This window comes from Variovorax sp. Soil_C_12 (assembly GCF_057657375.1).
In genome coordinates, this window is the sequence record NZ_JBDGIO010000008.1 from 1 (window position 1) to 55036 (window position 55036).

56 protein-coding genes and 1 pseudogene (1 of these 57 cut by a window edge) are annotated in these 55036 nt (G+C 63.0%); 25 read left to right on the plus strand and 32 right to left on the minus strand.

What is annotated here, in order from left to right; all coding sequences use genetic code 11:
• Positions 1-79 precede the first annotated feature (79 nt).
• From AC3A6X_RS21385 to AC3A6X_RS21395, 3 genes are all read left to right on the plus strand, one after another.
• The gene (locus tag AC3A6X_RS21385; protein WP_487844097.1) at positions 80-772 is read left to right on the plus strand and encodes a site-specific integrase; all 693 of its coding nucleotides are present in this window, start codon (positions 80-82) and stop codon (positions 770-772) included.
• 399 nt (positions 773-1171) lie between these two features.
• Positions 1172-1621, plus strand: a complete 450-nt coding sequence (locus AC3A6X_RS21390; RefSeq protein WP_487844098.1) for a hypothetical protein — start codon at positions 1172-1174, stop codon at positions 1619-1621.
• Positions 1618-3471, plus strand: a complete 1854-nt coding sequence (locus tag AC3A6X_RS21395; protein WP_487844099.1) for a hypothetical protein — start codon at positions 1618-1620, stop codon at positions 3469-3471. The genes AC3A6X_RS21390 and AC3A6X_RS21395 overlap by 4 nt, the downstream gene beginning before the upstream one ends.
• 193 nt (positions 3472-3664) lie before the next feature.
• Here AC3A6X_RS21395 and AC3A6X_RS21400 read toward each other — a convergent pair whose 3' ends face one another.
• The 3 genes from AC3A6X_RS21400 to AC3A6X_RS21410 all read right to left on the minus strand — a co-directional run bounded on the left by AC3A6X_RS21400 (position 3665) and on the right by AC3A6X_RS21410 (position 5815).
• Positions 3665-4192 carry a hypothetical protein gene (locus tag AC3A6X_RS21400; RefSeq protein ID WP_487844100.1) on the minus strand — a complete coding sequence of 176 codons (528 nt, stop codon included), beginning with the start codon at positions 4190-4192 and terminating at the stop codon, positions 3665-3667.
• Positions 4185-4802: a hypothetical protein gene (locus tag AC3A6X_RS21405; protein ID WP_487844101.1), complete on the minus strand. Its 618-nt coding sequence runs from the start codon at positions 4800-4802 to the stop codon at positions 4185-4187. The genes AC3A6X_RS21400 and AC3A6X_RS21405 overlap by 8 nt, the downstream gene beginning before the upstream one ends.
• Before the next feature lie 422 nt (positions 4803-5224).
• Positions 5225-5815, minus strand: a complete 591-nt coding sequence (locus AC3A6X_RS21410; protein WP_487844102.1) for a recombinase family protein — start codon at positions 5813-5815, stop codon at positions 5225-5227.
• 390 nt (positions 5816-6205) lie between these two features.
• Between AC3A6X_RS21410 and AC3A6X_RS21415 the strand changes: the two genes are divergently transcribed.
• From AC3A6X_RS21415 to AC3A6X_RS21445, 7 genes and pseudogenes are all read left to right on the plus strand, one after another.
• Entirely contained in the window at positions 6206-7441 is a 1236-nt protein-coding gene (locus AC3A6X_RS21415) for a GmrSD restriction endonuclease domain-containing protein (RefSeq protein ID WP_487844103.1), read from the plus strand.
• Entirely contained in the window at positions 7438-8505 is a 1068-nt protein-coding gene (locus tag AC3A6X_RS21420) for an AAA family ATPase (RefSeq protein ID WP_487844104.1), read from the plus strand. The genes AC3A6X_RS21415 and AC3A6X_RS21420 overlap by 4 nt, the downstream gene beginning before the upstream one ends.
• 2 nt (positions 8506-8507) lie before the next feature.
• A complete protein-coding gene (locus tag AC3A6X_RS21425) occupies positions 8508-9419 on the plus strand; it encodes a type II toxin-antitoxin system RelE/ParE family toxin (protein ID WP_487844105.1) in 912 nt (303 codons plus the stop codon).
• A gap of 332 nt (positions 9420-9751) precedes the next feature.
• Positions 9752-10138, plus strand: coding sequence for a hypothetical protein (locus AC3A6X_RS21430; protein ID WP_487844106.1), 387 nt, complete (start codon positions 9752-9754; stop codon positions 10136-10138).
• Between the two features lie 85 nt (positions 10139-10223).
• Positions 10224-10487, plus strand: a complete 264-nt coding sequence (locus tag AC3A6X_RS21435) for a hypothetical protein (protein ID WP_487844107.1) — start codon at positions 10224-10226, stop codon at positions 10485-10487.
• 122 nt (positions 10488-10609) lie between these two features.
• The gene (locus AC3A6X_RS21440; protein ID WP_487844108.1) at positions 10610-10921 is read left to right on the plus strand and encodes an aspartyl protease family protein; all 312 of its coding nucleotides are present in this window, start codon (positions 10610-10612) and stop codon (positions 10919-10921) included.
• A gap of 191 nt (positions 10922-11112) precedes the next feature.
• Positions 11113-11247: pseudogene (locus tag AC3A6X_RS21445) on the plus strand (cyclic pyranopterin monophosphate synthase MoaC); the annotation flags it as partial.
• A 6-nt stretch (positions 11248-11253) separates the two neighbouring features.
• Here the strand turns inward: AC3A6X_RS21445 and AC3A6X_RS21450 are convergent.
• The 7 genes from AC3A6X_RS21450 to AC3A6X_RS21480 form a co-directional block, all read right to left on the minus strand.
• Complete coding sequence (locus AC3A6X_RS21450; RefSeq protein ID WP_487844109.1) at positions 11254-12684, minus strand: PglL family O-oligosaccharyltransferase; 1431 nt, start codon at positions 12682-12684, stop codon at positions 11254-11256.
• Between the two features lie 325 nt (positions 12685-13009).
• Positions 13010-13447 (minus strand): type IV pilin protein, encoded by a 438-nt coding sequence (locus AC3A6X_RS21455; RefSeq protein ID WP_487844110.1) that lies wholly within the window; start codon positions 13445-13447, stop codon positions 13010-13012.
• A gap of 20 nt (positions 13448-13467) precedes the next feature.
• A complete protein-coding gene (locus tag AC3A6X_RS21460; RefSeq protein ID WP_487844111.1) occupies positions 13468-18129 on the minus strand; it encodes a pilus assembly protein in 4662 nt (1553 codons plus the stop codon).
• A complete protein-coding gene (locus tag AC3A6X_RS21465; RefSeq protein ID WP_487844112.1) occupies positions 18126-18680 on the minus strand; it encodes a pilus assembly PilX family protein in 555 nt (184 codons plus the stop codon). Before AC3A6X_RS21465 ends, AC3A6X_RS21460 begins: the two co-directional genes overlap by 4 nt.
• A gap of 2 nt (positions 18681-18682) precedes the next feature.
• Entirely contained in the window at positions 18683-19597 is a 915-nt protein-coding gene (locus tag AC3A6X_RS21470; protein ID WP_487844113.1) for a PilW family protein, read from the minus strand.
• The gene (gene pilV / locus AC3A6X_RS21475; protein WP_309959658.1) at positions 19594-20178 is read right to left on the minus strand and encodes a type IV pilus modification protein PilV; all 585 of its coding nucleotides are present in this window, start codon (positions 20176-20178) and stop codon (positions 19594-19596) included. The genes AC3A6X_RS21470 and pilV overlap by 4 nt, the downstream gene beginning before the upstream one ends.
• A 10-nt stretch (positions 20179-20188) precedes the next feature.
• The gene (locus AC3A6X_RS21480) at positions 20189-20779 is read right to left on the minus strand and encodes a GspH/FimT family pseudopilin (RefSeq protein WP_487844114.1); all 591 of its coding nucleotides are present in this window, start codon (positions 20777-20779) and stop codon (positions 20189-20191) included.
• Positions 20780-21260: 481 nt separating this feature from the next.
• Here AC3A6X_RS21480 and AC3A6X_RS21485 point away from each other — a divergent pair, with 481 nt between their 5' ends.
• From AC3A6X_RS21485 to AC3A6X_RS21495, 3 genes are read left to right on the plus strand one after another with little or no spacing between them, the layout of a single operon-like run.
• Entirely contained in the window at positions 21261-21524 is a 264-nt protein-coding gene (locus tag AC3A6X_RS21485) for a hypothetical protein (protein WP_487844115.1), read from the plus strand.
• Position 21525: 1 nt separating this feature from the next.
• Positions 21526-23508, plus strand: a complete 1983-nt coding sequence (locus AC3A6X_RS21490; RefSeq protein WP_487844116.1) for an O-linked N-acetylglucosamine transferase, SPINDLY family protein — start codon at positions 21526-21528, stop codon at positions 23506-23508.
• 30 nt (positions 23509-23538) lie between these two features.
• On the plus strand, positions 23539-24645 hold the full coding sequence (locus tag AC3A6X_RS21495; protein WP_487844117.1) for a DegT/DnrJ/EryC1/StrS family aminotransferase: 1107 nt from the start codon (positions 23539-23541) through the stop codon (positions 24643-24645).
• A gap of 17 nt (positions 24646-24662) precedes the next feature.
• Here the strand turns inward: AC3A6X_RS21495 and AC3A6X_RS21500 are convergent, their stop codons facing one another.
• The 14 genes from AC3A6X_RS21500 to sucC form a co-directional block, all read right to left on the minus strand.
• On the minus strand, positions 24663-25775 hold the full coding sequence (locus tag AC3A6X_RS21500; protein WP_487844118.1) for an aromatic ring-hydroxylating oxygenase subunit alpha: 1113 nt from the start codon (positions 25773-25775) through the stop codon (positions 24663-24665).
• 27 nt (positions 25776-25802) lie between these two features.
• The gene (locus AC3A6X_RS21505; protein WP_487844119.1) at positions 25803-26960 is read right to left on the minus strand and encodes an FkbM family methyltransferase; all 1158 of its coding nucleotides are present in this window, start codon (positions 26958-26960) and stop codon (positions 25803-25805) included.
• Positions 26961-27002: 42 nt separating this feature from the next.
• The gene (locus AC3A6X_RS21510) at positions 27003-27647 is read right to left on the minus strand and encodes an acetyltransferase (protein WP_487844120.1); all 645 of its coding nucleotides are present in this window, start codon (positions 27645-27647) and stop codon (positions 27003-27005) included.
• Positions 27648-27654: 7 nt separating this feature from the next.
• Entirely contained in the window at positions 27655-28413 is a 759-nt protein-coding gene (locus tag AC3A6X_RS21515) for an SDR family NAD(P)-dependent oxidoreductase (RefSeq protein WP_487844121.1), read from the minus strand.
• 3 nt (positions 28414-28416) lie between these two features.
• Positions 28417-29454 (minus strand): ketoacyl-ACP synthase III, encoded by a 1038-nt coding sequence (locus AC3A6X_RS21520; RefSeq protein WP_487844122.1) that lies wholly within the window; start codon positions 29452-29454, stop codon positions 28417-28419.
• Positions 29455-29460: 6 nt separating this feature from the next.
• Positions 29461-29712, minus strand: a complete 252-nt coding sequence (locus AC3A6X_RS21525) for an acyl carrier protein (RefSeq protein ID WP_487844123.1) — start codon at positions 29710-29712, stop codon at positions 29461-29463.
• A 213-nt stretch (positions 29713-29925) separates the two neighbouring features.
• A complete protein-coding gene (locus AC3A6X_RS21530) occupies positions 29926-30444 on the minus strand; it encodes a pilin (protein WP_487844124.1) in 519 nt (172 codons plus the stop codon).
• Positions 30445-30648: 204 nt separating this feature from the next.
• Positions 30649-31458, minus strand: a complete 810-nt coding sequence (locus tag AC3A6X_RS21535) for an MBL fold metallo-hydrolase (RefSeq protein WP_487844125.1) — start codon at positions 31456-31458, stop codon at positions 30649-30651.
• Positions 31459-31476: 18 nt separating this feature from the next.
• Positions 31477-33738 carry a CHASE2 domain-containing protein gene (locus AC3A6X_RS21540; RefSeq protein WP_487844126.1) on the minus strand — a complete coding sequence of 754 codons (2262 nt, stop codon included), beginning with the start codon at positions 33736-33738 and terminating at the stop codon, positions 31477-31479.
• Positions 33739-33777: 39 nt separating this feature from the next.
• Positions 33778-34431 carry an FHA domain-containing protein gene (locus AC3A6X_RS21545; RefSeq protein WP_106556174.1) on the minus strand — a complete coding sequence of 218 codons (654 nt, stop codon included), beginning with the start codon at positions 34429-34431 and terminating at the stop codon, positions 33778-33780.
• Between the two features lie 53 nt (positions 34432-34484).
• Positions 34485-35315: a Stp1/IreP family PP2C-type Ser/Thr phosphatase gene (locus AC3A6X_RS21550; RefSeq protein WP_487844127.1), complete on the minus strand. Its 831-nt coding sequence runs from the start codon at positions 35313-35315 to the stop codon at positions 34485-34487.
• Positions 35316-35350: 35 nt separating this feature from the next.
• Complete coding sequence (locus tag AC3A6X_RS21555; protein ID WP_487844128.1) at positions 35351-36034, minus strand: TerC family protein; 684 nt, start codon at positions 36032-36034, stop codon at positions 35351-35353.
• A 90-nt stretch (positions 36035-36124) separates the two neighbouring features.
• Positions 36125-37018 carry a succinate--CoA ligase subunit alpha gene (gene sucD / locus AC3A6X_RS21560; RefSeq protein WP_487844129.1) on the minus strand — a complete coding sequence of 298 codons (894 nt, stop codon included), beginning with the start codon at positions 37016-37018 and terminating at the stop codon, positions 36125-36127.
• 9 nt (positions 37019-37027) lie between these two features.
• Positions 37028-38194, minus strand: a complete 1167-nt coding sequence (gene sucC, locus AC3A6X_RS21565; RefSeq protein ID WP_487844130.1) for an ADP-forming succinate--CoA ligase subunit beta — start codon at positions 38192-38194, stop codon at positions 37028-37030.
• Between the two features lie 196 nt (positions 38195-38390).
• Here sucC and argC point away from each other — a divergent pair, with 196 nt between their 5' ends.
• On the plus strand, positions 38391-39320 hold the full coding sequence (gene argC / locus AC3A6X_RS21570; RefSeq protein WP_487844131.1) for an N-acetyl-gamma-glutamyl-phosphate reductase: 930 nt from the start codon (positions 38391-38393) through the stop codon (positions 39318-39320).
• Positions 39321-39341: 21 nt separating this feature from the next.
• Here the strand turns inward: argC and recX are convergent, their stop codons facing one another.
• Positions 39342-39791 (minus strand): recombination regulator RecX, encoded by a 450-nt coding sequence (recX, locus tag AC3A6X_RS21575; RefSeq protein ID WP_487844132.1) that lies wholly within the window; start codon positions 39789-39791, stop codon positions 39342-39344.
• A 9-nt stretch (positions 39792-39800) separates the two neighbouring features.
• A complete protein-coding gene (gene recA, locus AC3A6X_RS21580; RefSeq protein WP_309959608.1) occupies positions 39801-40868 on the minus strand; it encodes a recombinase RecA in 1068 nt (355 codons plus the stop codon).
• 147 nt (positions 40869-41015) lie between these two features.
• Between recA and AC3A6X_RS21585 the strand changes: the two genes are divergently transcribed.
• From AC3A6X_RS21585 to AC3A6X_RS21595, 3 genes are read left to right on the plus strand one after another with little or no spacing between them, the layout of a single operon-like run.
• Positions 41016-41501, plus strand: a complete 486-nt coding sequence (locus tag AC3A6X_RS21585) for a MarR family winged helix-turn-helix transcriptional regulator (protein WP_309959607.1) — start codon at positions 41016-41018, stop codon at positions 41499-41501.
• A gap of 60 nt (positions 41502-41561) precedes the next feature.
• Complete coding sequence (locus AC3A6X_RS21590; RefSeq protein WP_106556183.1) at positions 41562-42233, plus strand: response regulator; 672 nt, start codon at positions 41562-41564, stop codon at positions 42231-42233.
• Between the two features lie 19 nt (positions 42234-42252).
• Positions 42253-43701 (plus strand): sensor histidine kinase N-terminal domain-containing protein, encoded by a 1449-nt coding sequence (locus AC3A6X_RS21595; RefSeq protein WP_487844133.1) that lies wholly within the window; start codon positions 42253-42255, stop codon positions 43699-43701.
• On the opposite strand, the gene AC3A6X_RS21600 is transcribed toward AC3A6X_RS21595, so the two are convergent.
• The 3 genes from AC3A6X_RS21600 to AC3A6X_RS21610 are packed head-to-tail and all read right to left on the minus strand — an operon-like array spanning position 43698 to position 45240.
• Positions 43698-43895 (minus strand): sporulation protein, encoded by a 198-nt coding sequence (locus AC3A6X_RS21600; protein ID WP_487844134.1) that lies wholly within the window; start codon positions 43893-43895, stop codon positions 43698-43700. The two genes, AC3A6X_RS21595 and AC3A6X_RS21600, sit on opposite strands and share 4 nt — an antisense overlap.
• A gap of 2 nt (positions 43896-43897) precedes the next feature.
• On the minus strand, positions 43898-44695 hold the full coding sequence (locus AC3A6X_RS21605; RefSeq protein WP_487844135.1) for a biotin--[acetyl-CoA-carboxylase] ligase: 798 nt from the start codon (positions 44693-44695) through the stop codon (positions 43898-43900).
• Between the two features lie 2 nt (positions 44696-44697).
• Positions 44698-45240 (minus strand): SET domain-containing protein, encoded by a 543-nt coding sequence (locus AC3A6X_RS21610; RefSeq protein WP_487844136.1) that lies wholly within the window; start codon positions 45238-45240, stop codon positions 44698-44700.
• An 85-nt stretch (positions 45241-45325) separates the two neighbouring features.
• On the opposite strand from AC3A6X_RS21610, the gene AC3A6X_RS21615 reads away from it, so the two are divergent.
• Together AC3A6X_RS21615 and AC3A6X_RS21620 are read left to right on the plus strand one after the other, a co-directional pair.
• Positions 45326-48244, plus strand: coding sequence for a DNA topoisomerase III (locus AC3A6X_RS21615; RefSeq protein ID WP_487844137.1), 2919 nt, complete (start codon positions 45326-45328; stop codon positions 48242-48244).
• 15 nt (positions 48245-48259) lie between these two features.
• Positions 48260-48442 (plus strand): hypothetical protein, encoded by a 183-nt coding sequence (locus AC3A6X_RS21620; RefSeq protein ID WP_487844138.1) that lies wholly within the window; start codon positions 48260-48262, stop codon positions 48440-48442.
• A gap of 169 nt (positions 48443-48611) precedes the next feature.
• Here the strand turns inward: AC3A6X_RS21620 and AC3A6X_RS21625 are convergent, their stop codons facing one another.
• Positions 48612-49493, minus strand: a complete 882-nt coding sequence (locus AC3A6X_RS21625; protein ID WP_487844139.1) for a gamma-glutamyl-gamma-aminobutyrate hydrolase family protein — start codon at positions 49491-49493, stop codon at positions 48612-48614.
• Positions 49494-49663: 170 nt separating this feature from the next.
• On the opposite strand from AC3A6X_RS21625, the gene AC3A6X_RS21630 reads away from it, so the two are divergent.
• The gene (locus AC3A6X_RS21630; protein WP_487844140.1) at positions 49664-50722 is read left to right on the plus strand and encodes a sugar phosphate isomerase/epimerase family protein; all 1059 of its coding nucleotides are present in this window, start codon (positions 49664-49666) and stop codon (positions 50720-50722) included.
• Position 50723: 1 nt separating this feature from the next.
• On the opposite strand, the gene AC3A6X_RS21635 is transcribed toward AC3A6X_RS21630, so the two are convergent.
• Positions 50724-51776 (minus strand): S1C family serine protease, encoded by a 1053-nt coding sequence (locus tag AC3A6X_RS21635; RefSeq protein WP_487844141.1) that lies wholly within the window; start codon positions 51774-51776, stop codon positions 50724-50726.
• Positions 51777-52212: 436 nt separating this feature from the next.
• Between AC3A6X_RS21635 and infA the strand changes: the two genes are divergently transcribed.
• From infA to AC3A6X_RS21655, 4 genes are all read left to right on the plus strand, one after another.
• Positions 52213-52482 (plus strand): translation initiation factor IF-1, encoded by a 270-nt coding sequence (infA, locus tag AC3A6X_RS21640; protein ID WP_086920445.1) that lies wholly within the window; start codon positions 52213-52215, stop codon positions 52480-52482.
• 11 nt (positions 52483-52493) lie between these two features.
• Complete coding sequence (gene dbpA / locus AC3A6X_RS21645) at positions 52494-53897, plus strand: ATP-dependent RNA helicase DbpA (RefSeq protein WP_487844142.1); 1404 nt, start codon at positions 52494-52496, stop codon at positions 53895-53897.
• A 34-nt stretch (positions 53898-53931) separates the two neighbouring features.
• Entirely contained in the window at positions 53932-54102 is a 171-nt protein-coding gene (locus AC3A6X_RS21650; RefSeq protein WP_487844143.1) for a hypothetical protein, read from the plus strand.
• A 68-nt stretch (positions 54103-54170) separates the two neighbouring features.
• Positions 54171-54494 (plus strand): hypothetical protein, encoded by a 324-nt coding sequence (locus tag AC3A6X_RS21655; RefSeq protein WP_487844144.1) that lies wholly within the window; start codon positions 54171-54173, stop codon positions 54492-54494.
• Positions 54495-54507: 13 nt separating this feature from the next.
• Here the strand turns inward: AC3A6X_RS21655 and AC3A6X_RS21660 are convergent, their stop codons facing one another.
• Positions 54508-54744, minus strand: a complete 237-nt coding sequence (locus tag AC3A6X_RS21660) for a hypothetical protein (RefSeq protein ID WP_487844145.1) — start codon at positions 54742-54744, stop codon at positions 54508-54510.
• A 236-nt stretch (positions 54745-54980) separates the two neighbouring features.
• On the opposite strand from AC3A6X_RS21660, the gene AC3A6X_RS21665 reads away from it, so the two are divergent.
• Positions 54981-55036, plus strand: the 5' end (the start) of a protein-coding gene (locus AC3A6X_RS21665) for a Bug family tripartite tricarboxylate transporter substrate binding protein (protein WP_487844146.1). Its footprint extends 973 nt past the window's final position; 56 of the gene's 1029 nt are visible here — the first part of the coding sequence; it begins with the start codon at positions 54981-54983; its stop codon lies off the right edge, out of view.

Consider the following 55036-nt stretch of genomic DNA (forward strand, 5'->3'; position numbering starts at 1 on the left):
CTGATCAATAATTCGACCGTCCTGCCTGGAGGAGTTTGCGCGGCCACAGGTGGGGGAATTTGAAGTGGCCATCCGGGGCTTGGAGAAGTTGACCCCTACGGTCGTCGCCAACTTTCGCGACGAGCGCTTAAGGACGGTCAAGGCCGGCGCGGTGATCCGCGATCTCTCGTTGCTTTCGAGCGTCATCAACCATGCTCGTCGGGAATGGGGCGCCACCATCGATAACCCCTGCCTGCTCGTGAAGAAGCCGCCTACCCCCGCTGGCCGCACTCGCGTGCTTTCCGCCGACGAAGAAAGGCGATTGCTTGCCGCGGTCGCGCCGATCGGCAGGCGCAATCCCGAAGTGCTGCCGCTTGTGCAGCTTGCATTGCAGACAGCCATGAGGCGGGGGGAACTGCTGGCGCTTCGGTGGAAGCACATCAATCTTGCGGCGCAGACTGCTTATCTGCCAACTTCGAAGAACGGGCAACCGCGTAACGTGCCACTTTCTTGCGCAGCGGTGGCCCTGCTAGGTGCGGTACCTATAAATGAGACCGGACGCGTCTTCAGTATCTCGGCTCAGACGTTGGCTGCAGCGTTCAAAAAGGCCACGACGCGGGCGTCTGTCCCCGGTCTACGTTTCCACGATCTCCGGCATACGGCAACAAGCCGCATGGCTGAAAAGTTGCCGAACGTCATCGAACTGGCGGCAGTCACTGGGCACCAAAGCCTGCAGATGCTGAAGCGCTATTACCACCCGAGCGCGGAGGCCCTTGCCAAGAAGCTCGGTTAGTAGGCTGCCGCCGGTTTCTATGAACCGGTACATGTAATACAGACTAGGTCGCACCTCGCTGCAGCGCAACGCTGTGAGCAGCGCGGCCTTCCTGTATTCGCGTCAAGGTTCCCTTGGCATTCACAGCACCTCAGGTGCTAACGCGTACCTCGCTCCGGCCCACACCTTCGGCCCTGAGCTAGCCGCGTCACCCTTGCCCGCAAGCGATGCCCTAACAGGGCAGGCGCAGCCGTGGGCGACCTTCGAAAGACTCACATGGGAACGAACTCCGCGCCTCAGGCGCCGACTCCCCGCTGGTACGGCAACGCCACTAGCCCCTATACGCCTCTCGACACTCAGAGGCTTCCCCGTCCAGGTCGAATCAATGACTTCTTCCCCATCAGCCCAGGCGTCGTCGGCGTGGTTCTGCAAGACGGGTCGGTTGTGCAGGTTGAAGAGAAGGACTACTTCCTGCTGCAGGAAAGAGGCTGGACTGCTCGTTGGACCGCCCGGAAGGTTACAGGCGACAACCAGTATCCGAGCATCAATCACGGCGACAAGATCAGGCCTCTCGCTCGCGTAATCCTTGACGCACGTAAAGGCGAAACGATCCGCTACCGAAACGGCAACCGCAGCGACCTCACGCGAGGCAACTTGATCCTGAAGGCAAGGGGCGGCAAAGAGATCGGCTTTAGCAACAGGTCTTGCCCTCAGGCTCCAATCCTCTCCAGCGAGGAGCGAGGGCGGATCATGGATCGTGTGGGCGAGGCTGTCGGCTCGGCGACGCCTCAGGACCGCGTCGCGGTGGGACAGGCGGCCGTTCGTGCCGCTTTGCCTGGGCTTCTCATGAGGCGAGGGAGCCAAGCATGAAGCGGGACAGCTTCGACTTTGCGGCCTGCGCCCTTGCCATAAGCTCGGAGCAGTTGCCAGCATCCGAAGTACTGGTGGAGCGTGCTCATGCGAACTGGCTAGCCTTGTTGCGGAGCAATGGCAATCAGCCAAGCCCTGACCATCAGCACGCCGGGCGGCAACTACTACGGGCGATGGTGGACCAGCTTTATGGCATGTACACCGGTCGCTATGCCTACGCCGTGCCGTGCGGTGGCGGCAAGACCCAAGCTGTCGTAGCTCTGCTGACTGCAATGTTCAACCTTAATGTGTTCAGCAGCAAGACGGTACTCGTTGTTGCCCAACAAGTGGACGAGCTTTGCAAAATCAAGCGGAACTTGATCATCGGTGGCGTTCCGGACCGGGCCATAGGCATCGTTCACAGCAAGCTTGATGCAGAGTTCCCGAGCACCGGAGATGAGAAGCGCCCCATCATGCTCGTGACGCACGCTCGTGTTCAGCGGGACGGCTCTTTGCCGGAGTGCTGCCGCAACCGACACGGCATGCTGCATGACCTTGTGATCTGGGACGAAGCATTGATCAGCACAGAAGCAGTGTGCCTGGACCTAGCTTCCACACGTACAGCGCTGGGGCATTTCGCTGGTTTCGAGAATTGCCCCATTGTTGCCGAGGCCCGCGAACGCCTACAGCTCGCATTAAGTCATGAGCGATCAAGGCAGGACGCCGGGCAACCTGCTAGCGAGTTGACGCCACTCATAACGGAGCAGGAAGCGGATCAAATGGAATGCGAGATGCGTGCAGTGGGGTACTTGGACAAGACGGCACTGGCCCTGCGGGAGCAAGCCCTCCAAGGGACTTGGCTCTTGCGAAACTCGTTCAGCCTGATTGAACCCCGTAACGGGAACTCAGCGGGCCTCATGCGCTACACGGTCAAAGTGCCTGACGCGTTGTCGAACATCGTCATCCTTGACGCCTCTCATGCTATCGACGAGCTACGCCAAGCGGACCGCACGATTCGATCGGGCACGACTGAAGCCATGACCAACTTCAAGGACTTCAGCACCGTCACGGCAATTCACTACGCGGTGGCGTCAGGGCGGAGCACCATTAAGGCGGATGGGAAGGCAATTCTTGAGGCAGTGCGGATAGCCAAGGAACTCCGACACGATGAACCCGTGCTCTTCGTTACCTTCAAGGACTGGCATGAACGCCAACTCATTGCGGAATTGCAGGCGGCTGGTGTCCCTGTGGAACTAGGCGAACCTAGCGCCAAGTCTTTGCGACGCGCCATCACTTGGGGCAAGCACACTTCGGACAATTCGTACACGCATTGCAAGCATGTAGTACTCGTCGGGCTGCATCGCTTACCCCTAGTGGCCACAGCCTCCCAACTTGCTGCGCAAATGCGAGACTTGACGCATCGACTGGACAAAGCAGGCTTGCTGAGTCTTGAGCAATCCGTCATTGCTGGCAACGTCATGCAAGCGATGAACCGTGGTTGCATGCGTCTGACGGACGCGGAGGGCATGGCCCATCCGATGACAGTGCATATCATCGCCAAAGATGACCTGCGGCCACTCCTGGGGAAGGTTATGCCCGGCCTCCGCTGGGAGACTGCTGCGGTAAAGGAGCCTACCCGCACCGAAGATGCGGCAAGGCAGATCGTGGAGTACTTGATGACTTTCCCTCAGACCGAGCCGGGCGTCAGCACGCGGCGTCTGTATGCGGACTGCGGCATTCCCCCGGGCAAGGACCTCAGAGCGGCTGCATTGGCTGAGGCGCTGATCCGGCTGTCCGTGCTTTCGATTCGGAATCCGGAGCACCGATGGGCGGCTGTGGACCGGTCCCTGAAGCGCCGGGCCTTGGGGTGAAAATTAAGGGGGGCGGTCTCAATAGGAATCTTTTGAGGCTACCCCACTTAACTCGGCTGCCTCCCTGCTTCAGAGGGCGCCGTAACGGCAACTCGGCGGGACTGTCCTCGCTCCTTTCCGATTAAGCGTCTTCGGCCCGCTCGACGGCAGTTCGGGAGACCGCGCATCTTTCTTATTTGGACCGCTGCCGAGGCTACTTCGCGTTCATCCGCTTGATGAGGTCGTCCATTGCCCGTTCCCGCTCGGCAGAACTCGTTTGCAACTGTTCAACTCCAGCGTCCGCATCGGCGGCTTCTGGCTCCGAGTCCATGGCCTCCCCTTGCCGCTCCTGGCTCGCCGAACGCGGCGCAACCAAAAGCCTGTAGGCGCAGTACATCGCGAACAGGAAGGCCCCCGGCCCTAGAACTAGCGAGTAGTCGCGGCCATAGCTGTCCTGCCAAAGAAATGAACCGACTATCCACGAAGCACTAAGGAAGACCGCGAGCCTGAAGCCATAGTCCGCTTGCCACCAGCTAGCCCGAACTGCGCTCATTCTCCTTGCCGTGGATCGCTTGCTTAGCCAATGTCCGAGCAAGAAGCCTACGACTCCGATTGCGAGTAATAACGCATGCATCATGACGTTCGCTCGCCGGCCGGCCATTGCGTTGATCACGGCATTGCCTACTGCAGCTATGCACCAGAACAGGCATATCGACTTCAGGAGCTTGCCGAACTTATTCATGGGCGCAGCCTCCCAGCGAAGGGCTCACCGCACTCGTGCTGTTGGCAAGCCATCGCGCCGCATCCTTGACGGAAGGAAAGCGCGGTGTTGACTCGCCAGTGTTCTCCCTGCGCACCACGCCGCCAGCAACATACTTGCCGTCGCGGAACAGGTCCCATCCAAACTTGCGCATCATCGTAGGACTGTGAGCACGGACGGGGCAGGCGACGAAGCATTTGAGCGACGCGGGGCGTGCGACATATGAGCCAGCCTCACAGTCCACCGGTACTTCCTCGAACAGTCGGGCCTCCTCAATGCCTACGGCACCTTTCATCTCCGTGCGCGGACGCCTTTGAAGCGCTGGTGGAGCCGGCTTCAGGGCTTGCCACTGTTGCTTGACCGCTTGGCTCCGCACGCACGCGTCCTCGGGGCAGATGAGCAACAGCAACACAGCTCTTTCGAGCCGCACACCGTCGTAGCTGTAGCCCATTACCGCCGCGCCGTCTTTCCTGCGCCGTGCGCGAACCTCAATGGCCATGCCGCGATGACTGAGCATCGCCCTCTCTCGCACTCCGCCACGTTCTTCCGCGACGAGTTGCGCAACGGCTTCCGCTTCAAGCTCCTCGATCATCCTGAACTCCAATCCAAACGCCCAAAGAAAATCGCACCGTGTGCTGCGGGCGCTTTCGAGCTGCAGAACAGAGGTGCGATCAGGAGCGCTTAGCGTCGCAGATCAGCCTGAGTCAATCAATGCTTGGAGTTGCAGAGCGGCAACGCAGGGGCTTGCCAACCCTCCGCCTATGTGCACGCATCTGGTCAGGAAGGCAAGGGGTTGCGGCCTCTCCGGCGCAGGAGAGGATCTCTGTGGCCCCTCAGTAGAGTCGGATCACACGCCCGGCGGTGCGAGCAGGAAAGGCCAATTTCAAAATTGTTCTGTGAACGCGAGAGGGCACCTACGACCAAGCCCTGAGGCGCAGTCCCCCAGCAGGGGGCTTGCGGACGCACTGCGGGGCCCGAGCCTGCGAATCGCGCCCGGCCCCGTTCTGCGCCCTGTTAGACCTGCGCTTGTCCAGCCCGGTCGCGCAGCCGCATGATCGTCTGCCGGCTCGTCTTGAACTCGCGGGCCACGGAGGCCACGGAGAGCCCCGCAGACAGCCTCTCACGCGCAGCAGCAGCCTCGGCCTCGGCAAGGGCCTGCGGGCGCCCCAGCGGCTTACCAGTAGCCTTTGCGCGTGCCAAGCCTGATTGCGTCCGCTCGATGAGTAGGTCCCGTTCGAACTCCGCCACGGCGGCCAGCACGCCCATCGTCATCTTGCCTGCCGCGCTTGTCAGGTCTACGCCGCCTAGAGCGAGGCAGTGAACCCGCACGCCGAGACCGGTGAGCGCCTCTACCGTCGCTCTCACGTCCATAGCGTTACGGCCAAGGCGGTCCAATTTCGTGACCACGAGCACATCGCCTTCCTCCATCCGGTTGAGAAGCTTGGAGAAGCCCTTGCGCTCGGAAGTCGGCACGCTACCTGAGATCGTTTCAGCTTCAACGCGGTTGGGTGCAATGTCGAAACCGGCTGCAGCTATCTCCCTAAGCTGGTTCTCTGTCGTCTGGTCGGCGGTGCTGACGCGGCAGTAGGCGAAGACACGGGGCATATGGACATCCTTGATGTACGAAAAGGAGGTCCGATAGTCTCATGGGTCCGAAATACGGTCAACCCTACCTTACGGACAGTCGTTCAAGGCCTGTCCGAAACCGGTCGATTTCGGACCGGCAAACTCGTCAGTCCAGCTGGAACCGAGCCGCCGCTTATCGGTCGATTGCGAGGTGCGCCGTTCGGAAGCTTCTCGGTTCACAACAATTGCCGAAGCTCCAAGGCTTGCAGGAAGGCAGCCGGGGTAATACCGCACCCGAGCGGAGTCTAGGCGGGCCCGGCGAGGAGTAGCGGGAGAGCAGAACGCTCGCGCCTGATTGATGACCCTACACTGACGCAACCCTGCACCAACGCGAAGAGCACCCGCACACTCCAGCGCAAGAGACCAAGCATGAATGATTTCGACAACAACCCTCCCCCACAGGAGCTCGGGGAAGAGGGAATTCCATCGGGCGTCGAAAGGGACTCATACAGTGAGTCAGAGGAGCCCTTCGATCCGGCATCCATTTCTATCGAACCACGAGTCATTGCAATGGATGCCCTGCTGCGGCGCCTCAGACAAGGAACGATCCGTCTTGCGCCAACGTTTCAACGGAAGTACGTCTGGGACATGGTACGTCAAAGCCAATTGATCGAATCGTTGATGCTTCGCATTCCTCTGCCCATGTTTTACGTCGCTGCAAACGAAGATGGGACATGGGACGTTGTTGACGGTCTCCAGCGTCTAACGACTATAAGGAATTTTATTCTAGGCGGAGATGTCGATCTAAAAGATATCCCAAACTTTCCCCTTACAGGCTTGGAGTTCTGGGGCGAACGTTTCGACGGAAAATACTTCAACGAGATTGAGTCTGAGCCCTCAAACAGTCGGATAGTAAATAACATTCTTGAAACGGAGATGCGCTTTACGGTCATTAACCCCGGGACACCGGAAGAGGTGAAGCGCAACATTTTCAAGCGAATTAACACTGGCGGCATGCCCTTAACACAACAGGAGATTCGGCACGCTCTGTATCAGGGGGCAGCCACCCAATTGCTTGAGAAACTTGTTCAATCGTCCGCCTTTCAGTTGGCGGTGGACTATTCGATTGACGACAGCCGCATGGCCGGAAGGGAGCTAATCCTTCGATTCCTCGCCTTTCACGCAATTGAAAAATCTGCCTTCAATGGTGATATGGACAGGTTCTTGAGTAACGCAATGCGAGCGATAAACCTTATTCCTCATCTCACCGACATCGCACTCACAAAAATATTTAAAGGCGACCGCGCCCCAGCTGTGCGCGTACTCGATCCATCTCTTCTTGAGGAGAAATTCGAGCTCGCCATGCGACGTAGCAACGAGTTTTTCGGCGACTATGCATTTCGAAAAGCCGTAAGCGGCCAGAGAAGAACACCGGTAAACAAGGCACTCTTCGAGGCTTGGTCGAATATCTTCGCCGACCTAAAAGAAGAAAGCTATCTCCACTTACTTGCTAGACGAGAGCTGCTACTCGACGAGTACAAGAAACTACTGCAGTCCGACGATTTCGATCGAGCGATAAGCCGTGATTCATCGTCGATTTTTGGGGTGAGGGAGCGCTATCAGTCGCTCTGGCAACTAGTAGGACGGATTGAGGGTAATCAATGATTAAAAACATCCGCATACGTGGCTTCAAGTCTTTCATTGATGAGCCAATTCCGCTAGGAGCAGTAACGCTCCTTTGCGGCATGAACAACAGCGGCAAGAGCTCCATCATCCAAGCAATCAGAATGTACTGCAATAGCGCAGAAGGGAAGGATCCATTGCTAGCAGGCCACGGCGCAATAGACGAGTTGCGATCCAAACTAGTATTGGCAGGATCTCCAATCGAGATTCATTGCACATTTCAAGACTGTAGCTCCGACCAGCTTATTTTGAACCCTTCCAACTATGCCGCGCCCAGCAGATGCCCGGTCACGCTATTCCTCTCTGCCGAACGATTCGGCCCCCGACCTGCGTTACCGCTGGACGAAGGCTTTAGAAAGATGCCTTCTTTGGGAGAGCATGGAGAGTACGTAATCGGCTTTTTAGAGGCGCTCCGTGCCATCAAGGTTCCTGCAATACTTGGGCACCATGCTTCACAAGGCAGCACGCTAGACTTTCAAGTAGCAGCGTGGCTGACTGAAATTGCTCCCGGCGCAGAACTCTATTTCGAGGTTGACCGAAAAGTTGATTCAGGCCGCGCTCAATTCAATTCATTCCGCGCGACCAACGCAGGCTTTGGTCTAAGCTACTCATTGCCGATAATTGTCGCAATCCTCGGCGCAGCTACGGAAATCAGCGAGCAAAAGTGGGGCACCCCGTGGGATGAGCATTGGGATGCGGCTCGGAAATCGCGCGGCACACTCCTGCTCTTGGAAAACCCGGAAGCGCATTTACATCCTTCAGCCCAAACGGCATTGGGGAAGTTGATTGCGCTCGGTGCGGCGGCTGGTCTTCAAATCATCGTGGAGACGCAAAGTGATCATCTCATGGATGGGGTACGACTGGCGGTGAAGCAAAAGTTGATTGAGTCAAACGAGGTGGTTTTCAACTACCTCTCCCGTTCGGCAGAAGGACAGTCAACTCTTAGCACTCCAACACTAGACGCAAAGGGGAAGCTATCGAGTTGGCCTAGTGGTTTCTTCGACCAAACTCTAAAGAACAGGCTTGAGCTTGCGAAAGATGTTTAGGAATGGATCATAAGTTCGTATGGAATACAAGAAGCTTTTTGGAAGCGTCAGACGAGAACTCCAACCTTCTCCTGCGTGAGGCGCTTCAGGGTCTAATAGCAGTACCGAGTGAAGGCGACACGGCGGCGCTCTTCTTCGAGGGCAGCGAGTCTTTGCTAACTCGGAAGATATCGCCAGGGCGCAAAGTGCAGGATTTCTTGGATTATCTTCAAGCAAACAACGACGTCGACCTAGTTGTGGCGTTCATGGAGATTGAGGATAAGGCTGACGCCGTCTCCCAGCTTACCGACGACGCAGTTTTGAAACTGGCGGAACAGTCGTTTTACTTTTCAGATTTGGGATACTCGGGTAGCGTCGACTGTCTAGCGCTAGCGGTTCACGTCGACGGCGTGCTATTCGGAGTTCAGTCAAATGATTTTTGGCGATCCCGCGAACTGCAATATTCAGTGCATCCGCCACCCGAACACAATGCAGAACCACTGGTCATTTTTTCAGTCGCATGTTTGGGGGATGGAGAGGCGCTAAAAGCGGAATATCTTCAATCGCTTGGCGAAGTTGAATTATCTGAATTGCTGCCAACATGCTCAATTTCCGAGAGGTTGGCTGACTGGATCAAAGAGATTACCCCTGAAAATAGGGCCATCGTTCGACGAAAGCTACAACTCGCGTATCGCCGAAGTTTTCAAGGTGGCGAACCTCTTTTCAAGACCCTCAACGACGCTGAAGGCATGCGAGAAATAAGGTTTGACGCCATGTCCGGGGGTGCCGTTCGAATATTGTTCGGAGCACTGCCTGACGGCACATATGCGCTACTAGTCGGTTGGATAAAAAAGGCGAAAAGTGAAGGCTATGAAGAAAACATAAACGCGGCACTTCCGCTATGGAAGGCGTTCAAAGCCGAAAGAGAAGAGTAGCCAAGTCGCTCAGTGTACTTCTGCCAGATGCGCGAAAGGGCACGCCTGGCAAAACCCTGCAGCCCTGGTCAGACGCAAAAAGTAGGCCGTCGAAGGGCCGCCCCTCGGTAGCAAAGACCGCATGCGCTGTCGGGATGTGTGAATTGTCCGTGAACCCCGCGATGGGAGTAACTACAGAAACGCTAGGGGAAACGCACCGCTTGCGCTATAAACATAGTTCAGCGTTTATAGCTTGACTATTTTCTATGACAACAGCGAAGCAACCGGCTCACGATCCACTAGAGTGGTTTCCTGCTGCCCAGGCGGCACGCTTGTCGGGGCTTACGCGGCCAATGGTCGATTACCTGTGCCGAGAACGCATCGTGACCCCGTCGTGCAACTGCCGTAGAGGGCACGGCACGCCTCGCCACTACTCCTTTGGCGATGTTGTTGCGCTTCGCCTTGTCGCACGCCTGTCGAAGGCTGGCGTGTCGTCGTTGAGATTGCGGAAGGGACTGGAGCGGTTGAGGCAATTTCACCCGTACATAACCCTCTCTTCACTACCGGCAAGCCACGTCGTCACCGACGGCAAGGACATCTTTCTACGGGGAGCTGGCGACGCGTTGGAGCGGGCCACCGATGGTCAGTATGCGTTCGCTTTCGTAATTGAGCTGGAACAGCTTCGTCGCGAAGTGGTCCAGAAGATGACCCCACTGCAACGTAAAGTCGCCAACGGCTGACGGAAGGCCTCGTTATGGAGCGTAGAAAAGAGTAAAACGAACCCGTCGGCTCCAGACGGTTTCGGCTCACTTGGATGACCTTCACATGATCGCAAACCTGCACCCACAACAGCCCAGTCGAGAGCTCGAACTTTACGAGGCAGAGCTACCGCGCTTGCTGCGTCAGCACGAAGGGGAGTACGTCGTGATCCGGGGTGAACAACTGCTGAAATACTTCAAGGGTTACAACGATGCGCTTGCTTGGGCCTATGAACAGTTCGGCTTAGAGCCGTTTTTTGTCAAACGAGTTACTCCCACTGAACAACATACGGTCCATTTCACTCGCGATTTGGGGCCGTGCCGTTCATAGAGTTAGACGCTCGTAGCAACGGGCTGCTCGTCGAAGTAACGATTTGGCCGAGCGCACCCAGAAGGGCCGCTCTCTATCGGCAGGGGCTTCCGATCCCTGCCAAGCTCGGAGCTACCCTAGTGGTGGACACTGGGGCAGACAGCACCATGATCTCCGATCAAATCGTGCGGTCGCTAGGGTTGCAAGCGACGAGCCAGACCCGAGTTCTTACGTCTTCTTCGCGTGGAATCGGCGAGCCATGCGACGTCTTCGACATTGAACTAGAAATTCTCAATCGAACAGGAAACCCAGCGTGGCGCATCCAGCCGCTCGAAGTTCTTGCAAGACCATTGCTCAATCAAGCCACTGATGGGATGTTAGGTCGCGATGTATTGAGTCGCGGCATTCTTGAGTACGACGGCCCCCGCAAGATCTTCCGCTTAACCTACAGCTGATTGGGCGTGGTAAGGGGGATATCCAGTCAAGTGCTTCCGAACCTTGCTCGCCCAGCCGCTTGGCGGTAGGCTGCGCACGCTGGCGACAGAATTCGCTGTCCCAGTTTTGTCCCACTGCGTGGGTAAGAACAGAGCTTTCGTGTTGGTGTTGACGGCGGTGGCGAAGCTAAGTCCTTGATTTTCAAGGACACAAGGTGGCGCTGCTGACCATCTACGACATGTGCAAGGCGGTGGATCGGGGGATGACGATCACCGGCGTGCATGTGCGCGAGAAGCATGGCGGCAAGTCGGGGAGCTACACCGCGGCCCCGCCCGCCAAGGGCTGAAGCACGCTACTCCGACGGATCGTCCGTCGGCTCGTGGTCGAGCCAGCGCGCGTAGTCGCGCGGGAAGGCGATTCTGAAGCGCGTGGCCTGGTCGAAGGCCTCTTCGTCGCGGCCCAGCAGTGTGGCGCTTTCGATGAGCTTGACGATCACGCGCGGCTCCGGCGAGAAATGAAGAAGGCGCTGCGCCAGCGCATGCACCTCCGCTGCGTTGGCCCGGTCGGCCGTCGTGAGCGCGAGCTCTGCGAACTTCACCTGATTGGCGAAGAGCCAGGAATCCTGCACCTTGGCCAGCGTGTCGTCGCGCCAGGCCGGCAGGCGGTCTTGGCGGGCGAGATAGAGCTGGCTGATGCGGGTGTAGTCCCAGGCGGCGTAGGCGACGATGGCCATCAGGGCGAGGGCGGCGGCCAGGGAGGGTGCGAAGGCCGGACGGCCTTCCGGGGCTGGAGCCGCTTTGCTTGGTGACGAGGGCCACAGGAAACCCAGGCAGAGGCCGAAGACGAGCTGGAAGGGCCCGTACCAGAGCGGATATTCGAGCAGGCTGTGAAGCACGATCACGCCCAGCAGACCCCAGGCCATCAGCCGTGCCGGATCGGTCTCGCGCCAGGGCCGTGCGGCCAGTACCAGCCAGCCGAAACCGCCGCAGATCAGCAGCGCCGCCGGAATGCCCAGCTCGACCGCGAGGTGCAAGGGCAGGTTGTGTGCGTTGTCCAGGATCTCGGTGAAACGCGGGCCCTGGTACAGCGTGCTGTAGTGGGCGAAGCTGAGCTCGCCCCAGCCCCAGCCCGTCCAGGGGTGTTGGGCGATCAGGTCGAGAACGTTCGCCCAGAGCACGAGGCGGCTGTGGGCGTCGGGCGTGCCCTCGCGCAGGCGATGCATCATGCCTTCGACGCCGGAGCCTGCGAGCAGGGGGAGCAGCCAGGCGGCGAAGAAGTAGGCGGGGATGAGGGCGAGGAGCGCCCAGGGCGGTGGCAGGCGGGTGCTCGCCGGGTCTTCCTGGCGGGGATGTCTTTCGCGCCAGGCGAGGCAGGTGGAGATGCCGCTGATCAGCAACAGCTGGAGCAGCCCGGTGCGCGAGGTCGAGGCGGCGAGGGCGACCAGCAGCAGGGCTGCGGCGGGGATCAGCGCGAGGCGGGCGCGGTGGCCGGCGTTGCCGTGCAGCCAGAGCGCTGCGATGAGGGCCATGCTGATCAGGGTGGCGAACTGATTGCGCTGGCGGAGGTTGCCGTAGGCCTGGCCGAGGTCGGGGGTGGTGGTCCAGGGGACGAGGGGGGCGGCGAGGCCGTAGTACTGGAGGAGGCCGAGGAGGGCGCTGAGGAGGCCGGCGGTGAGGAGGCCACACGCGATGGCGGTCAGCCGGGCATCGGTCCCCGGGCGAGAGAGGCCGGCACCTACGCCCGCAGCGACAGCAATGACGCCCAGCCCTGCGCAGGCCGGCAACCACGCTCCGAGTTCGCTGTGGTGGATCAGGGCGATGGCAGTGACTCCCGCAGCCAGCCACAGAAGCAGGACGCGTCGGGGCCATCGCGCCGGTACCCACAGCAGAAGCACCGCCACGCAGGCCCCTGAAGCAAGCAGTTGCCAGGCGCTTGCTGAAGGCCCGGCAGCAAATGGGAACAAAAAGGGCGTGGCGACGGGCAAGGCCCCGAGCAATATCAGTGCCTTCGCGTGCGTCTCAGCCGCTGCGGAGCTATCGGAAACTGCCCGGTAGACGATCATCTGCCGGCATTGTGCCGGCCTGTCCGCAAGCTGTGCTCGCGCAACCTCAGTTGAGACACCTCGAGCCGGTGCCGCTGTAGGCCAATGCACCCGTATTGGTCTTGGTATATGAACCGCACGCATCTCCGTTCAGGGGGCCTGTGGTCGTCGGCGCTGCGGTGATGGTGTAGCCCGCGCCTCCGTTCGTTATCGTGAGGGCGATGGTGTACCGCGTGGTGGTTCCCGCGGGCACGCCCGTGAAGATGCCGGAGAACACCGTGTTCTGGGTGTTCGCCGCGTTGTTGCTGTAGCGATTGTTCTCCGTATAGAAGCGTTCCAGCCAGCCCTCCGCTCTCAGCACCTCTGCCCGCGCCTCGGCCCGCTGGGATCGCCGGATGTACTCCCGATAAGACGGGATCGCGATCGCCGCGAGGATCGCAACCACTGCCACGACAATCATCAGCTCGATCAGCGTGAAGCCTTTCGGCAGCTTCCGACTTTTCATACACGCGTTCATTTGCAACCTCAGCGATTCCGGAAGATTTCGCGCCAGGTCAGGCGCCCGCTCGTACAGGCGCCGCAGCGTTCCACCGTCTTGAGCGTGCCGTCGCCGGCAGAGATGATCGAGCGGAAGAGGCAAAGACCCTGACAGAGGGGCGGAGGGCTACCGCCACCGCCGCCACCACTACCTCCGCCGGATGACGCGGGCACCCGGAACTGCCCGCCGCCCGAACCTTCGAAGTAGTTCAGGTTGCTCATGCCGATGGCACCGGTCGTGGTCACGCCGGGCACCGCCTGGTCGATCGCCGTTCCCGTGATCGGATTGAGCACCATGTCGAACGAGGTGCCGTCGTAGCGGCAGCCATCGGAAGTGGACGAGGGCGCGAGCGAGCGAACGTTGACCCGGGCCGTGTCTTCCGCGAACGGATTGAAGATGACGCCTTCCGAACTCACCGGAAGATTCGCATACCAGCCGAGCTTTCCAGAGGCATAAGAGACGGGGTTGCTCGTGATGTACCGAACACCGTCGGTAAAGGAGATGGTCTGCTGCACGAGGTCCGTCTTGCCGGTCGTCAGGGTCGATGTCGTCCCGGGCTTGTCGTAGATGGCGTACATCGTGTTGGTGTAGACGGACGACATCGGGTAGTCGGTGCTCTCCAGCGACTTGCCGGTCGCGAAGAACAACTGGTAGCCGCCCGACGGATGCGGGAAGGGCACGATCGGCGTCGTGATGGGCTGCGGCACCGTCGTCGTGCCGACGACAGTGGTCGCCTTGTAGAGCGGAACGCCCACGCCTGCGGTCGTGTTGAACACCTTCCAATTGGCCGGATCGGCGCTGCTGACGTCGAACTTCCAGACATTGCCCTTCAGGTCGCCCGCGTAAATGCGATCGATGGTGCCATCGTTGTTCGTGTCGATGGCGGTGGGAGACGCCAGCCCGTTGTCGGCACCGTCGCCGGTGACCACAGGCGTCAGGATCTTGATGTATTGCGTTCCGGCGGTCCAGGTGGTCGATGAAGCCGAGGTAGGGCCATCCGCAAAGATGATGAACAGCGCCGCCCTGCCACTCGTGCTGTTGTAGCCGTTCCCATAGATGGCGGCCCACTTGCCATTGGCCATGTAGCCCGTCTGGAAAGGTTGTCCGTTCGAGCGGCCATTGGAGCGGCCCGTGATGTAGCCCATGTCGCTGTCCGCGGCCTCGGTGAACTCCCACTTGACCACGTCGCTCGGGCTCGCCTCGGACACCAGGTGGGGCTTGGTCACGTCGAGCGCGTAGACGCCCCGTGCGCCGCGGCCGAACGCGCCGAAGAGGTAGGTCGACCACGTCGTCCCCAGCTTGATGTCGGCCGCCATCACGCTGCCGTCCACGGTCAGGCGGTTCGTGCTCTCGCCCAGGTTGAAGTCCTTGGCCGTGATGGCCGCAAGCTTCGAATAGGGCGCCGCCGTGCTGGTCGTATACATGGCGCGCGGAACGTAGGCAAAGAGCTCCCGGCCGGTGGCGCCATCGAATGCATGCAGCATGCCGTCGTTGGCACCCACGAAGACCGCCGTCCGGGCGTTGCCGCCGTTCGCGGTGGTGATGGTGGTTCGGAAGTCCCCATAGCCACCGCCGTATTGCGCGTTGGTATAGCCGGCCGACGGCGGGCCAACGTACCACGGCGTCGAGTTGATGATGGCGCCGAGCACGGTCGTAGGCCGGATTCGCAACCCGCCAAGCGTTGTCTCCTTGCTGCTGTCGCCCCGCAGCCAGTTCAGCCGATTGGTGCCGGCAGTGATACCCGCAGTGATCAGAGGATCGAGCGCGACGCCAGTGGACGGATTCGTGCTCAGTGCTGTCTTCTGAGCCGTGGACAGATTGGCCCAGCGGAAAGCAATGGGTGCGGTGGCGGAAAGCGAGAGAACCTTGCGCGTGGTGTCCCAGCCGGAACCGCCGGTGTCCACCGTCAGGCGCGCACCCGCATCCCAATCGGACGTGGTGCTGACGGTTCCGTCGCTGGCAAAGCTGTAGCGCAGGAACTGGCCGCTGGCGTCCGCGTCGACGTCGTCGCCGACCACCTTGGCCTTGATGCTGTGCGTGCTGGAATACACATAGCCGCCAGCCTGGGTGCGTGATGTGGTCGCGGCCGCGGGCGCCGCACCGCCTGCGCGCAGGATGGTCGAGAAAATGTTGTTCAGCGAGCGTTCGAGCTCGGCGGGGTCGATGGCATAGAAGTAGTTGTCAGGAACGCCATCGCTCCCCACGGAACCATCGGACTTCTTTGCATCCCATGCGGCGGTCGGCAAGACCGAGCCGGAGGTGTAGCTGGGCGCCACCGTGCGGTCGAACCCTCCGTACTTGGCGGCATACCACATCGGGTCTTGCAGCGCCTCGCCCGTAACACCCGTCATGCCGTACACGGCCGTGGTCTTCGCCTGCTGGGAGTTGCAGTTGTTGCAACCGCCGGTCGCGTTGACGTTGGCAGCAGGCGTGACCAGTCCACCAATGCTCACAGGGTCGGTGAAATTGGCGTCGTTGATCCCGGAGTGGAAGTGGACGCCGTCCTTGCCGTTGGTGCCGGCAATCGCATAGCCAAAGCCCAGGACGTAGGGCGTCGACTGGAAGGCTGCATAGGTGCTGACGCTGATGTTGCCGCTCGCGCTGACCGAGTATTCGAGGGTGCCCCACATATCCTGGTCGTAGTCGCCGCCTTGTTCGGAGTCTTCCCACTGCACGATGAACTTGCCGTAAGTGGGCGTCTGCGAAACGACCCGGAAATCGACCAGCGCGCCGCCGCCCCCCGTCCCGGAGAACAGCCGCATGGCCGGTTGAATGACGACGTACTTGCCTGCCTGATTAGGCACCGGAACCTTGATACGGGGCGTCGAAGTCGCCAGCGCGACGCCATAGGTATCCACCTTGAAGGCTCGCGTGTTGGAGGTGGGCGCGGTGATGTCCGTCCTGATGCGATTGGTATGCGCATACTGTGCGGCGCCAGCCATCTTGAAGCCGCCGTAGCCCGTCGGCGCCTCTGGACAAATCCCGGCGCTGGTTGCGAGCGCACTCATGGACTTGTCGTTGCACAGATTGTTGGTGTCCGTAGCCGTCCGGCCGATCGACCATTTCTTGCCGGTCGCGTAGAGACCTTCCGCAGTGCCGATGTCGTTCGTCCGCGAGGTGACGATGGCGTCCGTCAGCCCGGCGACGCCATTTGCGCTGGCCCACTGATCGTTGTCGTAGGAGCTGACGCTGGCGTTGAAATTGATCACGCTCGAGCGCCGGCAGGTGCGATCGCCGAATGAAGCGACGGTCGATGAGGCAAAAGGGTCGGACCAGGTAGCGACCGTCAAACCCAGCGCGGCATCCTTGCCCCCGGTGGTATTGAAGGCCGTGGTCGCCGCCGATGCGCCTGCCAGGTAGCGAAGAGACTCGAGATACATCTCGCCGATCGGATTGCCCCAGCTTCCGCACCGCCCTTCCGTCAGGCCGATCAAGCCGAAATTGCAGTTGTCGACGGAACCACTCGTGTACGTTCCATCCTCGTAGTCATAGCCGTAGATCCGTAGCTTGTTCATCGTCGAGACGATGCCATCGACCGCGTTGAACTGCCCGGTGTCGATGTTCACCTCGGGCGCAAAGGACGAAGCGTTCTTGCGCAGCACCCCGCCGGAGATGTTCTTGGTGTAGCTCCCCGTGATCAAGCCGAATGCGGCTTCGTTGCGCTCGCCGTACTTCTGCAGCAAGCCGACCGGCTTGTACACCCCCGACGGATAGAGCTTGCAGCGGCTGCCTTCGTCGGTGGTGAACGAGGCAACACCCGTCGCCGCGCCGTCGAGCCCGGTCTTGCAGACTTCGACCCTGAGCGTGTAGGTGCCCTTCGCCAGGCCCGTTCCGAGGCCATAGGTCGCGCGGGATGGGTTGCTGCCGGCCGCGCTCAGGCCCGTGATGGTGGAGTTGTTGCCGTTACTCGCGCCCTTGTCTTCCGACCAGTAGCACTGCCAACGCTCATTCGAGTTCCACAACGAGAAGTTGCCGTTCGCGACCAGCATGGCCGGCGGGCCAACGGGGTCGTGCGAGTAACGGTTCGTCGAGCCGTTGCGGAACGTGGCATTGCAAATCGTGATCTCGTTGGTTCCCGAGAACGGGGTCAGCTGCGCGATGTCGGTATTGTTGTAGTACTTCGCGAACGCGTGGGCATCGGTCGGCAGATGCGCGCGCTCGAGCACGGTCGATGTGTCGCTGTCCGTGCTTCGCATGCCGCCGTAGAGGATGCGTCGAACCACGTCCATCCGGGTCATCGTTGCCCAGTTCAGGAAGTTGCCGCTCCACTCGTTGACGGTGGCGCCGCCGTAATTGCAGTAGCGCGTTGTCGAATTTACTTTCCGCGAGGGCACATAGGTGTTGGCCGCGGTGCTGTACGTGTAGCAGCGTTCGCTGTCGAAGTAGCCGTAATAGCTGTAGGCATGGCTGTATTGCGTCTCGATCGTTCCATCGCCGTCGAGGTCGGAGAACTCGTTATAGGCCTTGTAGGAAAGCTGATGGTCGCGCGACAGGTTGAGCATCACCATTGGAGAGCCCTTGGTCTCCGTGAGATACGGGGGCAGCGGCGTGAGATTGACCGCCTGCGTCGACGTTGCGATCAGGCTGCTTACTGCGAGCAGAAGAGCGCCGATCCAGCGGCTCAACGACTGAAAGTTCCGAGCCATCATTTCAATGCCTTCACAGAGGTTTGCAGCATGACTTGGGTCGAGCTGTTGGCGCCGTAGCCGACGGCAGTCACGCGGTAGATAAAGGTTTCACCGAGCTTGAAGTACTCGATGAGGTATTGGGGCTGCTGCGAGACCACGGGCAAGGCGGTGGCTCCGGTATAGGTTCCGTAGCTTGCCGCTCGGCCGGAGGTCGTCCAGTTGGCCTTGGTCTCCCAGACGGGCGCCGTGCTATTGGGCAGGCACAGGCCCAGCGCGCAGGTCGCGGCAAAAATGTCCGCCGTTTCCGGGGAGATGGGCGTGCTCCGGCAATTGGCGGCTACGCACGAGCCGTTGATGTCCTTCTCGGCATCTCGCAGCGCGGACTCCGCGGCCTGGAAGGCCAAGGTGCGGTCGGCTTCATTGCCGGCGATGCGCGCAGAGAAGGTCGAGCTTTGAATGGCCGTCACGCCGATCACGCTCAGGATGACCAGGAAGATCATGACAATGAAGAGCGAGATGCCGCGCTGGCTCGACGGGCCGCCGACGCAGGGGCGAATCGAAGGGCTTGGCATGTTCATAGCGTGGCGGTGTTTCGCAGCGCGACCGTGGTACGAAGGGTGCGATAGCTTTCGGATGGGCCGGCAGTGATGGCCGTGTCATAGCAATCGGTGAATTGGGTGGTGGTGTCGTTGCCCGATGCCTGCACCGTTCTCGCCAGCACGCACAACTCGATCGCCGCAACATCCTTCCATGCAGCGGCCGTCGTGGGGGGCGTGGTGCTGAGCTTGCCGGCCGCGGAGATGTAGCCGACGTAGATCTGCTCGATGCCCGGGACCAGCGGCTGTACTTGCAGGGCGACGGTGCCGAGGACGCCGTCGATAACAGCTGTGCTGTCAGAAACGCAGCTCAACTGTCCCATCGACTTGGTGCCGGAGGGTGTTTGAGCCGTCACGTACGAAACGAAAAAATAGGAACGGACCTCGTAGGTCTGGACACCGCTCACCTGCTTGCTGGCCGCTGCTTCGTTGGTGCAGCCATAGCCTTGCTGCTTGCCGGTCGACGAAGCGTACTGGTCCGTCTCGTAGCGGGAGAAGATGGAAGCGGACTGCCGCTCCCCCGTCGGAGTTGCGGTGCGGCACGCAAGGTTGGCAAGCGTCGTCGGCGCAGTCGCATTGGTGTAGCCGAATTCGCAACCCGCCAGCTTGTCTTCCAGCGGCAGTTGGGGCCCCGGCGCCGTGGGATCCACCATGGCAAACCCGGAGCTCTGGATGTATTTGGTGAGCAGGTCCAGCGCAAAGCGGCCGTTCTCTTCCATCTGCGAGTTTTCGGAGACGGCGTTGTAGGACTGCTTGGAGTACAGGTAGACGGACGAGGCGATGATGACCAGGACCAATCCGATCGTGACGCCGACCATCAGTTCGATCAGCGTGACGCCGCGGTTGCGGCCGCGAGGGGAGCGAGGGGTTGGCATGAGCGGAGCCTTGATCAAGGGATGATCGTGAAGCGACGGCAGCGCACACCAGCCGGAGCCGATGCGGTATCGGGGCAGCAGTTGCGCCAGTTCAGCCCTGTGGTGGTCGCATTGCAGGTCAACGATGTGTCCGGCGTGCCATCGGCTTTCAAAAAGTCCTTGTCGAAGTACAGCGCCGTGATGACGAACCCGTCCGTAATGGTCCCGGTGATCTGCATAGAGCCCTGAGGCAATGAGGCTTGCGCTTTCTGCAGCAGATCGGCGAGGTCGTCGGCAGCGACCTGCGCGGCCGTGCAGGCTGTCGTGGAGGTGCGGCAGTTCAACTTGGTCAAAGTCGCCGCTTTGCCTGTCGTGTAGTTGGCCGTGTATTGATAGTCGGCGTCGACCGCCTTGGGATTCGCTCGCACGCGCTCGCCGAAGTTGCCGGTGAATTCGGCGACACGGTGGGTAGACCATGCCGATTTCTGGAACCCCAGGGCGCCGGCTTGCAGACCCGCGAGACCGAGCAGTCCGAACGACATGATGAGGATGGAAACAAGCGCCTCGATCAGCGTGGCGCCCTGTTGGGATCTGGAGCGGTGCGGGATGCTCATGGCCATGTCCAAATTCCTAGAAGTCGGGGCAGCTCGTCACGGTGTAGGCAGCGACGCGAACGCGACCGGCCTTGCTGACGCAGACCGTTCGCCCGAAGCGGGCTTGATAGGCGGAATCCGACGATTTGGCGTAGATCTTGAAAGACAGCGCCGTGCGGGCGAACCCTGCGCTGCCGAAGATCACCTTGCTGGCGGCGGCAGAGCTGTCGAAGCCCGTTTGAGCATCGCCCGGATCCACGGCCGCGATGGTCTTGAGCAAGACCTCCGTGGCGTCGCGATCACCATTGCCGTTCTCATCCACAAAAGCCTGGATGTCGAGGGTGTTCCAGCCGGTCTGGGAAACGCATGCGATGGTGCTGGAGTTCTTCGGGCAGATCACCACGTCCTGGTTCCGGACGATGGCCTCGCTTCGTGCGTAGTTGACCAAGCCGATGAAGCCATTGACGTTCGTGGAGAGTCGATTGCCCACCAAGAAGTCGCTCATGCCGGGTAGTGCCAAAGTAAGCAGCAAGCCCAGAACCACGATCGTCACAAGAAGCTCGACCAAGGTGAATCCTCCGGCGTGGCCAGACGAGCGGCTGTGGGCGAGCGAGGATTCGACAGACATGTGACGAATTGTCACGAGCCCTGGAGAATTCGATGCGCCGTTCGGCCGCTGCGTGAGGCCGCTCGTCGGCCTTTGTGACTGGAAATGCCTTTGTGCTGCCCCCGGCTGCGTACACCTTGGACTTGCCGTGGCTTCAACGACGTTGACCGGACGGACGAAGAGGTGCTACGCAGGGAACGCAAATCACTGGCTTCCCTTGAAGCGATGCCGCGATGGAGAGCTGGGGGAACTGGGGGAGCTGGGGAGCTGTGCAAGCGGACGCATCGAGAATTTTGCCCAGGGACTGCGACCCAACAGGGGGTGTCTTCGCCTATTTCTTCAAAGACGCGACTATGCTTGCGCCATCTGCAAAGAGCGGCCAGTCTGCTCTCCGCCAGCGCGCCGGCATCGGACTCGCTGAATATTTCGACGCTCAGGTTAGTACTAAATCATGCTTGGAAAATGGTTCGATGCCACAGAGGCAAAGAAGTTTGGCACGGAGATGGCCCTGCTGATCAGTCAGAGGACACTCAACGAGGCACAAAAGCAAACGCAGGCCAAGTTGAGTAGAAAGCATGAAAAGAGGCACGACGCAGCGTTCAATCTGGTGGAAAAAAAGCTGGAGGAGTTCAAAAAGAACCATCGGCTCAACATCTACACGAAGGCGCAGCTTGGTAGCGCATTCAAATTCACTCTGCTCGACAACGGCTACGACGAGGAGTTCTCCGAGAAGACGACAACGTGGCTTCTTCTCAAGTGCAAATAGCATGCTCAGCTCGGTCATCAACTATCTGAGAAAAAGACGAGCCACCGTCAGCGGCAACATCTCACCGCCTTCACGTCCAGTTCAACCCTCGACCGCGGTACCAATTGACGCGGCGGCCCTTCGCTCCCAGGGAAACGCCGCGGTACGAGATCAGAAATTCGCAGAGGCAGCCGACCTCTACAAGAAATCGATTGCGGCCGACGCAACCCACCCATCCGGACACATCGGCCTTGGCTTCGCTCTTGTGCAGCTTGGACAATTTGAAGCCGCCATCGGCGCGCTAAGGACCGCTGTCGCACTTGACCCACAAAGCGCAGACGCCTTTTATATGCTGGGGAAGGCTCATGCCGAGTTGGGTGCGATCGACGCAGCAGAGACGGCATGGACCACCGCCCACGCTCTTGCACCGGGCCTCGAAGAGATCTACTGTGATTTTTGTCTTTTGTTGTTCAACCAGGGAAAGGCGGATCGAGCACAAGCCCTGATCGAAGAAGGCATCCTCAATTATCCGCAGAATGCCGATTTTCATTTTTATCTGGGCAATCTGTTTGCCGAGCGTGCAGATTACGCTGCAGCCGTAGATGCCTATCAAAGAGCAGTAGCACTGGCCCCTCAGTCCTCGCATTTTCTTTCCAATCTCGGCAATTCCTTGCTGCAGATTGGAAGCATCGATCAAGCTGTCGACTCGATAGGAAAGGCATTTTCGCTGGCACCGGACGAAGCTCCGATTCTCAGTAACTACTTGCTCAGCATCCAGTACAGCACGCGACTTTCAAGGAAGGAGAAATTTGAGGCGCATCTCGAATTCTCTCGCCGATTTGAAGCCCCGTTGAAGGCGAATTGGGGAGGTTACAAAAACGACTTTACGCCACAGAGAAAACTGAAACTTGGATACGTTTCAGGGGATTTTCGCAACCATTCTCTGGCCTTTTTTATTGAGCCGATCATCAAGAATCACGATCGACTGAAATTCGAGATTTATTGCTACTACTCGCATCCTGTTCACGATGAGGTGTCCGAGCGAATCCGGAATCTAGCGGATCACTGGGTCAACTGCAGCGGAGCATCCGATGATGATCTGGCGCAAAAAATTCGCGCCGATCAGATCGACATTCTGATCGATCTTTCTGGTCATACAGGCCGCAATCGCCTGCTCACTTTTGCACGCAAACCAGCGCCCATACAGATGACTTGGTTGGGCTACCAGGCATCGACGGGGCTTAGTGCCGTCGATTTCCGAATCACGGAAGAGTCGCTCGACCCAACCGGCTTCAGTGAGGCCTTCCATTCGGAGAAACTTCTGCGCCTCCCATCGAGCGGTACTTTCAGTCCTTCGCCGGACAGTCCGCCGGTCAATGCACTTCCGGTCTTGCAGGGCAAGCCGTTTACCTTCGGCTGCCTCAACAATCCTTCAAAAATATCGGATGAGATTATTTTCTTGTGGGCTGAAATATTAAGGGGAAATGAAGCTTCGCGGTTGATGATCGGAAATTCGACGCCGGATTTGACCAAAATCATGTCGGCAAAATTTCACGCACGAGGCATTGACTGTGACAGGATCATGTTCCAACCGAAAGTCTCCTTAAGAAAATATCTCGAACTGCATCACCAGATCGATTTGGCATTGGATACATTCCCCTATAACGGGGGGACAACAACCTTTCATTCGCTCTGGATGGGTGTTCCCATTATTGCGTTGCACGGAGATACGGCATTGTCCAAGGTCGGAGCGTCGGTAATGCTGGCGCTTGGCTTTCCCGATTTCTGCGCCGACACTCAGCAAGACTACGTCGAAAGAGCGCTTCACTTTTCAGGTCATCCAGAGAAATTAATTGATGTGCGCCAATCCTTAAGAGAAAAGATGACCTCCCTCACGAATGTTCTGGCCATCCAGGTCACAGCTTCCCTAGAGGACTCGCTACAGAAATGTTGGGCGGAATACTGCCAGAATTCGGAAAACTTGCCGCTCCGGGTCGAGTCGTAAAAACCAGGCGAATGACGGCTCTCGCAACATATGACTCAGCCTATTTACGTCGCGCAACCTCACTTGCCGCCTCTGGACGAGTTTCTTCCCTATTTGGAAGAAATTTGGTCAAGCAAGATCCTGACCAACGGCGGCAAGTTTCACCAGCAACTCGAACAGGCGCTCTGTGACTACCTGGGCGTCAAGCATTTGGCGCTCTTCTCGAACGGGACATTGGGTCTGGTTACCGCGCTGCAGGCATTACGCGTGACGGGTGAAGTCATCACCACGCCCTATTCATTCGTGGCTACCGCGCATTCGCTCCTGTGGAACAGGATCGAACCCGTGTTCGTGGACATCGATCCCCACACGATGAATCTCGATCCATCAAAGATCGAGGCGGCGATTACTCCTCGCACGTCCGCCATCATGCCTGTGCATTGCTATGGCTACCCGTGCGACGTCGAGGCGATTCAAGAAATTGCAGACAAATACAACCTTAAGATCATCTATGACGCAGCCCACGCATTCGGTGTCCGTGATGATGGCGGCAGCGTGCTGCGCCATGGTGATCTTTCGGTGCTGAGCTTTCACGCCACCAAGGTTTTTACTACTTTCGAGGGTGGGGCCATCGTGTGCCCGGATGCCAAGACGAAGCAGCACATCAATCACTTGAAAAACTTTGGCTTCGTGAATGAGACAACAGTGGTCGCCGCCGGCATCAACGGGAAGATGAGTGAAATCAACGCCGCGATTGGCATGCTTCAGTTGCGGCACATCGATGCTGCACTGGCGCAACGTGAACGCGTCGATGCGACCTACCGCCGTGCGCTTGGCGACCTGCCAGGGATTCGCCTTCCGCAAAGGAAGAGCGACCAGGTTTTCAATTACGCATACTTTCCCGTGCTGGTGGAACCGGAGTATCCATTGAGTCGCGATGAGTTGTATCAGAAGCTCAAGGACAACGGCATACACGCACGTCGATACTTTTATCCCTTGATCGCCAGCTTTCCGATGTATCGAAGAATGCCATCAGCGCAAGCCGAGAACCTGCCGGCGGCTACGCTTGCCGCGCAAAAGGTGCTTTGCCTGCCGATCTACCCCGCACTTGCGGCGCAGGATCAGGAGAGAATCGTTCGCCTCGTGCAGGAAGCCTGATCTCTTGACTCGCTGAGTCAGTCGTTGCCAGGCCCGGAGGCCTGTACGTAAGCCTGTTGAAAATGCCGGACCCTGTCCTCGATGCCCTCGCCGAGGACCGCAGGACGCACTGCACACTGAAGTCCCGCTTGGACCTTGCGGCAGATTCCCCCGTCCTCCTCGAACACCTTGCGAGTGAAGGTGTGGCCGTCTGCATAGATGTGTTCCATCATCTTGGCGCCCGCGGCGGTCGCGTTGGCGAATTCGACGCCCGCCGTCCTTGAGTGGACGGTGGTGCAATCAACCGCCGTAGGCTCGAAGCTCTGAATGTGAAAGCTGTAGCCCATGAACGAGGTGACGGTCAGATTCGGAAAGATGAAGTGGTGCGTGTAGTGCTCAAAGCGCCAGGGCCATTGACCGATCTTTGATTCCATGCGAGCGAACCGAGCGATCCATCCCGGGTCGGCAGCGTGCTCCAGATGACTGTGAAGCCGGTCATGGAAGAAGAACCGGGGGGCGCTTTCCGCGCTGTCCATGCCATCGACCTGCATGAAGGTGCGTGAGTGCACCGCCGGCACGTGGTACCCCTCCAGTGAGTTCTCGATGGCCACCTTCCAATTGGCCGCGACGTCCTTGCGGAACTCGTCCTGCATGCTGCACATGCCCTCGCTGGCGCGCAGCAGAAAGGCGTATTGGCTGCCCAGATAGTCGTGCAGGGACGGTCCGTCTTCGGAAAGCCGGACGAAGATGAACTGACCGGCTGCTTCGCACGCGAATTCGGTCAGCCTGAACTGGCGGGGCTCTGCCACCACTTGAGGAAATGCCTGCTTCTGCGGAATGCCCACGGGAACGCCGTCGCGGTCGTAGACCCAGCCGTGATAAGGGCATCGCACCGAGCCGTTGTGCGTGCCGCGCTCGCATAGCAGTGTTTGGCGGTGAGAGCACGCATTCAGAAAGGCGCGAGGCTTTCCCTTACTGTCGCATTGCAGCAGGAGCTTCGTATGGCCGACGTCAACGCCCCGATGCGAAAGCCCTTGTAGTTCCAGTCGCAGGCCGACAAAGACCCAGGCACGCTTGAACAGGCCATTGAGCTCGGCGGCATGGTGGTGTGAATCGACGTATTGCCTCGGCGCAATCAGACCGGTGGACATTTCTTTCTACGCCTTCACTACTCGTAGTCACGCCGCCGCTGCGAGAGGCCGCCAATCTTTTCGTGGCGTTGCATAGAGAATGGTGTCATAGAAATAGCCGAAGTGATGGCGCAAATAAAGAGTGTAGTCAGGCGCCAGTTCGTCGATCGTTTGAGCGATATCTAGCAGGTCTTCCGCGTAGTGGTATGACGCGACCGCCAGGCGCGGTCGATGTTTGGCCAGCAATTGACCGGCACCCTTCAGCGCTTTTGCTTCAAAACCTTCAACATCGAGTTTGATGAAGCTGGCTTGCTCCACCATATCGTCCAGCCGCACGCATTGAATGGTAGACGCACCAGACTCGGAGACGCAGCTACCCATCGTGCCAGTCTGATGAAAACGCAAAACCTCGGTGCGGTCGGAAACAGCCAGTGGGTGCGGCCGGAAGCGCTCCAAAGGCCAAGGAGTCAGAGTTTGAAGTGCGGCAAAATTTTCGGCGTCAGGCTCGAAGGCGTGAATGCTTTCGTATTGCCAGTCGGTGACGGAAAGAAGCTTTTGAACGATCGTGCCCCGGTGCGCACCACAATCAACAAAGTGCTCGCGTTGACCCAGAACAAAGGTGTCCGTTTCCGATGCGATTCCAAAATACTCATCACGCCCACCGATACGTACGTCCTTTATCCATTGACGGTCGTATTCCAGGCGCTGCAGCAGCACGCCATAAAGCGTTTCCCGGCTCTGATCATCCGCCAGTCGCTCCGCAAGGCGCAGCCAATCTTCTGCACGTTCACGGGTGCGTGCGCGATAAAGAGTTACCGCTTGGTACACCGATGGCGCATCGAAACACGCAAGTACTTGCAGCAGATCACGGCGTTCACACCCTGCATGGCCTGCGAGCTGCGTGTAGTACGCCTGGGTATATGGTGTTTGCGAAAAATCGATGGATATGGCGTCAGCAAATTCATTCCTGCGTGCCAGGAAGTCGCCCGATGTAGCAACAGGAACGCCTTCCACGGAGCCATCGCGACAGTAGTCATCCACTGCAAGCACAAAGCGTGCGCCTTTGGCGATCAGGCTCTGCAAATGCATCAGCCCCAAGCTGGAGCGGGGTGCGAACGCTATCAGTGGCCGCTGCCGCAATTGCGCCGGCTCGGGCGGCTCATCGTCGCGAGAGAACGATTCAATCAGTTGCGGGCGAAGACTCATTCGGTCAACTCTCAAAGTTTTGCATGCCATGAAGAAGGTGCCTCAGCGAAAGCTGAACCGCCGCGCCGGATTGCCCAGTACTGTGATGCCCGCTGGAATTCGTCCAATGACCACACTGCCTGGAGCCACCACAGCTCCATCGCCGATCACGGCACGGCTGGTGATGACACTGTTGGGGTGGATGGTCACGAAGTCGCCGATGCGCGCGCCGCCTGCAATCGTGCAGTGACTGTTGATCTGGCACCAGTTGCCGATCTGGGCGTCGTGTCCTATGACCGTGTATTCCTGAATGCAGGTGAATTCACCGATATGGGTGTCCACTGAGATGCCGACTTGGGGGGCAATGATGCAGCCATGGCGCAAGCGGGCATGCCGGCTGACGTTTGCGCGCGGATGCACGACGGTAGCGAAATCTACGTGGTGCGTATCGCGCAGCACCGCCGTGAACTTGAAGCGCATTCGCGGATCGCCGAGCGCCGCCATGAATACCTCGTCGGGCTGCGGGTGGTAGGTGAGCGGATCACCTACGATGCCGACGCTGCGAGGCGTGGCGTCGAGCACGTGGCTTCGGCCGTCAAGGAAGCCCTTGACGTGGAACAGAGGGTTGTCGTCCTCGATGTACCCGAGCACCTCGCGCCCGAAGCCGCCGGCGCCGACGATCAGCAGATTGCGGCGGTTGTCTTGCATTTCTGCCCTAGCTGACCGTCAAACCGCCATCCATGACGATGGTGGTTCCGGTGATCCAGCGGCTCGCGTCAGAAAGCAGGAACACGGCCGCATTGGCCACGTCCTCCGGCTTGCCGAATCCCAGTGGATAGTTCTTTCGCTCTTCCTCCATGGATCCGATCATCGTCGCGGTGGCGTCGAGCAAGGGTGTCTCGACCAACGCGGGAGACAGGCAGTTGGCGCGGATACGCCGCTTCACCACCTCCATGGCCAGGCATCGCATCATCGCGATGAGCGCGGCTTTCGTTCCCGAATAAGCCGCTACGCCGGGTACGCCAATGTGCGCGGCAATGGAGGCAATGAACATGATCGAGCCGTCAGCGGCGATCAGGTTGCGCTTGAGTAGCGCCTGAGTCAGCAGCATGGGGGCGTCGACATTGATGGCCTGCACTTCCTGCAGGTGTTGCTGAGTCAGCATGCGCACCGGCGACAAGCGGGAGATTCCAGCACTGTGAGCCAGCCCGTGAATCGGGCCGCCCAACGACGCGACGAGGGCCTCGCGATCCGAAGCCTGGGTCAAGTCCGCGCGGACTGTGCGGTGCGGTCTGGAAGAGACCGCTTGCAGCGCTTTCTGCGTCCGTTGCAGGCGTTCCTCGTCGCGCCCGACGCCGAGGACCTCTGCACCCATGTGGGCACAGGCCAAGGCGATCGCATACCCAAGGCCAGATGTTGCGCCCGTGACGAGAATGCGCCGATCGGCCAGCGAGAACGGGTTGATCGATTCCATGAATCAGGATTCCAGCAGCGCCGGGAACTTCGCGTTCTCGATGTCCAGGATGCATATGCCCCATGACAAGCCGATGCCGAACCCGCTCAGCAGCACCTTATGCTTCCCGGCGGACAGGGCATCGTTGAGACACACCGTCATTGTCATGGGTAGCGATGCGCCGCTGGTATTGCCGAAATCCTGCAGTGTGGACGGTACCTTTTCCGTGGGCAAGCCCAGCTTCTTGCGGATGGTCTCGTTGATCATCCGGTTGGCCTGGTGGAAAACGAAATAGTCCACCTGCTCCTTGTCGAGGCCCGCATATTCCAAAGCGCGTGTAACCGAGGGCGGAACACGCTGGGTGGAGAAGCTCAACACAGCAGGGCCGTCGAGAATTAATTCATCGGGCCAGTGCAGATCGCCATCTGCATCGCGAGACGGAATTCCGTGATGGTAGGCATAGGGCTCTCGATGTCCACCCACGGGCTTGATGATTGCCTTGTAGCCGGAGCCGTCGCTGTTCAGGTCGAAATACATGGGTGCTGCCTCAGAATCAAATTCCAAAGCTGTGGCAGTTCCTGCGTCGGAAAATAACGGGTCTTTTATATTTGCCGATTTGTCCCCTACCAATAGCAAGCCTTTCTTTATTGTCCCCGCGGCAATCATGCTTCCGAGTAAGTGTATGCCGAAGGGGTAGCCTGAACAACCCAGATTCACATCGAAAGCTATTGTGGCATGCGAGAGCTTCAACCTATCCTGCAGAATGATTGCAGTCGAAGGAATCAGATAGTCGGGTGATTGCGTGATAACAATAAGGGCATCGATTTCATCTCTCTTCCAATCCAATTCGCTCAACAGCTTTTCCGTGGCATCGAACGCCAGATCTGAAAAGCATTGCCAGTCGGGGCAAATGCGCCGATTTTGGATTCCAATATTTCGCACCAACCGTTCACGCTCGGAGCGCTTATTCGGAGCGCAATCTTCCAGATTTGATAAAATTCTCTTCGGGACGCACGAAGTCATGCCGGCAAAACGCACGCTATGGAGTTTGGACAAACCCATAGTCCGTCACCCCAGCAGCTTATAAAGATCGTTGAGGGTCACACAATCTTTCAAATCATCGCCAACAATGGTTTTTTCGTAATCTACATCGAACATAACAATTACACCCAGAGCTGCTAGCGAGTCCCATTCGGGTAAGCTGCGCAGTTCTGTCTCGGGCGTCACTTCCACGGGCTCTTGGAAATCCACGGCAATTAGAAAGTTGTCGATGAACTGCTCAATTGTAGTCGTGTGGCTCGCTGTAGATATGCTTGTCATGATGTTTGGATCTAACTAAGTGTTGGGTCGAGTGACGTTCAGTTGCGCGTATTATCAGTCAAAAATCGCAAAATGGTTCTGCGTGAAATTTAACATCACCTGGCCCGGAATCTGATTGCCTGGAGGCGATAGATAAAACCAAATTGCAGAGGACAAATTTTTAGAATGAACAAAGCCGCCCGAGGGCGGCCTTGTCTTAGAAGTGCAACGAGTTCAGGTGCGGCACTCGGCGGGAGCGTACTTGCCATTCAGCGTGCCTTTCTGGCCGAGAACAGCGGCCGGACTGCCAGCAGACGTGCAAGTCCAGCTGATCGAACCTGCAGTGGGGATGGTGGTCGCAGTGGCGGTGCCGCCAGAGAACACAGCACCAGAAGTCTTGCCACCGTTGATCGGGTTCAGGATGAGTGTCTTGCCGCCGCCATCGATGGAATTATCAAAGGTGATGGTAATGAATCCTGCAGCTTGGTCGATCGTCATGCTGGCCACGTTCTTGGTGGCAGCAGGTGCTGTCCAGCCCGAAGCATAAGGAGCCCCGTTTGCCGCGTTCTCTGCGATGGAGGTCTTTGCTGCGCCTGCCAGCGAAAGGCCTTCCGTGACCTTCGCGCGGACGGTGTAGTCCTGATAAGCCGGCAGCGCCACAGCCGCCAAGATACCAATGATCGCGACAACGATCATCAGTTCGATAAGGGTGAAACCCTTTTGCACGTTACGTGCGATGGAACGACGGTTCATTCAAGAAACTCCTGGTAGGTTGAGGGGCCCGAGGAAGGCCCCCGGTGCGTTCAACCTTCCGCAGCATCCGTGCCATCCCCGTTGCACGTGCTTCGACGCAGTCAAACCGTCTAATAGTTCACGCTCTGCTTACGTCATGTGACATATCCCGTTGCGGATTTGGCACAGTGAGTGACAAATTTTGTCAGTCCCCGACGCTCCGAGTCAGACCTGAAGCACGCCGGCAGCCTCCAGCCACCGAATGTCCCACCCCCGCCCGCCCCCGTGCATCTGCGACCCATCCGCCAGCGCGGCGATCTGGCTCATGATCTCCTCGGTCTCCGCCGGCTTGGTATGCGTGATGTAGATCGGGTAGTCCTTGTCGCCCGCGATGTGCGCCAATTCATCCGCCAGCGTCGCCGGCGACAGATGCAGGCTGCGCTTTGCGAGCGCCTGCTCCCGATTGCTGAAGGCCGTCTCGATCACCAGCATCGCCACATCCAGCTGATTGACCCGCCGCCAGAACGCCGGATTCCGCTCGGTATCCCCGCTGAAAACCCAATGCGGACCGCCCTTGGCGCAGCGCACGGCATACCCACAGGCCGGCACCGTGTGGACAGCCGGCAGCACCTCGATGTTCTTGAGCGCCTGCGTTCCCAGCTGCAACTCCTGCCCGACCACGATGTCGTGGAAGCTCACGAAGGGCGCCTCCAGGCTCGGGATGGTCGAAAAGTCCGGCCAGATCACGTTGTTGAACACATGGGCCCGCAGCGCCTCGATGGTGGCGCGCAAGGCATGCACGCGCAGCGGCTTGTTGCGGCGGCTGGCCACCGCGTCCAGCATCAGCGGGAGGGCGGCCACGTGGTCCAGGTGGGAATGGGTGAGCACCACGTCGTCGATGGCGCCCATTTCGTCGAGGCTCAGGTCGCCCACGCCGGTGCCGGCGTCGACCAGCAAGTCGCTGTCGACCAGGAACGAGGTCGTGCGGCAGTCCTTGGCGATGGCGCCCGAGCACCCCAACACGCGCACCTGCATTTGCGAGACCCTCTATTTCTATTTGCTGTCGAACCGGGTTGCGCCGTCCCAGTCGGGGTCCTTGGCCTGCAACGCCAGCGAGGCTAAACGCTCGGCATACAGCCGGTAAAGGACTTTTTTGGCATCGGCGGCGAGCAGAGGGGTCAGCAGGTCTTGCGCTTGATGCCAATCCTGCGCGCGGTAAGCGTCCAGTGTACGAGCCCAACGCTCAAGCGCCTCATGCGACCCCTCTGCCGCATCGCCCTTACGCCCCAGGGGCGTGAAGATGCGCACCGCCCGCGCCTTGCCCTTGACGCGCACGAGGTCGAGCTCCTGCCAGGCGAATTCCGGGGCCGCGCCTTGCGTGGCGGCACTGGCCACGATCTCGACGCCATAGTGGCTGCCCAGCCCTTCGAGCCGGGAGGCGAGGTTGACCGCATCGCCGACCACGGTGTAACTGCGCCGCACGGCCGAGCCCATGTCGCCGACGCTCATGAGGCCGGTGTTGAGGCCGATGCCCACGCTGATCTCCGCCCGGCCGCTGGCGCGATGCGCGTCGTTGAGCTCCTGCACGGCGGCGTCCATCTGCAGGGCGGCCTCGACGGCCAGGGCCGCATGGCCGGGCGTGTCGACGGGTGCCCCCCAGAAGGCCATGACGCAGTCGCCCATGTACTTGTCGACGGTGCCCCGGTGCTCGCTGATGATCCGGGTCAGGCGGCTGAAGAGGGCGTTCAAGAAAGCCTGCAGCTCGACCGGCTCCATCTGCTCCGACATCTGGGTGAAGCCGCGCATGTCGCAGAACATCACGGTGAGCTCCTTGCTCTGGGCCCGCATGCTGTAGCGCTGGGGGTCGGCGCGCATCTCGTCGACCAGCTGCGGCGGCACGTAGGTGCCGAAGAGGCCGGCCAGGCTCCGGCTGGCGCGCGCCTCGACGAAGTAGCCCCAGCTCATGCTGAACGCGAAGGCGAGCGGCACCATGGCCAGCGCGGCGGCCATCGGCAGCACCAGGCCGGCGCCGAGGTAGAGCCAGCTGTTCAGCCCGACCAACCCGGCCCCGGTGGCCAGGGCCAGCAAGGCCGCGCGCGGCGCCGACAGCAAGGACAGGCCGAAGGCCAGCAGCAGCCCCGCGGCCAGCAGCGTGACCAGCTCATAGCCGGCGGCGTAGTCGGGCACCACGAGCAGCCGCCGGTCCAGCAGGCCGGAGATGATGTTGGCGTGCACTTCCACGCCAGGGAAGACGGCGTCTACAGGTGTGGAACGCAGGTCCTGCAGGCCGGGAGCGGTGGCGCCGACCAGCACCACCTTCCCCTTGAGTTCGCCGGGCGCCAGCGCGCCGTCCAGGACCTGGGCCGCGGCCACGTAGCGGAAGGACCCGCCTCGCGCACCGCCGCGGCCGCGAAAGGGCACCAGCATGCTGGCGCTCGGGTCGACCGGCACCCGCAGGTGCGAGGCGCCCGCGCCGAGCAGCAGGGCTTCCAACGATGGCGATTCGTCCGGGGAGGCGGCCGGCGCAAACACCGGCATGGGGGCCGACGGCGATCCGTCGATGAGGCGATGCACCGCCAGCGCAAGCGAGCCCGGGCGCGCCGCGGTGCCCTCGTAGCGCGCGAGAAGCGGCACCGAGCGCACGACCCCATCCTCGCGCGGGTCGAGCACCACATTGAAGAAGCCGCCCTCCGGCGCGGCGGCCGCCAGCTGCGCGATGTTGGCGCCGAAGCCGTTCCAGCCAGCGACGTCCTCGCTCTCCGGCGGAAAGACCTGGAGCGGCAGCGTCGGCGCCGGCAGCACCCCGGTGGCGCGCGCCTCGGCCGTCTGGGTGAAGTAGTAGCCCAGCGCCACGCGCCGCCCGGCGAGCGCCTTCGCGAACAGGGCGTCGTGGTCGAGACGCGGGGCGAGGCGCTCGATCTCGGCGGCGAACTTCGGGTCGTCGTGCCAGGGGCCGGCGGCCAGTTGCCGCAGAACGGGCAGCCCCGAACTGGTGTCGGGCTCGGCGAAGAGCACGTCGAAACCCAGCACCGCGGCCTGCTGCCGCCCCATCAGTTCGTCCGTGAGGCGCGCCAGCTTGTCGCGGCTCCAGGGCCATTGGCCGAGCTTCTGCAGGCTGGGCTCGTCGATGTCGACGATCACGATGCGGGGGTCGAGCGTGCCCGGCATCGTGGCGCGCAGCCGGGTGTCGTAGATGAACTGGTCCAGCCGAACCAGCAGGGGGAGCCGCCAGACGCCCGCGGCGTGCAGCAGCGCAAGCAGTACGGGCAGCAGGGTGATGGCGATGCGGGCGCCGTGTCGCCGCAGTCCGTTCATTCGGGCGGGCGGGCGCGGCGGCGCTCGCGCTTCACACGCTCAGCTGGCGACGAACTGCATCCGCGTGCCGCCGAGCTCGAGCACGTCGCCGTCCTGCAGGGCGACGGCCTCGTTGCCCAGCGGCTCGCCATTGAGGGCCGTGCCGCCATCGATCGGCGCTACCACGTAGCCGTGCAGGCGGCGCGTGACGGCCGCGACGGCGACCCCGGGCTTGCCGATGGTGGTGACGACCTTCTGCAGCGAGAGCTCGCGCCCGGCACCGCTGCCCGAGAGCACGCGAATGACGGCCACGCCCGTGGAGCCGCCCAGCGGCGTGTGGACCGTGGGCGCGGAAGACAGGGGAATGGGCTCCGAGGACGCAGCGACGATGGTCGGGCCGTGCCCGGTGGCGCCTTCGGTCGCGCCGCCGCCCACCAGGTAGCGAATCTTGTACTTGCCGACCTCGATCACGTCGTTGTGCTCGAGCGCCTGCTTCTTGACGGCACGCCCATTGACGTAGGTGCCGTTGGTGCTGTTGAGATCTTCCAGGTAGACGTCGCCGCCGATCATGTGCAGCACGGCGTGCTCGCCGCTGATGGCGAGGTTGTCGATCACGATGTCGTTGTACGGCCGCCGGCCCATCGTGGTGCGGTCCTTGGCGAGCGTCACTTCCTTGATGACGACACCATCGATCGAAACGATCATTTTCGGCATGGCCGACTCCTGGATCTCATTTGTTGTATCACGGCGGTCACCTGCAGTGAATGCTAGTCCGAGCCTGGCGATCCGGATGCCTGCGCCGCGTCGCTCGAACTCGAACCGGCCCTGGCCAGGACGACCGAAATGTTGTCCTTGCCGCCATTCTCGTTCGCGGTTGCAACCAAAAGTGTTGCTTTTTCAGATAGCCCCGTTTGTTGTAACAAAATCGTGAAAAGCTGCCCATCGGGCACCATTTCGCTCAAGCCATCGGAACATAGCAGGAAAACGTCCCCCGCTTTCACGTTGTGCTCGTGCATTTCGAGTTCGACATGGCGTTCGATCCCCAGCGCTCGCGTCACCAGGTTGCGGTGCGGCGACAGGCTGGCCTGCTCGGGCGTGATGGCGCCGGCGTCGAGCTGCTCCTGCAGCAGGGAATGGTCGCGGGTGAGCAGCTCCAGCTTGTCCTGTCGCAGGCGGTAGCAGCGGGAGTCGCCGATGTGGCCCACGATGACGCGCCGCGGGCCGAAGGCGGCCAGCACGAGCGTGGTGCCCATGCCCTGCAGTTGCAGGTTGGCCACGCCGGCTTCCAGGATCGCCGTGTTGGCTTCGTCTGTGCCGGCCTGCAGCGCGCGCCGCACCGCCCGCGGGTTGGCGCTCGGCCCGGCGTGGGCGAGCCAGCGGCCGAAGCTGGCCTGCAGCAGCGCGACGGCCATGCCGCTGGCCACCTCGCCGCCGTTGTAGCCACCCATGCCGTCGGCCAGCAGCACCAGGCCCAGCCCAGGGTCGTAGGCGATCGTGTCCTCGTTGTTGGCGCGCACCCGGCCGGGGTCGGTGAGGGCGGCGAAATCCCAGGTGAGCGAGCCGGTGTCGGGGGAAACGGATGCGCCTAGGTTCGCCATGAATCAGTCAAATTGGGGTGGTCAGGGGGGCGCGATCATTGCACGGCCGAGGCCGCGCGCCGCCGCTGCCACCTGCCGTAGGCCACGACGAAGACGGCACCAGCCGCCGCGCCGGCATAGTGGAGCCAGGGGTTGGCCGCCAACGCGCCATGCAGAGCAACGTCGCTCACGATGGTCTCGCCGCCGACCCAGCCGATCAGGGCGGCGCCGAGCATGATGATGATGGGGAAGCGCTCCATGAGCTTGATCATCAGGGTACTGCCGAAAATCACCAACGGGATGCTGATGGCCAGGCCCAGCACCAGCAGCACCATGCTGCCCTGCGCCGCGGCGGCGACGGCGATCACGTTGTCCAGGCTCATCACCAGGTCGGCCAGCAGGATGGTCCGCACCGCGGCGAACATGCTGCCGTACTGCTTTTCCTCGCCGTCATCCTCGTCTTCATCCCCCAGCAGCTGCACGCCGATCCACAGCAGCAGCGCGCCGCCCAGGATCTGCAGGTAGGGCAGCGCCAGCAGCTTGGCGGCGACGACCGTCAGCGCGATCCGCAGCACCACGGCGGCGCCCGAGCCCATGAGCACGGCCTTGTTCTGCTGTGCAGGCGGCAGCGAGCGGGCGGCCATCGCGATTACCACCGCGTTGTCCCCGGAAAGAATGATGTTGATCCAGACAATCTTGACGAGCCCGATCCAGAAGTCGGGAGTTTGCAAATAATCCATGTCTCTTCTCCACTGTTATGCATTGAAAAAGCGCCCGCAACGTGAATTGCGAGCGCTTTTCTTCTGGTGTGGCGAGGAGGACGGCGGTCTTTAGATCTGTGCCTTGAGAAGCTTGCCGAGCTCCGAGAAGTTGCGAGTGATCTTGAAGCCGCATTCTTCCATGATCGCGAGCTTGGCTTCCGCCGTGTCCGCGCCGCCCGAGATCAGGGCACCCGCATGGCCCATGCGCTTGCCCGGGGGGGCCGTCACGCCGGCGATGAAGCCGACCACCGGCTTCTTCATGTGCTCCTTGCACCAGCGTGCGGCATCGGCCTCGTCGGGGCCGCCGATCTCGCCGATCATGATCACGGCGTCGGTGTCGGGATCGTCGTTGAAGGCCTTCATCACGTCGATGTGCTTGAGGCCATTGATCGGGTCGCCGCCGATGCCCACGGCGCTGGACTGGCCCAGGCCGATCTCGGTGAGTTGCGCCACCGCTTCATAGGTCAGCGTGCCGGAGCGGCTGACCACGCCGATGCGGCCTTTGCGGTGGATGTGGCCGGGCATGATGCCGATCTTGATCTCGTCGGGCGTGATCAGGCCGGGGCAGTTCGGGCCGAGCAGCAGCGTTTCCTTGCCGCCCGCGGCGACCTTGGCCTTCATCTTGTTGCGCACTTCGAGCATGTCCCGCACCGGGATGCCCTCGGTGATGCAGATGGCCATGTCCAGGTCGGCCTCGGCGGCTTCCCAGATGGCGGCGGCGGCGCCGGCCGGCGGCACGTAGATCACCGAGACGGTGGCGCCGGTCTGCGTGGCGGCTTCCTTCACCGAGCCGAAGATCGGGATGTTGAAGATCGACTCGCCGGCCTTCTTCGGGTTGACGCCCGCCACGAAGCAGTTCTTGCCGTTCGCGTATTCCTGGCACTTCTCGGTGTGGAACTGGCCGGTCTTGCCCGTGATGCCCTGGGTGATGACTTTGGTGTCTTTGTTGATGTAGATCGACATGTCTTTTCCTTAGGCCGCCTTGACCGCTGCCACGACCTTCTGGGCCGCTTCCGCCATGGTGTCCGCGCTGATGATCGGGAGGCCGGAGTCGGCCAGCAGCTTCTTGCCTTCGACTTCGTTGGTGCCTTTCATGCGCACCACCAGCGGCACCTGCAGGTTGACCGCCTTGCAGGCCGCGATCACGCCGGTGGCGATGGTGTCGCACTTCATGATGCCGCCGAAGATGTTGACGAGGATGGCCTCCACGTTCTTGTTCTTCAGCATGATCTTGAAGGCTTCGGTGACCTTCTCGGGGGTGGCGCCGCCGCCCACGTCGAGGAAGTTGGCCGGCTCGCCGCCGAACAGCTTGATGGTGTCCATGGTGGCCATCGCGAGGCCGGCGCCGTTCACCAGGCAGCCGATGTTGCCGTCGAGGCTGATGTAGGCCAGGTCGAACTTGCTGGCTTCGACTTCGGCGGCGTCTTCTTCGTCGAGGTCGCGCAGGGCCACGATCTCGGGGTGGCGGAACAGCGCGTTGCTGTCGAAGTTGAACTTCGCGTCCAGCGCGACGATGTTGCCCTTGCTGTCGCGGTTGAGGGGGTTGATTTCCACCAGAGACGCGTCGGTCTCCATGTAGCAGGCGTAGAGCTTCTTGAAGACGTCCACCGCCTGCGCGGTCGAATCGGCCGGGATGCCGATGCCGTCGGCGATCTGCCGGGCCTGCGCGTCGGTCAGCCCGTCCTTGGGATCGGCGAAGACCGTGATGATCTTCTCGGGCGAGGAGTGCGCCACTTCCTCGATGTCCATGCCGCCTTCGCTGGAGGCGATGAAGGCCACCTTCTGCGTCGCGCGGTCGGTCACGGCCGAGACGTAGTATTCCTTCTGGATGTCGGCGCCGTCCTCGATGTAGAGCCGGCGGACCTTCTGGCCTTCGGGGCCGGTCTGGTGGGTCTTGAGCTGCATGCCGAGGATGTCGCCGGCGAGCTTCTTGACGTCGTCGATGCTCTTGGCGACCTTCACGCCGCCGCCCTTGCCGCGGCCGCCCGCGTGGATCTGGGCCTTGACCACCCACACGGGGCCGCCGAGTTTCTGGGCGGCCTCGACCGCCTCCTGAACCGTGTATGCCGGGATGCCTCGCGGCACAGGCACGCCGAACTTGGCAAGAATTTCCTTGCCTTGGTACTCGTGAATCTTCATGAGGGTGTCTCTCGGGGACGAGGGGTTGGGGAACGGGAGATTTCGTGTTGCCCTCGGGCCACGGCGCGCGGGGGGTGACCGGGCGGAGGACAGCAGGCGACTGTATCATGGTGCGCCGCACCAACGGCGGGCGGCCGCTGCGGTCACTACGTAGTTTCTTCTTACGTCCTTTCCCATGCAATCCGAGGCTTCCACCATGCCCAAGGTCTTCATCGACGGCGAGGCCGGCACCACCGGCCTCCAGATCCGCGAGCGGCTGCAGAAGATGCCGCAGGTCGAGCTCGTGAGCATCGCCCCCGAGCTGCGCAAGGACGTGGCCGCCAAGCGCGAGCTGATGGCGGGTGTCGACCTGGTGGTGCTGTGCCTGCACGACGATGCGGCGCGCGAGTCCGTGGCGCTCATCGACCAGCTCGAAGGCCGGGGCCGCCGCCCCAAGATCATCGACGCCTCGACGGCCCACCGCACGGCCGCCGGCTGGGTGTTCGGCTTCCCCGAGCTGGTGGCCGGCCAGAAAGACGCCGTGGCCAAGGCCGAGCGCGTGGCCAACCCCGGCTGCTACGCGACCGGCGCCATCGCCATCGTCCGCCCGCTGGTCGACGCCGGCCTGCTGCCGGCCGACCACGCCATCGCGCTGCCCTCCGTCAGCGGCTACTCGGGCGGCGGCCGCACCATGATCGAGGCGTACGAGAAGGGCGAGGCGCCGCTGTTCGAGACCTATGCCCTGGGCCTCAAGCACAAGCACATCCCCGAGATCATGAAGTACACGGGCCTGACCCGCCGGCCCGTGTTCATCCCCTCGGTGGGCAACTTCAAGCAGGGCATGCTGGTGCAGTTGCCGCTGCATCTGGACGAGCTGCCCGGCAAGCCCAAGGCCGGCGATCTGCAGGAGGCGCTGGCGGCGCACTACGCGAAGAGCAACACGCCGGAGCAGTTCGTCAAGGTGCTGCCGCCGACCGAAGACGGCAAGCTCGACGCGCTGGGCCTCAACGACACCAACAAGCTGGAGATCCGCGTGTTCCCGAACGAGGACCACCGCCATGCGGTCGTCATCGCCCGGCTGGACAACCTGGGCAAGGGCGCCAGCGGCGCGGCGGTGCAAAACCTCGAGTTGATGCTGGGGCTCTGAGCCCGCGGCGGCGAGGCGGGCTCAGCCCTCGAAGTCCTCGCGCAGCACCTTCGCAACGACACCGGCGGCGAAGCCGCGCGCCAGCATGAAGCGCATCTGCTTCGCGCGCTCGGCCGCATCGTGCGGCGGCGTGCCGAAGCGCTGCTGCCAGACCTCGCGGGCCCGTTGGAGCTCGCTGCCCGCCAGAGCGGCAATTGCCTCGGCGACCGCCTCGGGCGCGATGCCCTTGTGCAGCAATTCCTGCCGCACGCGCGCCGCGCCGTGACGGCCCGCACGCTGGTGCAGCACCGACTGCACCACCCTCGCCTCGCTGATGAAGTCCTTGGCGGCCAGCTCGTCGAGCGCGCGCGCCAGCGTGCCGGGCTCTTCCTCGTATTTGGCGAGCTTGCGTTCGAGCTCGCTGCGGGAATGTTCACGTTGGCCGAGCAGGCGCAGGGCACGGCCCTTGAGGGAAGGAGCGCTGGAGGCCATCACTGGTGATCAGCCCCCGGAAGCGGCCTCGCCCGCATCCTCGGGCAGGAGCGGAATGCCCAGCGACTCGCGCACCTTGTTCTCGATCTCGCGCGAGAGCGACGGGTTCTCGCGCAGGAACTCACGCGCGTTGTCGCGGCCCTGCCCGATCTTCTCGCCGTTGTAGGCGTACCAGGCGCCTGACTTGTCGACGATCTTGGCGGCCACGCCCATGTCGATGATCTCGCCCTCGCGGCTGATGCCCTCGCCGAACAGGATGTCGAACTCGGCCGTCTTGAAGGGCGGCGAGACCTTGTTCTTCACCACCTTGACCTTGGTCTCGTTGCCGATCGCCTCGTCGCCCTTCTTGATGGTGCCGATGCGGCGGATGTCCAGGCGCACCGAGGCGTAGAACTTCAGCGCATTGCCGCCGGTGGTGGTTTCGGGCGAGCCGAACATCACGCCGATCTTCATGCGGATCTGGTTGATGAAGATGACCATGCAGTTGGTCTTCTTGATGGTGGCGGTGAGCTTGCGCAGCGCCTGGCTCATGAGCCGCGCCTGCAGGCCGGGCAGCGAGTCGCCCATCTCGCCCTCGATTTCGGCCTTGGGCGTGAGCGCGGCGACCGAGTCGACCACGATCAGGTCGACGGCGCCGGAGCGCACCAGCGAATCGACGATCTCCAGGGCCTGCTCGCCGGTGTCGGGCTGGCTGATCAGCAGGTCGGACAGGTTCACGCCCAGCTTCTGCGCGTACTGCACGTCCAGCGCATGCTCGGCATCGACGAAGGCGCAGGTGCCGGCCTGCTTCTGCATCTGGGCGATGACCTGCAGCGTGAGCGTGGTCTTGCCCGAGGATTCCGGCCCGTAGATCTCGATCACGCGGCCGCGCGGCAGGCCGCCGACGCCCAGGGCGATGTCCAGGCCCAGCGAGCCGGTGGAGACCACCTGGATGTCCTCCAGCGCCTCACCCTCGCCCAGCCGCATGATGGTGCCCTTGCCGAACTGCTTCTCGATCTGGGCCAGGGCAGCCTGCAGGGCCTTGGCTTTTTCGCTGCCTGCGACCGAGATGCTGGTGCCTTTGACGAGTGCGTCCATGTGGAAAACTCCTTGAAGATCAATGGGTTGTGTTGGATTCATTCAATCTGCTTTTAATCACAGGCTGGATGCTTGAACAGTAGTGTAGGGGTTGGTGGCTTCGAGTAAATCCATTTTTTGGTCAGTTTGCTTTACTATCGATCAGCCGTGACAGACCCCACATTTCCGATCGACCCCGACGCTTGGCGCCAGACCCACCTGGGCCGCCTGCTGGGCCACGCGATGCGCCGCTTTGACGAGCGCGTGCTCGCGTTGATGGCGCACGATGCCGACGTGCCCCTTGCGCTGTCGAACCTCGCGGCGCGCGCTCAGGTGAGCGCGGCGCACATCCACATCACGCGCCATCTGTCGAGCGACGGCTCGCGCCTGACCGAACTCGCCGAGCGCGCGGGCATGACCAAGCAGGCCATGGGCAAGCTGGTGGATCAGTGCGAGGCCTGGGGCCTGGTGACGCGCGGCCCCGATGCGCGCGATGCCCGCGCCCGGCGCGTGCTGTTCACCGCCGACGGCCTGGCCTGGCTGGAGGCTTTCCGCAAGGCGGTGGCGCAGGCCGAGGGCGAGTTCCGCGCCAGCGTCGGCGACGAGATCGCCACCGTGGTTTCCATCGGTCTCGAAGCCTATGCGGCCGCCTAGAATCCCGAGGGGGAGACGGCCCGGCGGCCCGCGCAAGCCCGCCATGTGTGGAGACGCGGCATGCGAATACTGATTGCGGAAGACGACCAGGTGCTGGCCGATGCGCTGCTGCGCAGCCTGCGCACCTCGGGCTCGGCGGTGGACCACGTGGCCACCGGCTCGCAAGCCGATGCCGCGCTGATGACCAACAGCGAATTCGACCTGCTGATCCTCGATCTCGGCCTGCCCAACATGCACGGCCTCGAGATCCTCAAGCGCCTGCGCGCCCGCGGCTCGCAGCTCCCGGTGCTGGTGCTGACTGCGGCCGACAGCGTGGAGGAGCGCGTCAAGGGCCTGGACTACGGCGCCGACGACTACATGGCCAAGCCCTTCTCGCTGCAGGAGCTCGAGGCGCGCGTGCGCGCGCTCACGCGGCGCGGCATGGGCGCCACCAGCAACTCCATCAAGCACGGCCCGCTGGTCTACGACCAGGCCGGCCGGGTGGCGACCATCGACGGCAAGATGATCGAGCTGTCGGCGCGTGAGCTCGGCCTGCTCGAGGTGCTGCTGCAGCGCGCCGGCCGGCTGGTGAGCAAGGACCAGCTGGTCGAGCGCCTGTGCGAGTGGGGCGAGGAGGTGAGCCTCAACGCGATCGAGGTCTACATCCACCGCCTGCGCAAGAAGATCGAGAAGGGTCCGATCCACATCGCCACGGTGCGCGGCCTCGGCTACTGCCTCGAAAAAATCCCCTGATCCGTCTTCAAAGCGCTCGGTGAAGCTCTTCCAGCGCGCGCAGCGCTCCCTCTTCGGCGAGATCCTCGATTGGATGCTCACGCCGCTCCTGCTGCTGGTGCCGGTGAGCATCGGCGTGACCTGGCTGGTGGCCCAGGGCATCGCCAACGCGCCCTTCGACCGCACGCTCGAATACAACATCCGCGCGCTGGCGAAAGAGGTGGACGTGACGCCGGACGGCGAGCCCTTCGTGTTGACGCCCTCGGCACGCGAGATCCTGCGCGCCCACGATGCGGACCACATCTACTTCCAGCTGCAGAACGGCGACGGCCAACTGCTCGCCGGCGATCGCGACGTCCCGGAGCCCAACACCGACGAGGTGCCCGCGCCGGGCGTGGTCTACCTGCACAACGGCGAGATGCACGGCCAGCCGGTGCGCGTCGCCTCGCTGTGGATCGCCGGCCCGACGCCCGAGTCGTCCCCGGCCCTGCTCCAGCTGGCCGAGACGCGCGAGAAGCAGTCGGTGCTGGCCGGCGAGATCATCAAGGGCGTGCTGCTGCCCCAGTTCGCGATCCTGCCGCTGGCGGTGCTGCTGATCTGGCTGGCGCTGGTGCGCGGCATCAAGCCGCTGTCGGTGATCGAGGCCCGCATCCGCGAGCGCCGGCCGGGCGACCTGAGCCCGCTGGACGAATCGCTGGTGCCGCTGGAGGTGGTGCCGCTGGTGCTGTCGGTCAACGATCTGCTCAACAAGCTCAGCGACTCCATCGGCACGCAGAAGCGCTTCCTTGCCGACGCGGCGCACCAGCTCAAGACCCCGCTGGCCGGGCTGCGCATGCAGGCCGACCTGGCGCAGCGCGAGGGTGCCAATGCCGATGAGCTCAAGCAGTCGCTCAAGCAGATCGGCCGGGCGAGCGTGCGCGCCACGCACACGGTCAACCAGCTGCTGTCCCTCGCACGCGCCGAGGGCAGCGGCGCCGCCGTGGCACGCCAGCCCTGCGACCTGGCCAAGCTCACCATCGAGGTGGTGCGCGAAGCCGTGCCGCGCGCCATCGAGAAGCGCATCGACCTGGGCTACGACGGGGCCGAGGCGGGCGCGCCGGGCGTGGTGCTGGAAGGCAATGCCACGCTGCTGAAGGAGCTGGTGCGCAACCTGGTCGACAACGCCATCAACTACACGCCCTCGGTGCCCGGGCGCCCGGGCGTGATCACCGCGCGCGTGCTGGGCGACCCCTTCGGCCGCATCATCGTACTGCAGGTGGAGGACAACGGTCCCGGTATTCCCGAGAGCGAGCGCGAGCTGGTGTTCGAGCCTTTCTACCGCGTGCTGGGCAACGAGGCCGACGGCTCGGGCCTGGGCCTGCCGATCGTGCTCGAGATCGCGCGGCAGCACCATGCGACCGTCCAGCTGGAAGACGCCCACCCAGGCCAGCAGCCGCCGGGCGCACGTTTCAGCCTGCGCTTCGACGCCAATGGACAGGGGGACGACTAGGGTTTGGCCACCGCCGCGCCCTCGTCCTTGCGGATCTGCAGCAGCTGCGGCCGAATCTGCTGCTTCAGCCGCTCCGGCTCGCTCTGGCCCAGGCGGGCGGGCACGGTGCCGAACATCGCGAGCCCGCCGCGGGCCCACGCGAAGTAGAGCAGGTTCGCCAACAGCAGGAGGACGACGAGCGCGCGCAGCCGCATGATCAGCCGTTCGACGGCGCCGGCCGCACGCTGACCTCGGCACTGGTGATGGTCTTCACGCCCGCGGGCGTCTGCACCAGCAGCTCGCCGCCCCAGCCGACGCCGGCGCAGCGGCCCGTGGTGCCGTCGCTGAGCTGCACCTCGCGGCCGCGCAGGGTGTCGCGCGCGGCGAAGCGCTCGGCGAAGGGCACGAAGCCCCGCTCGCCGAACAGCAGCACGTGCGCCACCAGCGGCGGCACGATCTCGCGCAGCACCTGGGGTGCGGACGCGTCGGGCCGCCATTGCGCGAGCCAGGCCGGCGGGGTGCTCATGCCCGTGGCCTCGCGCGCGCCGATGTTGATGCCGATGCCGATCACCAGGTAGCGCTCGGCCGCGCCGTCCTGGGGCAGCGCAGTCTCGATCAGGATGCCGCCGAGCTTGCGGTCCTCGACCCACAGGTCGTTGGGCCACTTGAGCGCGACGCGGAGCTGGTTCGAAGGGTCCAGGCTCTCCGCCACGCTCACGCCGACCGCGAGCGAGAGCCCCGACCAGTCCCGGGGCATCAGCGGCAGGCCCAGCGAGAAGGTCAGCGAGGCGGGCTCGCCCGCGTCCTGCGCGCTCTGCCAGGCCCGCCCCATGCGCCCGCGGCCGGCGGTCTGGCGCTTGGCGACCAGCAGCACCGGCTGCGCGCGGCCTTCGCGGGCGCGCCGCATCAGCTCGCTGCTGGTCGAATCGATCTCGTCGACGACCTCGACCGCCAGGCCCGGCAGCAGCGGGGCCACGGCGGCGGCGATGTCGTCTTCGAACCAGGGGGCGGCCATGGTCAGTGCCTGTCGTCCTTCTTCTTGGCCTTCTTGTCCTTCTTGGACTTTTTCTTCTTTTTGTCCTTCTTCTCGTCGTCCTTGGGCGCGAGCAGGGTGCCTCGGCACTGGTCGGAGCCGCACCAGCAGGGGAAATCGGCCTTGAGCTTCTTCGTGTAGGGCTCGTCGATGATCAGGCCGTAGTCGTAGCTGAGCTCCTCGCCCGCCGCGATGTTGCGCAGCGCCTTGATGAAGACGCGCCCCTTGTCCTCGTCGGCCTCGCAGTTGGGCTCGCAGGAGTGGTTGATCCAGCGCGCGGCGTTGCCCTTGACGCCGCCGTCGATCACACGCCCGTCATCGATGTGGAAGTAGAAGGTGTGATTGGGCTGGGAGGGGTCATGGGGATGGCGCTTGAGCGCCTCCTTCCAGGTGATGAGCTCGCCCTTGTACTCGATCAGCGTCTCGCCTTCCGCGATGTCCTGGACGGCGAACACACCGTTGCCGTGAACGCCGGAGCGTCGCGTCTGGATGCGGCGACCGCCGTTTGTGGGGGATTTGGAGGGCATCGCCGAAGTCTGTTAGTTTGAATATGTACGCATGCGCGTGCGCGTGCGCACGCGAGAAGCCGCAGATTGTAAGGATGAGTTGTCCATGAAGACTTTGGTAATTGCAGAGAAGCCGTCGGTGGCGCAGGACATCGTGCGCGCGCTCACGCCGGTGGCCGGCAAGTTCGACAAGCACGAGGAACACTTCGAGAACGAGCAGTACGTCGTGACCAGCGCGGTCGGCCACCTGGTGGAGATCCAGGCGCCGGAGGAGTTCGACGTCAAGCGCGGCAAGTGGAGCTTCGCCAACCTGCCGGTGATCCCGCCGCACTTCGACCTGAAGCCGGTCGACAAGACCAAGACCCGCCTCAACGCGGTGGTGAAGCAGGCCAAGCGCAAGGACGTGGGCCAGCTGATCAACGCCTGCGACGCGGGCCGCGAGGGCGAGCTGATCTTCCGCCTGATCGAGCAGTACGCTGGCGGCAAGGTCCCGCTGGGCAAGCCGGTCAGGCGCCTGTGGCTGCAGTCGATGACGCCGCAGGCGATCCGGGACGGCTTCGAGCAGCTGCGCACCGAGCAGCAGATGAAGGGCCTGGCCGACGCTGCACGCTCGCGCTCGGAGGCCGACTGGCTGGTCGGCATCAACGGCACCCGCGCCATGACCGCTTTCAACTCGCGCGACGGCGGCTTCTTCCTCACCACGGTCGGGCGGGTACAGACGCCCACGCTGTCGGTGGTGGTCGAGCGCGAGGAGAAAATCCGCAAGTTCGTGAGCCGCGACTACTGGGAAGTGCATGGCAGCTTCCTGGCCGAGGCGGGCACTTATCCGGGCAAGTGGTTCGACCCGACCTGGAAGAAGCCGCCGCCCGGACCCGACGGCCTGGCCGATCCGGAGCAGCGCGCCGATCGCGTCTGGAACGAGCGCGAAGCCAGGGAGATCGCCGAGGCGGCCCGCGGCAAGCCGGCCAGCGTCACCGAGGAAAGCAAGCCCACCACCACGGCCTCGCCCCTGCTGTTCGACCTGACCTCGCTGCAGCGCGAGGCCAACAGCCGCTTCGGCTACAGCGCCAAAACCACGCTTGCCCTGGCGCAGAGCCTCTACGAGCGCCACAAGGCGCTGACCTACCCCCGGACCGACTCGCGCGCGCTGCCCGAGGACTACCTGCCGGTGGTCAAGCAGACCATGGGCATGCTCGCCAACAGCGGCATGAAGCACCTCGCGCCCTTCGCCAGGCAGGCGCTGGACGACAACTACGTGAAGCCGTCGAAGCGCATCTTCGACAACGCCAAGGTCAGCGACCACTTTGCGATCATTCCCACGCTGCAGGCGCCCAGCGGCCTGTCGGACGCCGAGCAGAAGCTCTACGACTTCGTGGTGCGGCGCTTCCTGTCGGTGTTCTTCCCGAGCGCCGAGTACCAGGTGACCACGCGCATCAGCACGGTGGAGCAGGGCGGCAAGAAATACCCCTTCCGCACCGACGGCAAGGTGCTGGTCAAGCCGGGCTGGCTCGCCATCTACGGCAAGGAAGCCCAGGACGACGAGAAGGAAGACGACAAGGACGGCAAGCGCCTCGTGCCCGTCAAGCCCGGCGAGATCGTGCAGGTCGAATCGGCGGAGCTCAAGGCCCTCAAGACCCGCCCGCCGGCGCGCTACTCCGAAGCCACGCTGCTCGGCGCCATGGAAGGCGCCGGCAAGACCATCGACGACGACGAGCTGCGCGAGGCGATGCAGGAAAAGGGCCTGGGCACGCCGGCCACGCGCGCCGCGATCATCGAAGGCCTCCTGGCCGAGAAGTACATCCATCGCGAAGGCCGCGAGCTGATCCCCACTGCCAAGGCCTTCCAGCTGATGACGCTGTTGCGCGGCCTGGGGGTGGAGGAGCTGTCCAAGGCCGAGCTCACCGGCGAATGGGAATACAAGCTCGCACAGATGGAGCACGGCAAGCTCAGCCGCGCCGCCTTCATGCGCGAGATCGCCGAGATGACGGAGCACATCGTCAAGAAGGCCAAGGAATACGACCGCGACACCGTGCCCGGCGACTACGCGACGCTGGCCACGCCCTGTCCCAACTGCGGCGGCGTGGTGCGCGAGAACTACCGCCGCTATGCCTGCACCGGCAAGCCGGGCCAGGAAGGCTGCGGCTTCTCCTTCGGCAAGTCGCCGGCCGGCCGCACCTTCGAGGTGGCGGAGGCCGAGCAGCTGGTGCGCGACAAGCACATCGGCCCGCTGGAGGGCTTCCGCTCCAAGGCCGGCTGGCCCTTTACCTCGGAGATCATCCTCAAGTACGACGAGGAGGCGAAGAACTGGAAGCTGGAGTTCGACTTCGGCGACGACAAGAACGCAGAGACGGGCGAGATCGTCGATTTCAGCGACCAGCATCCGCTGGGTCCCTGCCCGAAGTGCGGCGCGCGCGTGTTCGAGAACGCCAGCAACTACGTCTGCGAGAAGTCGGTGCCCACCGATGCCCAGCCCACGCCCAGCTGCGACTTCAAGACCGGCAAGATCATCCTGCAGCAGCCGGTGGAGCGCGCGCAGATCGAGAAGCTGCTGGCCACCGGCAAGACCGACCTGTTGGACAAGTTCGTCTCGATGCGCACGCGCCGGCCCTTCAAGGCCTTCCTGGCCTGGAATGCGGAGGATGGCAAGGTGAGCTTCGAGTTCGAGCCGCGCGATAGCAAGTTCCCGGCGCGCAAGAGCTTTGCCAAGGCGGCGCCGGGGGCCGCGAAGAAGGCCGCTGCACCGGCCAAGGCGAAGGCGAAGGCGCCTGCGGCGAAGAAGGCCGCCGCGCGCAAGCCCGCGGCCGGCCTGAAACCCAGCGATGCGCTGGCCGCGGTGATCGGCGCGGAACCTGTGGCACGCACCGAGGTCATCAAGAAGCTATGGGACTACATCAAGGCCCATGGGCTGCAGGACCCGGCCAACAAGCGGGCCGTCAATGCCGACGCCAAGCTCAAGCCGGTGTTCGGCAAGGACCAGGTGACGATGTTCGAGATCGCCGGTATCGTGGGCAAGCACCTGAGCTGACAAAAGGAAAACCCAGTGAAGAAACTCGTTTCCGTCTTGTGCCTCGTCGCAGCGCTGGGCGCCGTCGCGGGCTGCGCCTCCTCGCCTGCGCCCGCCGGCGGCGAGCGCCCGAGCATCGGCAGCAGCAGTGGCGTGACGGTGTTCGGAACCATCGATGCGGCCGTGAGCGGCACGCGCAACCGCTCCTCGCGCGACTAGTGGGCCGTGACAGTCGATTCGGGAGTGAAGGCCGCGTCAACGGCGTGCAGGGCAAGGCGCAAAGCGCAGCAATAGCCGAAGCTATTGCGAGCATTTGCAACGCCGCCATGCGCGTCGTTGGCGCGGCAGGCACTTCCGAATTGCCTGTCGCGGTCCACTGGTGCCCGCCCTAGCGCATCAGCAGCGCCTGCCGCAGCAGCCGCGCCGCGCGGTTGCGGATGCGGCCCGGCGCGGTGCGCAGCGGCCCCCTCGGGCTCACCTTCGCCGTCGCGCAGGCCCACAGGAAGTCTTCCAGGATCGGTGTGTCGTCCACCGTCTCGGTGCTGCCGTACTTGTGGAATTCCGGATGCCACTGGGTGGCGGCGATGTAGCTGCGCCCGCGCCCGTCCTTGCGGCGGATGGCTTCGGGCACGTGGTCGGGAATGCTCCAGGCCTCGACCTCGAAGCCGGGCGCCAGGTCCTTCACGCCCTGGTGGTGGATGCTGTTGACCCGCGCGCGCTCGATGCCCGGATAGAGCTTCGCCAGCCGCGAGCCGGCCGCGAAGCCGATTTCGTGGAAGTTCTGGTCATAGGTGACCGGGTCGCGGTGCCGCAGCGCGTTCGGGTGCTGCGCCTCGATGTCCTGGTAGAGCGTGCCGCCGAAGGCCACGTTGATGAGCTGCAGGCCGCGGCAGACGCCGAAGATGGGCTTGCCGGCCTCCTCGAAGGCTTCGACCAGCGCGAGGTCGTAGAGGTCGCGGACGCGGTCGCCGACCCACGCGTCCTTCAGCGGCACCTCGCCGTAGCTGCCGGGCCAGACGTCGGCGCCACCATGCATCACCACCCCGTCCAGCCATTCCGCGTAGTGCGAGAGCTTGGTGTCGCCGCGCGCCGTCTCGCCGGTGGGGCAGGGCACCATGACCACCATGGCACCGGCCGACATCAGCCAGTGGGTGATCGACTGCTCGACATACTGCAGCGTCTTGTTGGTGAACAGCGATCGCGCCGGGTCGGCGTGGGAAAAACAGGCGGACAAGCCGATCTTCAATCGGCCGGAAACGGTTTGTGGCATCGCGATCAAGGCGCCGCGCTGGGGCCGCACGCCTTCGGTAACGGTACAAGCATTGTGAAACGTTCCAAAGCCCCTCGCAGTGGACAGCACACCCCGCCGCTGCGTCGGACAGTGCCGCAGGGATACGATCGCCCTCTTTGGCGTGCGACTCGACACACAGGAGTGACCGAATGAAGACCATCCAGGGCCCGGCCATCTTTCTGGCCCAGTTCGCGGGCGATGCCGCTCCCTTCAACTCGCTCGACGCCATCGCCGGCTGGGTCGCGGGCCTGGGCTACAAGGGCGTGCAGATCCCGAGCTGGGACGCCCGTCTCTTCGACCTGCGCCTGGCGGCGGACAGCAAGACCTACTGCGAGGAGGTGCAGGGCACGCTGGCGCGGCACGGCATCCGCATCACCGAGCTCTCGACCCACCTGCAGGGCCAGTTGGTGGCCGTGCACCCGGCCTACGACGCGGGCTTCGACGGCTTCGCGGCGCCCGAGGTGCGCAACGATCCGGTCAAGCGCCAGGCCTGGGCGGTGGAGCAGCTGCACCTGGCGGCCAGGGCCTCGTCGAACCTCGGGCTCACGGCGCACGCCACCTTCTCGGGCGCGCTGGCCTGGCCCTACTTCTACTCGTGGCCGCCGCGCCCGCCGGGCCTGATCGAGGAGGCCTTCGACGAACTGGCGCGGCGCTGGCTGCCGATCCTCAATGCCTTCGACGATGCCGGCGTCGATGTCTGCTACGAGATCCACCCGGGCGAGGACCTGCACGACGGCGTCAGCTACGAGATGTTCCTCGAGCGCGTGGGCCAGCACCCGCGCGCCTGCCTGCTCTACGACCCCAGCCACTTCGTGCTGCAGCAGCTCGACTACCTGGCCTACATCGACCATTACCACGAGCGCATCAAGATCTTCCACGTGAAGGATGCGGAGTTCAATCCGACCGGCAAGCAGGGCGTCTACGGCGGCTTTCAGCCGTGGATCGGCCGGGCCGGCCGCTTCCGCTCCCTGGGCGACGGCCAGGTCGACTTCGGGGCGATCTTCTCGAAGATGGCGGCCTACGACTTCCCCGGCTGGGCAGTGCTGGAATGGGAGTGTTGCCTCAAGCATCCGGAGGACGGGGCGCGCGAGGGCGCGCAATTCATCGCCGACCACATCATCCGCGTGGCCGACCGGGCCTTCGACGACTTCGCGGCCGGCGGCATCGACAGCGCTGCCAACCGCAGGATGCTGGGCATTCCGGGCTGAGTCAGATCCCCGCCGGCTTGCGCAGCGTCTTCATGCGGTCCACCGCATGGATGCGGACCTTGCGCGTCTCCGAGCCCTGCTGCACCGTGAGCTCCACCTCGGCGTCGGGCGCGGCCCGCTTCCAGAGCTGCTTGTAGAAGGCCTCCAGCGTGGCCACCTGGATGCCGTCCACCTCCAGCACCACGTCCCCCGGCTGGAGCCCGGCGGCCAGCGCCGGCCCCTGACGGTCGACCCGCACGATCTGCACATGGCCGTCGCGCTCCGAGGACGAGAGGCCCAGCCAGGGCCGGACGCTGGCGCGCGTGTGGCCGGTGGCCTGCATCTCGTCCAGCACCGGGCGCAGTAGCTCGACCGGCACGAACATGTTGCCCGGGATCATCCGCGGTTCCTGGCCCTCTGCCGCCTTCTCCAGCACGAACAGGCTGCCGATGCCCAGCAGCTCGCCGTGCCGGTTGAAGAGCGGTGCCCCGCTGTGGTTGGGAACCGGCGGACTCGTGAAGAGGGCCGACTCGATGTGGTACTCCCAATAGCCCGAGAAGGGCCGCACGGCCAGCAGTCGGGTGAAGCCCACCTCGGTGCCGCTGTTGCTGCCGGTGGCGACCAGCAGCGGCTCGCCGGGGGCCAGGCCGCTCACGCCCGCGAAGGGCACCGGCGTGATGCCGCGCAAGGGCACCAGCGGCCGCAGCAGGCCGAAGCCGGTCGCCAGGTCGTAGGCGACCTGGCGCGCGGGCAGGGTGCGGTCGTCCTGCGTGATGACCTCGATGGTCTCGGCCTCGAGCAGCAGGTAGCCGATGGTGAGGATCAGCCCGTCGGACCCGATCACCACGCCGGAGCCGGAGCGCCGCGCGCCCAGGCTGTCGGCCGAGGTCGCGCCCTCGGTCACGGTGACGCGCAGGGCGACCACCGCGTCGCCCGCACGCTGCAGGGCCTGGACCTGGGCATCGGGCCGGGGCGGCGAGGCGGCCAGGGCCAGCGGGACGGCGGCAAGCAGGAGCAGCCAGAAGATCCCGGCGACCAGCATCTGGAGCCGGCGGGACGATGCTCGTTCTTTCATGGCCGCGCTCCTTGGAACGATGGTTGATGCGATGGTGCGCCGCAGCCCGGGCGCTCGCAAGCGCGTTTCGCGATGTCGTTCCGGCGGCCATGGGCTTTGGCTCTGGCCGTGACCGCGTCGAGCAACAGTCATGCCAGTCCGGTTAGAATGCGGGGTTCGCTTCGATAGTCGACGGAGCATTTCGTCACTCCCCGGCCGACCTGGGTTCCTCAGGCTCTCTTTCGGCCGGCTCACGCAGTGTGTTGGTGCACCAGGCCGGGTGCCCATGAATGCCGCCACTGCCTTCGTACTCCATTGAAGCGAATAGAGCGCGCTGTCCGCTCCGGTGGGCGCCATATCCGGCGGGCCCGCGCCCTTCTCATTATTTCGGCGCAAGGCGGTGTCGCCTTGCGCAGGCGCCCGATTCGAATCATCCACGCAACATTCAGAGGTCCTCATGCCCAAGGAAGAACTGATAGAAATGAACGGTGCAGTCACCGAAGTGCTGCCCGACTCCCGCTACCGCGTGACCCTGGACAACGGTCATCAACTGATCGCCTACAGCGGCGGCAAGATGCGCAAGCACCACATCCGCATCCTGGCCGGCGACAAGGTGTCGCTGGAGCTCTCGCCCTACGACCTGACCAAGGGCCGCATCACCTTCCGCCACCTGGAGCGCCGCGGCCCGCCGCCGACCGGGGGCAACAACAACGGCCCGCGCCGCTGAGCAGCGCCGCCGTGACCGGTCCCGCCGTCGACTTCTCGACGCTGCCGCTTTCGCCGCCCACGCTGGCGAACCTGCGGCAGCTCGGCTACCTGCAGATGACGCCGATCCAGGCGGCCAGCCTGCCGGCGGCGTTGGCTGGCACGGACCTCATCGCCCAAGCCAAGACCGGCAGCGGCAAGACGGCGGCTTTCGCACTCCCCCTGCTGGCGCGGCTCGACCCGCGCCGCTTCGCAATTCAGGCCCTGGTGCTGTGCCCGACGCGCGAGCTGGCCGACCAGGTGACGGCCGAGATCCGTCGCCTCGCCCGCGCCGAGGAGAACATCAAGGTGGTCACGTTGTGCGGCGGCGTCGCGCTGCGCGGGCAGTTGTCCAGCCTGGCACATGGTGCCCACATCGTGGTCGGCACGCCGGGCCGCGTGCTCGATCACCTGGAGCGCGGCAGCCTGCAGCTCGACGCCCTCTCCACGCTGGTGCTCGACGAGGCCGACCGCATGCTGGACATGGGCTTTCTCGACGACATCGCGACCGTCGTGCGCCAGTGCCCGAAGGAGCGCCAGACCCTGCTGTTCTCCGCCACCTATCCCGAGGGCATCGCCAAGCTCGCCGCGCAGTTCATGAAGAACCCGCAGCAGATCGCCGTGGCGGCGCAGCATGAGGAAGGCCAGATCCGCCAGCGCTGGTACGAGGTGAAGGACAGCGAGCGCCTGCACGCCGTCGGCCTGCTGCTGAACAGTTTCCGGCCGCAGAGCACGCTGGCCTTCTGCAACACCAAGCAGCAGTGCCGCGACCTGGCGCAGGTGCTCCAGGCCCAGGGCTTCAGCGCGCTCGCCCTGTTCGGCGAGCTCGAGCAGCGCGAGCGCGACCAGGTGCTGGTGCAGTTCGCCAACCGCAGCTGCTCGGTGCTGGTCGCCACCGACGTGGCGGCGCGCGGGCTCGACATCGCGCAGCTCGAAGCTGTGATCAATGTCGACGTGACGCCCGACGCCGAGGTCCATGTCCACCGCATCGGCCGCACCGGCCGCGCCGGCGCCGAAGGCCTGGCGCTCAGCCTCGCCAGCCTCGACGAAATGGGCCGCGTCGGCAAGATCGAGCAATTGCAGGGCCGCGAATGCGAATGGCATCCGCTGGCCGAGCTGGCCTCGGCCGCGAGCGATGCCGAAGGCCCGCTGCAGCCGCCGATGGCCACGCTGCAGATCACGGGCGGGCGCAAGGACAAGATCCGCGCCGGCGACGTGCTGGGCGCGCTGACCGGCGAGGCCGGCTTCACCCGCGAGCAGGTCGGCAAGATCAGCATCAACGAGTTCTCGACCTACGTGGCGGTCGACCGGCGCATCGCGAGCGAGGCCCTCCACAAGCTTTCGACGGGTCGCGTCAAAGGCCGGTCCGTCAAGGTCCGGCTGCTCGATGTGGCCTAATGTCGCCCTTTCCTCTTTTTTCACCGAGCCTTCCATGACCCAGAAGATCCGCACCGAGGCCGACCGCAAGGCCACCCCCCCGCCCGTTCCGATGTCCGGCTACACCCTGCCCAAGATGGGCGGCGGCCAGAAGGTGAGCCTGGAGCGCGGCACCGCGACCCGCAGCAAGAAGAACCCGGGCAAGCGGGCCAAGAAGGGCGGCTGAAGCCCATTGGCTTTTTTCTTCACACGAACGACGCGCCTACGGGCGCGTTTTTCTTGGGGCGCCAGCGCATGTCCGACGACTACCAGATCCACATCCCGCCTTCCTTCTTCGCGCTCTACACCGATGCGCGGCAGCGGCTGGCCGAACCCATCGCCACCGTGCGGGAGCGCTACGAGGTCTGCGAGGACCTCGCCAACCACCTCGTTGCGCACGCGCAGGTGCTCAACCATGTCGAGGTGCCGTCCGAAGTGGAGATCCTCACGCGCATTCATGACGGCCTGAGCACGCCCGAGGCAGGCGTGTCGGCGGCCGAAGCCCGCTGGATCGTCCGGCGGCTGGCGGAACTGCTCGGCTGGAACGGCGAACCCTTCGAGCACCAGCCCGCCGATTAGGGACTGGCCAGCCTCAGCGCAGCCCGATGCGCGAGGCGTGCCAGCGCAGCACCGCCGCACGCTGCGGGTCGGTGGCCTCGAGGCCGTTCGCGCGCTGGTGCAGCGCGCGCATCTCTTCGACTTCTTCGATGATCCTGCCGGGGCTGAACAAGGCGTCGAGCAGCACGCCGGCTTCGTCGGCCAAGGCCTTCAACGTGCCGATCAAGCCGCCGGATGCGCGCGAGCCTGACGAGCGTTCGAGGGCTGACATGCGGGAACTCCTGGATTGCGGATGGGATGGGGCGATCTTATAGGGTTTACCCGAGACTCCGCCTCGCCCCAAGACGCAAGCCCCTTCGCGCGCCCATCGCGGGCTAACCCGGATATGGAATCTTGGAAAAGTTGACCATGGTCAAGCCGCCTTTCGCGGCCGGCGCGCAGCATTGCCGCACTGGGATTTCGACTGCGATGCCAAGCAAGAAGAGCGCAGATTCAACAGGAGACAACATGATCGAAAGCATCTTTACGCGCGCCCGCACCCGCGGCACCCAAGCCCTGGCCGC

Excerpts from the sequence above, each read along its gene's own strand:
- AC3A6X_RS21395 (WP_487844099.1), top strand. The coding sequence starts at position 1,618 with ATGAAGCGGGACAGCTTCGACTTTGCGGCCTGCGCCCTTGCCATAAGC.
- AC3A6X_RS21400 (WP_487844100.1), bottom strand. The coding sequence starts at position 4,192 with ATGAATAAGTTCGGCAAGCTCCTGAAGTCGATATGCCTGTTCTGGTGC.
- AC3A6X_RS21405 (WP_487844101.1), bottom strand. The coding sequence starts at position 4,802 with ATGATCGAGGAGCTTGAAGCGGAAGCCGTTGCGCAACTCGTCGCGGAA.
- AC3A6X_RS21410 (WP_487844102.1), bottom strand. The coding sequence starts at position 5,815 with ATGCCCCGTGTCTTCGCCTACTGCCGCGTCAGCACCGCCGACCAGACG.
- AC3A6X_RS21415 (WP_487844103.1), top strand. The coding sequence starts at position 6,206 with ATGAATGATTTCGACAACAACCCTCCCCCACAGGAGCTCGGGGAAGAG.
- AC3A6X_RS21420 (WP_487844104.1), top strand. The coding sequence starts at position 7,438 with ATGATTAAAAACATCCGCATACGTGGCTTCAAGTCTTTCATTGATGAG.
- AC3A6X_RS21425 (WP_487844105.1), top strand. The coding sequence starts at position 8,508 with ATGGATCATAAGTTCGTATGGAATACAAGAAGCTTTTTGGAAGCGTCA.
- AC3A6X_RS21430 (WP_487844106.1), top strand. The coding sequence starts at position 9,752 with ATGGTCGATTACCTGTGCCGAGAACGCATCGTGACCCCGTCGTGCAAC.
- AC3A6X_RS21435 (WP_487844107.1), top strand. The coding sequence starts at position 10,224 with ATGATCGCAAACCTGCACCCACAACAGCCCAGTCGAGAGCTCGAACTT.
- AC3A6X_RS21455 (WP_487844110.1), bottom strand. The coding sequence starts at position 13,447 with ATGAAAAGTCGGAAGCTGCCGAAAGGCTTCACGCTGATCGAGCTGATG.
- AC3A6X_RS21460 (WP_487844111.1), bottom strand. The coding sequence starts at position 18,129 with ATGATGGCTCGGAACTTTCAGTCGTTGAGCCGCTGGATCGGCGCTCTT.
- AC3A6X_RS21465 (WP_487844112.1), bottom strand. The coding sequence starts at position 18,680 with ATGCCAAGCCCTTCGATTCGCCCCTGCGTCGGCGGCCCGTCGAGCCAG.
- pilV (WP_309959658.1), bottom strand. The coding sequence starts at position 20,178 with ATGGCCATGAGCATCCCGCACCGCTCCAGATCCCAACAGGGCGCCACG.
- AC3A6X_RS21480 (WP_487844114.1), bottom strand. The coding sequence starts at position 20,779 with ATGTCTGTCGAATCCTCGCTCGCCCACAGCCGCTCGTCTGGCCACGCC.
- AC3A6X_RS21485 (WP_487844115.1), top strand. The coding sequence starts at position 21,261 with ATGGCCCTGCTGATCAGTCAGAGGACACTCAACGAGGCACAAAAGCAA.
- AC3A6X_RS21490 (WP_487844116.1), top strand. The coding sequence starts at position 21,526 with ATGCTCAGCTCGGTCATCAACTATCTGAGAAAAAGACGAGCCACCGTC.
- AC3A6X_RS21495 (WP_487844117.1), top strand. The coding sequence starts at position 23,539 with ATGACTCAGCCTATTTACGTCGCGCAACCTCACTTGCCGCCTCTGGAC.
- AC3A6X_RS21500 (WP_487844118.1), bottom strand. The coding sequence starts at position 25,775 with ATGTCCACCGGTCTGATTGCGCCGAGGCAATACGTCGATTCACACCAC.
- AC3A6X_RS21505 (WP_487844119.1), bottom strand. The coding sequence starts at position 26,960 with ATGAGTCTTCGCCCGCAACTGATTGAATCGTTCTCTCGCGACGATGAG.
- AC3A6X_RS21510 (WP_487844120.1), bottom strand. The coding sequence starts at position 27,647 with ATGCAAGACAACCGCCGCAATCTGCTGATCGTCGGCGCCGGCGGCTTC.
- AC3A6X_RS21515 (WP_487844121.1), bottom strand. The coding sequence starts at position 28,413 with ATGGAATCGATCAACCCGTTCTCGCTGGCCGATCGGCGCATTCTCGTC.
- AC3A6X_RS21520 (WP_487844122.1), bottom strand. The coding sequence starts at position 29,454 with ATGGGTTTGTCCAAACTCCATAGCGTGCGTTTTGCCGGCATGACTTCG.
- AC3A6X_RS21525 (WP_487844123.1), bottom strand. The coding sequence starts at position 29,712 with ATGACAAGCATATCTACAGCGAGCCACACGACTACAATTGAGCAGTTC.
- AC3A6X_RS21530 (WP_487844124.1), bottom strand. The coding sequence starts at position 30,444 with ATGAACCGTCGTTCCATCGCACGTAACGTGCAAAAGGGTTTCACCCTT.
- AC3A6X_RS21535 (WP_487844125.1), bottom strand. The coding sequence starts at position 31,458 with ATGCAGGTGCGCGTGTTGGGGTGCTCGGGCGCCATCGCCAAGGACTGC.
- AC3A6X_RS21540 (WP_487844126.1), bottom strand. The coding sequence starts at position 33,738 with ATGAACGGACTGCGGCGACACGGCGCCCGCATCGCCATCACCCTGCTG.
- AC3A6X_RS21545 (WP_106556174.1), bottom strand. The coding sequence starts at position 34,431 with ATGCCGAAAATGATCGTTTCGATCGATGGTGTCGTCATCAAGGAAGTG.
- AC3A6X_RS21550 (WP_487844127.1), bottom strand. The coding sequence starts at position 35,315 with ATGGCGAACCTAGGCGCATCCGTTTCCCCCGACACCGGCTCGCTCACC.
- AC3A6X_RS21555 (WP_487844128.1), bottom strand. The coding sequence starts at position 36,034 with ATGGATTATTTGCAAACTCCCGACTTCTGGATCGGGCTCGTCAAGATT.
- sucD (WP_487844129.1), bottom strand. The coding sequence starts at position 37,018 with ATGTCGATCTACATCAACAAAGACACCAAAGTCATCACCCAGGGCATC.
- sucC (WP_487844130.1), bottom strand. The coding sequence starts at position 38,194 with ATGAAGATTCACGAGTACCAAGGCAAGGAAATTCTTGCCAAGTTCGGC.
- argC (WP_487844131.1), top strand. The coding sequence starts at position 38,391 with ATGCCCAAGGTCTTCATCGACGGCGAGGCCGGCACCACCGGCCTCCAG.
- recX (WP_487844132.1), bottom strand. The coding sequence starts at position 39,791 with ATGGCCTCCAGCGCTCCTTCCCTCAAGGGCCGTGCCCTGCGCCTGCTC.
- recA (WP_309959608.1), bottom strand. The coding sequence starts at position 40,868 with ATGGACGCACTCGTCAAAGGCACCAGCATCTCGGTCGCAGGCAGCGAA.
- AC3A6X_RS21590 (WP_106556183.1), top strand. The coding sequence starts at position 41,562 with ATGCGAATACTGATTGCGGAAGACGACCAGGTGCTGGCCGATGCGCTG.
- AC3A6X_RS21600 (WP_487844134.1), bottom strand. The coding sequence starts at position 43,895 with ATGCGGCTGCGCGCGCTCGTCGTCCTCCTGCTGTTGGCGAACCTGCTC.
- AC3A6X_RS21605 (WP_487844135.1), bottom strand. The coding sequence starts at position 44,695 with ATGGCCGCCCCCTGGTTCGAAGACGACATCGCCGCCGCCGTGGCCCCG.
- AC3A6X_RS21610 (WP_487844136.1), bottom strand. The coding sequence starts at position 45,240 with ATGCCCTCCAAATCCCCCACAAACGGCGGTCGCCGCATCCAGACGCGA.
- AC3A6X_RS21615 (WP_487844137.1), top strand. The coding sequence starts at position 45,326 with ATGAAGACTTTGGTAATTGCAGAGAAGCCGTCGGTGGCGCAGGACATC.
- AC3A6X_RS21625 (WP_487844139.1), bottom strand. The coding sequence starts at position 49,493 with ATGCCACAAACCGTTTCCGGCCGATTGAAGATCGGCTTGTCCGCCTGT.
- AC3A6X_RS21630 (WP_487844140.1), top strand. The coding sequence starts at position 49,664 with ATGAAGACCATCCAGGGCCCGGCCATCTTTCTGGCCCAGTTCGCGGGC.
- AC3A6X_RS21635 (WP_487844141.1), bottom strand. The coding sequence starts at position 51,776 with ATGAAAGAACGAGCATCGTCCCGCCGGCTCCAGATGCTGGTCGCCGGG.
- infA (WP_086920445.1), top strand. The coding sequence starts at position 52,213 with ATGCCCAAGGAAGAACTGATAGAAATGAACGGTGCAGTCACCGAAGTG.
- AC3A6X_RS21650 (WP_487844143.1), top strand. The coding sequence starts at position 53,932 with ATGACCCAGAAGATCCGCACCGAGGCCGACCGCAAGGCCACCCCCCCG.
- AC3A6X_RS21655 (WP_487844144.1), top strand. The coding sequence starts at position 54,171 with ATGTCCGACGACTACCAGATCCACATCCCGCCTTCCTTCTTCGCGCTC.
- AC3A6X_RS21660 (WP_487844145.1), bottom strand. The coding sequence starts at position 54,744 with ATGTCAGCCCTCGAACGCTCGTCAGGCTCGCGCGCATCCGGCGGCTTG.